The 54,839-nt window shown below is 61.1% G+C and carries 60 protein-coding genes (1 of these 60 running past the window's edge); 32 read left to right on the forward strand and 28 right to left on the reverse strand.

Translation table 11 applies throughout. The annotated features are described in order from the left end of the window. The 6 genes from hemC to HGP12_RS10235 form a co-directional block, all read left to right on the forward strand. A protein-coding gene (gene hemC / locus HGP12_RS10210; protein WP_168878733.1) for a hydroxymethylbilane synthase crosses the window boundary here: on the forward strand, positions 1 to 875 show its 3' portion. It extends 55 nt beyond the left edge of the window; only the last 875 of its 930 coding nucleotides appear in the window; its start codon lies off the left edge, out of view; its stop codon occupies positions 873 to 875. Between the two features lie 6 nt (positions 876 to 881). After that, on the forward strand, positions 882 to 1,610 hold the full coding sequence (locus tag HGP12_RS10215) for a uroporphyrinogen-III synthase (RefSeq protein WP_168878734.1): 729 nt from the start codon (positions 882 to 884) through the stop codon (positions 1,608 to 1,610). Between the two features lie 80 nt (positions 1,611 to 1,690). Next, on the forward strand, positions 1,691 to 2,971 hold the full coding sequence (locus HGP12_RS10220) for a COG4223 family protein (RefSeq protein ID WP_168878735.1): 1,281 nt from the start codon (positions 1,691 to 1,693) through the stop codon (positions 2,969 to 2,971). Between the two features lie 15 nt (positions 2,972 to 2,986). Further along, on the forward strand, positions 2,987 to 4,594 hold the full coding sequence (locus HGP12_RS10225; protein ID WP_168878736.1) for a heme biosynthesis protein HemY: 1,608 nt from the start codon (positions 2,987 to 2,989) through the stop codon (positions 4,592 to 4,594). Positions 4,595 to 4,706: 112 nt separating this feature from the next. Then, the gene (locus HGP12_RS10230; protein ID WP_168839913.1) at positions 4,707 to 5,192 is read left to right on the forward strand and encodes a TerB family tellurite resistance protein; all 486 of its coding nucleotides are present in this window, start codon (positions 4,707 to 4,709) and stop codon (positions 5,190 to 5,192) included. Beyond that, positions 5,185 to 5,910: a glutamine amidotransferase gene (locus HGP12_RS10235; protein WP_409527205.1), complete on the forward strand. Its 726-nt coding sequence runs from the start codon at positions 5,185 to 5,187 to the stop codon at positions 5,908 to 5,910. The genes HGP12_RS10230 and HGP12_RS10235 overlap by 8 nt, the downstream gene beginning before the upstream one ends. Here HGP12_RS10235 and HGP12_RS10240 read toward each other — a convergent pair. Together HGP12_RS10240 and HGP12_RS10245 are read right to left on the reverse strand one after the other, a co-directional pair. Further along, a complete protein-coding gene (locus HGP12_RS10240) occupies positions 5,907 to 6,536 on the reverse strand; it encodes a poly-gamma-glutamate hydrolase family protein (protein WP_168878738.1) in 630 nt (209 codons plus the stop codon). The genes HGP12_RS10235 and HGP12_RS10240 overlap by 4 nt on opposite strands. 8 nt (positions 6,537 to 6,544) lie before the next feature. After that, positions 6,545 to 7,801 (reverse strand): MFS transporter, encoded by a 1,257-nt coding sequence (locus tag HGP12_RS10245; RefSeq protein ID WP_168878824.1) that lies wholly within the window; start codon positions 7,799 to 7,801, stop codon positions 6,545 to 6,547. A gap of 144 nt (positions 7,802 to 7,945) precedes the next feature. Between HGP12_RS10245 and HGP12_RS10250 the strand changes: the two genes are divergently transcribed. Together HGP12_RS10250 and HGP12_RS10255 are read left to right on the forward strand one after the other, a co-directional pair. After that, entirely contained in the window at positions 7,946 to 8,239 is a 294-nt protein-coding gene (locus HGP12_RS10250; protein WP_149635930.1) for a YggT family protein, read from the forward strand. Further along, positions 8,236 to 8,553, forward strand: a complete 318-nt coding sequence (locus HGP12_RS10255) for a DUF167 domain-containing protein (protein WP_168839911.1) — start codon at positions 8,236 to 8,238, stop codon at positions 8,551 to 8,553. The genes HGP12_RS10250 and HGP12_RS10255 overlap by 4 nt, the downstream gene beginning before the upstream one ends. Here the strand turns inward: HGP12_RS10255 and ppa are convergent, their stop codons facing one another. From ppa to HGP12_RS10275, 4 genes are all read right to left on the reverse strand, one after another. Continuing rightward, positions 8,554 to 9,090 (reverse strand): inorganic diphosphatase, encoded by a 537-nt coding sequence (gene ppa / locus HGP12_RS10260; RefSeq protein ID WP_149635932.1) that lies wholly within the window; start codon positions 9,088 to 9,090, stop codon positions 8,554 to 8,556. A gap of 159 nt (positions 9,091 to 9,249) precedes the next feature. After that, a complete protein-coding gene (locus tag HGP12_RS10265) occupies positions 9,250 to 9,756 on the reverse strand; it encodes a GNAT family N-acetyltransferase (protein ID WP_168839910.1) in 507 nt (168 codons plus the stop codon). 206 nt (positions 9,757 to 9,962) lie between these two features. Next, positions 9,963 to 11,789 carry a translational GTPase TypA gene (gene typA / locus HGP12_RS10270; RefSeq protein ID WP_168839909.1) on the reverse strand — a complete coding sequence of 609 codons (1,827 nt, stop codon included), beginning with the start codon at positions 11,787 to 11,789 and terminating at the stop codon, positions 9,963 to 9,965. A 236-nt stretch (positions 11,790 to 12,025) separates the two neighbouring features. Then, a complete protein-coding gene (locus tag HGP12_RS10275) occupies positions 12,026 to 12,709 on the reverse strand; it encodes a glutathione S-transferase family protein (RefSeq protein WP_168839908.1) in 684 nt (227 codons plus the stop codon). A 91-nt stretch (positions 12,710 to 12,800) separates the two neighbouring features. Here HGP12_RS10275 and HGP12_RS10280 point away from each other — a divergent pair, with 91 nt between their 5' ends. Next, on the forward strand, positions 12,801 to 13,265 hold the full coding sequence (locus HGP12_RS10280; protein ID WP_168840079.1) for a MarR family winged helix-turn-helix transcriptional regulator: 465 nt from the start codon (positions 12,801 to 12,803) through the stop codon (positions 13,263 to 13,265). A gap of 99 nt (positions 13,266 to 13,364) precedes the next feature. On the opposite strand, the gene HGP12_RS10285 is transcribed toward HGP12_RS10280, so the two are convergent. Together HGP12_RS10285 and HGP12_RS10290 are read right to left on the reverse strand one after the other, a co-directional pair. Further along, positions 13,365 to 15,428, reverse strand: coding sequence for a M3 family metallopeptidase (locus HGP12_RS10285; protein WP_168839907.1), 2,064 nt, complete (start codon positions 15,426 to 15,428; stop codon positions 13,365 to 13,367). Between the two features lie 98 nt (positions 15,429 to 15,526). Next, positions 15,527 to 16,168 carry a LysE family translocator gene (locus HGP12_RS10290; RefSeq protein ID WP_168839906.1) on the reverse strand — a complete coding sequence of 214 codons (642 nt, stop codon included), beginning with the start codon at positions 16,166 to 16,168 and terminating at the stop codon, positions 15,527 to 15,529. Between the two features lie 161 nt (positions 16,169 to 16,329). Between HGP12_RS10290 and HGP12_RS10295 the strand changes: the two genes are divergently transcribed. Then, entirely contained in the window at positions 16,330 to 16,812 is a 483-nt protein-coding gene (locus HGP12_RS10295; RefSeq protein WP_168839905.1) for a MarR family winged helix-turn-helix transcriptional regulator, read from the forward strand. A gap of 77 nt (positions 16,813 to 16,889) precedes the next feature. Here HGP12_RS10295 and HGP12_RS10300 read toward each other — a convergent pair whose 3' ends face one another. The 3 genes from HGP12_RS10300 to HGP12_RS10310 form a co-directional block, all read right to left on the reverse strand. Then, positions 16,890 to 18,113 (reverse strand): argininosuccinate synthase, encoded by a 1,224-nt coding sequence (locus HGP12_RS10300; protein WP_168839904.1) that lies wholly within the window; start codon positions 18,111 to 18,113, stop codon positions 16,890 to 16,892. Between the two features lie 120 nt (positions 18,114 to 18,233). Continuing rightward, positions 18,234 to 18,476 (reverse strand): type II toxin-antitoxin system RelE/ParE family toxin, encoded by a 243-nt coding sequence (locus HGP12_RS34765; protein WP_168840078.1) that lies wholly within the window; start codon positions 18,474 to 18,476, stop codon positions 18,234 to 18,236. Positions 18,477 to 18,525: 49 nt separating this feature from the next. Continuing rightward, positions 18,526 to 18,768 (reverse strand): type II toxin-antitoxin system ParD family antitoxin, encoded by a 243-nt coding sequence (locus HGP12_RS10310; protein ID WP_168839903.1) that lies wholly within the window; start codon positions 18,766 to 18,768, stop codon positions 18,526 to 18,528. Positions 18,769 to 18,853: 85 nt separating this feature from the next. Here HGP12_RS10310 and HGP12_RS10315 point away from each other — a divergent pair, with 85 nt between their 5' ends. Further along, positions 18,854 to 19,708: an SDR family NAD(P)-dependent oxidoreductase gene (locus HGP12_RS10315; RefSeq protein ID WP_168839902.1), complete on the forward strand. Its 855-nt coding sequence runs from the start codon at positions 18,854 to 18,856 to the stop codon at positions 19,706 to 19,708. 68 nt (positions 19,709 to 19,776) lie between these two features. Next, the gene (locus HGP12_RS10320) at positions 19,777 to 20,418 is read left to right on the forward strand and encodes a LysE family translocator (RefSeq protein WP_168839901.1); all 642 of its coding nucleotides are present in this window, start codon (positions 19,777 to 19,779) and stop codon (positions 20,416 to 20,418) included. Here HGP12_RS10320 and HGP12_RS10325 read toward each other — a convergent pair. The 5 genes from HGP12_RS10325 to HGP12_RS10345 form a co-directional block, all read right to left on the reverse strand. Further along, positions 20,402 to 20,830, reverse strand: a complete 429-nt coding sequence (locus tag HGP12_RS10325) for a hypothetical protein (RefSeq protein ID WP_168839900.1) — start codon at positions 20,828 to 20,830, stop codon at positions 20,402 to 20,404. The genes HGP12_RS10320 and HGP12_RS10325 overlap by 17 nt on opposite strands. A 5-nt stretch (positions 20,831 to 20,835) precedes the next feature. Next, positions 20,836 to 22,071, reverse strand: a complete 1,236-nt coding sequence (gene rlmN, locus HGP12_RS10330; RefSeq protein WP_168839899.1) for a 23S rRNA (adenine(2503)-C(2))-methyltransferase RlmN — start codon at positions 22,069 to 22,071, stop codon at positions 20,836 to 20,838. A 287-nt stretch (positions 22,072 to 22,358) separates the two neighbouring features. Beyond that, a complete protein-coding gene (locus tag HGP12_RS10335) occupies positions 22,359 to 22,922 on the reverse strand; it encodes an invasion associated locus B family protein (protein ID WP_168839898.1) in 564 nt (187 codons plus the stop codon). 332 nt (positions 22,923 to 23,254) lie between these two features. Further along, a complete protein-coding gene (locus HGP12_RS10340; RefSeq protein WP_168839897.1) occupies positions 23,255 to 23,644 on the reverse strand; it encodes a YkvA family protein in 390 nt (129 codons plus the stop codon). 66 nt (positions 23,645 to 23,710) lie between these two features. Continuing rightward, on the reverse strand, positions 23,711 to 24,016 hold the full coding sequence (locus tag HGP12_RS10345; RefSeq protein ID WP_168839896.1) for a 4a-hydroxytetrahydrobiopterin dehydratase: 306 nt from the start codon (positions 24,014 to 24,016) through the stop codon (positions 23,711 to 23,713). A 32-nt stretch (positions 24,017 to 24,048) separates the two neighbouring features. On the opposite strand from HGP12_RS10345, the gene HGP12_RS10350 reads away from it, so the two are divergent. Beyond that, a complete protein-coding gene (locus tag HGP12_RS10350; RefSeq protein ID WP_168839895.1) occupies positions 24,049 to 24,531 on the forward strand; it encodes a low molecular weight protein-tyrosine-phosphatase in 483 nt (160 codons plus the stop codon). On the opposite strand, the gene thpR is transcribed toward HGP12_RS10350, so the two are convergent. Together thpR and HGP12_RS10360 are read right to left on the reverse strand one after the other, a co-directional pair. Further along, positions 24,462 to 25,058: an RNA 2',3'-cyclic phosphodiesterase gene (gene thpR, locus HGP12_RS10355; RefSeq protein ID WP_168839894.1), complete on the reverse strand. Its 597-nt coding sequence runs from the start codon at positions 25,056 to 25,058 to the stop codon at positions 24,462 to 24,464. The two genes, HGP12_RS10350 and thpR, sit on opposite strands and share 70 nt — an antisense overlap. Before the next feature lie 68 nt (positions 25,059 to 25,126). Next, positions 25,127 to 25,777, reverse strand: coding sequence for an arylesterase (locus HGP12_RS10360; RefSeq protein ID WP_168839893.1), 651 nt, complete (start codon positions 25,775 to 25,777; stop codon positions 25,127 to 25,129). An 81-nt stretch (positions 25,778 to 25,858) separates the two neighbouring features. Here HGP12_RS10360 and HGP12_RS10365 point away from each other — a divergent pair, with 81 nt between their 5' ends. The 4 genes from HGP12_RS10365 (at position 25,859) to HGP12_RS10380 (ending at position 30,828) form a co-directional block, all read left to right on the forward strand. Beyond that, positions 25,859 to 26,569, forward strand: a complete 711-nt coding sequence (locus HGP12_RS10365) for an ABC transporter ATP-binding protein (protein WP_168839892.1) — start codon at positions 25,859 to 25,861, stop codon at positions 26,567 to 26,569. Next, a complete protein-coding gene (locus tag HGP12_RS10370; protein ID WP_168878739.1) occupies positions 26,566 to 29,112 on the forward strand; it encodes an ABC transporter permease in 2,547 nt (848 codons plus the stop codon). The genes HGP12_RS10365 and HGP12_RS10370 overlap by 4 nt, the downstream gene beginning before the upstream one ends. Positions 29,113 to 29,307: 195 nt before the next feature. Next, on the forward strand, positions 29,308 to 30,048 hold the full coding sequence (locus tag HGP12_RS10375) for a Bax inhibitor-1/YccA family protein (protein WP_149635953.1): 741 nt from the start codon (positions 29,308 to 29,310) through the stop codon (positions 30,046 to 30,048). A 222-nt stretch (positions 30,049 to 30,270) separates the two neighbouring features. Beyond that, the gene (locus HGP12_RS10380; RefSeq protein ID WP_168839890.1) at positions 30,271 to 30,828 is read left to right on the forward strand and encodes a GNAT family N-acetyltransferase; all 558 of its coding nucleotides are present in this window, start codon (positions 30,271 to 30,273) and stop codon (positions 30,826 to 30,828) included. 69 nt (positions 30,829 to 30,897) lie between these two features. On the opposite strand, the gene HGP12_RS10385 is transcribed toward HGP12_RS10380, so the two are convergent. The 3 genes from HGP12_RS10385 to acnA all read right to left on the reverse strand — a co-directional run bounded on the left by HGP12_RS10385 (position 30,898) and on the right by acnA (position 35,353). Next, entirely contained in the window at positions 30,898 to 31,299 is a 402-nt protein-coding gene (locus HGP12_RS10385; protein WP_168839889.1) for a DUF2794 domain-containing protein, read from the reverse strand. Positions 31,300 to 31,639: 340 nt separating this feature from the next. Further along, the gene (locus tag HGP12_RS10390; RefSeq protein WP_168878740.1) at positions 31,640 to 32,383 is read right to left on the reverse strand and encodes a thioredoxin family protein; all 744 of its coding nucleotides are present in this window, start codon (positions 32,381 to 32,383) and stop codon (positions 31,640 to 31,642) included. 279 nt (positions 32,384 to 32,662) lie between these two features. Beyond that, entirely contained in the window at positions 32,663 to 35,353 is a 2,691-nt protein-coding gene (gene acnA / locus HGP12_RS10395; RefSeq protein ID WP_168839887.1) for an aconitate hydratase AcnA, read from the reverse strand. 263 nt (positions 35,354 to 35,616) lie between these two features. On the opposite strand from acnA, the gene ccmA reads away from it, so the two are divergent. The 5 genes from ccmA (at position 35,617) to HGP12_RS10420 (ending at position 39,006) form a co-directional block, all read left to right on the forward strand. Next, positions 35,617 to 36,264: a heme ABC exporter ATP-binding protein CcmA gene (gene ccmA / locus HGP12_RS10400; protein ID WP_168839886.1), complete on the forward strand. Its 648-nt coding sequence runs from the start codon at positions 35,617 to 35,619 to the stop codon at positions 36,262 to 36,264. 346 nt (positions 36,265 to 36,610) lie between these two features. Beyond that, entirely contained in the window at positions 36,611 to 37,270 is a 660-nt protein-coding gene (gene ccmB, locus HGP12_RS10405) for a heme exporter protein CcmB (protein WP_168839885.1), read from the forward strand. Between the two features lie 191 nt (positions 37,271 to 37,461). Beyond that, on the forward strand, positions 37,462 to 38,223 hold the full coding sequence (locus HGP12_RS10410) for a heme ABC transporter permease (RefSeq protein WP_168839884.1): 762 nt from the start codon (positions 37,462 to 37,464) through the stop codon (positions 38,221 to 38,223). Between the two features lies 1 nt (position 38,224). Further along, positions 38,225 to 38,398 (forward strand): heme exporter protein CcmD, encoded by a 174-nt coding sequence (gene ccmD / locus HGP12_RS10415; protein ID WP_168839883.1) that lies wholly within the window; start codon positions 38,225 to 38,227, stop codon positions 38,396 to 38,398. Then, positions 38,395 to 39,006, forward strand: coding sequence for a DsbE family thiol:disulfide interchange protein (locus HGP12_RS10420; protein WP_168839882.1), 612 nt, complete (start codon positions 38,395 to 38,397; stop codon positions 39,004 to 39,006). The genes ccmD and HGP12_RS10420 overlap by 4 nt, the downstream gene beginning before the upstream one ends. Before the next feature lie 267 nt (positions 39,007 to 39,273). On the opposite strand, the gene HGP12_RS10425 is transcribed toward HGP12_RS10420, so the two are convergent. The 5 genes from HGP12_RS10425 to dapF are packed head-to-tail and all read right to left on the reverse strand — an operon-like array spanning position 39,274 to position 44,307. Continuing rightward, positions 39,274 to 39,864, reverse strand: a complete 591-nt coding sequence (locus tag HGP12_RS10425; protein WP_168839881.1) for a DUF2585 domain-containing protein — start codon at positions 39,862 to 39,864, stop codon at positions 39,274 to 39,276. Continuing rightward, on the reverse strand, positions 39,861 to 40,592 hold the full coding sequence (locus HGP12_RS10430; protein ID WP_168839880.1) for a septation protein A: 732 nt from the start codon (positions 40,590 to 40,592) through the stop codon (positions 39,861 to 39,863). Before HGP12_RS10430 ends, HGP12_RS10425 begins: the two co-directional genes overlap by 4 nt. After that, on the reverse strand, positions 40,589 to 42,112 hold the full coding sequence (gene ftsY / locus HGP12_RS10435; protein WP_168839879.1) for a signal recognition particle-docking protein FtsY: 1,524 nt from the start codon (positions 42,110 to 42,112) through the stop codon (positions 40,589 to 40,591). Before ftsY ends, HGP12_RS10430 begins: the two co-directional genes overlap by 4 nt. An 18-nt stretch (positions 42,113 to 42,130) precedes the next feature. Then, positions 42,131 to 43,405, reverse strand: coding sequence for a tRNA (N(6)-L-threonylcarbamoyladenosine(37)-C(2))-methylthiotransferase MtaB (mtaB, locus tag HGP12_RS10440; RefSeq protein ID WP_168839878.1), 1,275 nt, complete (start codon positions 43,403 to 43,405; stop codon positions 42,131 to 42,133). After that, positions 43,402 to 44,307, reverse strand: a complete 906-nt coding sequence (dapF, locus tag HGP12_RS10445) for a diaminopimelate epimerase (RefSeq protein ID WP_168839877.1) — start codon at positions 44,305 to 44,307, stop codon at positions 43,402 to 43,404. Before dapF ends, mtaB begins: the two co-directional genes overlap by 4 nt. Positions 44,308 to 44,681: 374 nt before the next feature. Between dapF and HGP12_RS10450 the strand changes: the two genes are divergently transcribed. Beyond that, complete coding sequence (locus HGP12_RS10450; RefSeq protein ID WP_168839876.1) at positions 44,682 to 45,125, forward strand: SRPBCC family protein; 444 nt, start codon at positions 44,682 to 44,684, stop codon at positions 45,123 to 45,125. A gap of 74 nt (positions 45,126 to 45,199) precedes the next feature. On the opposite strand, the gene HGP12_RS10455 is transcribed toward HGP12_RS10450, so the two are convergent. Both HGP12_RS10455 and HGP12_RS10460 read right to left on the reverse strand, forming a co-directional pair. Then, positions 45,200 to 46,213, reverse strand: coding sequence for an MBL fold metallo-hydrolase (locus HGP12_RS10455; protein WP_168839875.1), 1,014 nt, complete (start codon positions 46,211 to 46,213; stop codon positions 45,200 to 45,202). Further along, positions 46,210 to 47,199: a hypothetical protein gene (locus HGP12_RS10460; RefSeq protein ID WP_168839874.1), complete on the reverse strand. Its 990-nt coding sequence runs from the start codon at positions 47,197 to 47,199 to the stop codon at positions 46,210 to 46,212. The genes HGP12_RS10455 and HGP12_RS10460 overlap by 4 nt, the downstream gene beginning before the upstream one ends. 375 nt (positions 47,200 to 47,574) lie before the next feature. Between HGP12_RS10460 and ffh the strand changes: the two genes are divergently transcribed. The 9 genes from ffh (at position 47,575) to HGP12_RS10505 (ending at position 54,804) form a co-directional block, all read left to right on the forward strand. Then, positions 47,575 to 49,143 carry a signal recognition particle protein gene (ffh, locus tag HGP12_RS10465; protein WP_168839873.1) on the forward strand — a complete coding sequence of 523 codons (1,569 nt, stop codon included), beginning with the start codon at positions 47,575 to 47,577 and terminating at the stop codon, positions 49,141 to 49,143. Positions 49,144 to 49,161: 18 nt separating this feature from the next. Continuing rightward, positions 49,162 to 49,464 (forward strand): chorismate mutase, encoded by a 303-nt coding sequence (locus HGP12_RS10470; RefSeq protein WP_168839872.1) that lies wholly within the window; start codon positions 49,162 to 49,164, stop codon positions 49,462 to 49,464. 126 nt (positions 49,465 to 49,590) lie between these two features. After that, positions 49,591 to 49,953, forward strand: a complete 363-nt coding sequence (gene rpsP / locus HGP12_RS10475) for a 30S ribosomal protein S16 (protein ID WP_092717295.1) — start codon at positions 49,591 to 49,593, stop codon at positions 49,951 to 49,953. A 198-nt stretch (positions 49,954 to 50,151) separates the two neighbouring features. Beyond that, positions 50,152 to 50,724, forward strand: coding sequence for a ribosome maturation factor RimM (gene rimM / locus HGP12_RS10480; protein WP_168839871.1), 573 nt, complete (start codon positions 50,152 to 50,154; stop codon positions 50,722 to 50,724). A 24-nt stretch (positions 50,725 to 50,748) separates the two neighbouring features. Continuing rightward, positions 50,749 to 51,456 (forward strand): tRNA (guanosine(37)-N1)-methyltransferase TrmD, encoded by a 708-nt coding sequence (trmD, locus tag HGP12_RS10485; RefSeq protein WP_168839870.1) that lies wholly within the window; start codon positions 50,749 to 50,751, stop codon positions 51,454 to 51,456. 163 nt (positions 51,457 to 51,619) lie between these two features. Continuing rightward, positions 51,620 to 52,039, forward strand: a complete 420-nt coding sequence (locus tag HGP12_RS10490) for a DUF1801 domain-containing protein (protein ID WP_168839869.1) — start codon at positions 51,620 to 51,622, stop codon at positions 52,037 to 52,039. Positions 52,040 to 52,317: 278 nt separating this feature from the next. Next, the gene (gene rplS / locus HGP12_RS10495) at positions 52,318 to 52,860 is read left to right on the forward strand and encodes a 50S ribosomal protein L19 (protein ID WP_168839868.1); all 543 of its coding nucleotides are present in this window, start codon (positions 52,318 to 52,320) and stop codon (positions 52,858 to 52,860) included. A gap of 233 nt (positions 52,861 to 53,093) precedes the next feature. Beyond that, positions 53,094 to 53,891: a basic amino acid ABC transporter substrate-binding protein gene (locus HGP12_RS10500; RefSeq protein WP_168839867.1), complete on the forward strand. Its 798-nt coding sequence runs from the start codon at positions 53,094 to 53,096 to the stop codon at positions 53,889 to 53,891. A gap of 34 nt (positions 53,892 to 53,925) precedes the next feature. Then, positions 53,926 to 54,804 (forward strand): amino acid ABC transporter permease, encoded by an 879-nt coding sequence (locus HGP12_RS10505; RefSeq protein ID WP_168839866.1) that lies wholly within the window; start codon positions 53,926 to 53,928, stop codon positions 54,802 to 54,804. Positions 54,805 to 54,839 lie beyond the last annotated feature (35 nt).

Below are 54,839 nucleotides of genomic sequence, written 5' to 3' on the forward strand. Positions count from 1 at the left end.
AGGCGCGAGAAGCACGCGACCGCTTGATGGCGGCCCATGGCCTTCCGGAGGAGATGTTCGAAATCGTCGTGCTCACCACCAAGGGCGACCGCATCACCGACCGCTCGCTGGCGGCAATCGGGGGCAAGGGCCTGTTCACGGAAGAGCTGGAAGAGAAGCTGACCTCGGGCGAGCTCGATTTCGCCGTGCATTCGGCCAAGGACATGGCGACGAAGCTGCCGCAAGGCTTGGCGCTCAATGCCTACCTGCCGCGCGAGGACATTCGCGATTCCGTCATCGGCCGCACCGCGCCGAGATTGATCGAGCTGCCGCATGGCGCAACCGTCGGCTCGGCATCGCTGCGCCGTCAGGCGCTGATCCGACGCCTGCGGCCGGATATCAACGTCATTACCTTTCGCGGCTCGGTGCAGACGCGCCTGCGCAAATTGGAAGAGGGACAGGCCGACGCGACCTTGCTGGCGCTCGCCGGCCTGAAGCGGCTCGGCATGGTCGAGGTCATCACCGATATTCTCGACCCCGATGAATTTCCGCCCGCGCCCGCGCAAGGCGCGATTGCCATCGAGAGCCGGATCGACGATATCAGGATGAACGACCTGCTCGCCGCCGTCAATGACGGGCTGACCTTCGACGCCGTATCCTGCGAACGCGCCTTCCTGGCCGCGCTTGACGGTTCCTGCCGCACGCCGATAGCCGGCTACGCAATTTGCGAAGGCGATCATCTGCGTTTCTTCGGCATGATCCTCACCCCGGATGGCAAGCAGGTGCACACGACCACCATCGAAGGTCACCGCCGCGATGCCGAGGCGCTCGGCGTCAACGCCGGCCAGGCGATCCGCGCCGAGGCCGGCAGCACCTTCTTCGAAGACTGGACCTGACGAAAGATGCGCGTCGTCGTCACCCGCCCCCGGCATTCGGGTGAACGCACTGTGCGGCGACTGACGCAGATGGGGCACGAAGCCTTCCTGCTGCCGCTCGCGGAGCCTGTTCACCATACAGAAGAAGCGGGGCGCGCGCTCCTGAGCACGCAGGGCGCCATCGCCGTCACCAGCGCCGAAGCAATCCGGGCGCTTGCACCACTAGGCCCCGATCTGGCGCCGCATCTCAGTCGCTCCCTCTTTGCTGTGGGAAAGGCGACCGCCAACGAGGCGGCTGATCTCGGCTTCAGCAATATCGCCATGTCCGAAGGTGGCGGTGCCGAGCTTGCCGACTTGATATCGGGCCATCCGAACAGCCTTGGCGGGGTCCCCCTCCTCTACCTGGCCGGCTCCCCTCGTGCGCCCGGTTTCGAAGCCGGATTGACGGAGTTGCGCCTGCCGTTCTTCACCGTGGAATGCTATCGGATGCGAGACATCGCTCCCGATAGTGCCGTTCTTCGCCGACTTTTTACAGACGCCCGCGCCGATGCCGTTCTGCTTTACTCCCATCAAACGGCGCAGCGCTTTTTCGACCTGCCCTTCATCCGGGAAAATTCCGAAGCCTTTGCCGAGACCCGATTCCTCTGCCTGAGCGAGGCCATCGCCGAGGCTATTCCGGCGCGGACACATTTTCGGGCCGATATCGCCGACACGCCGAATGAAGACCGACTTCTGGCGCTTGTGGCCCATGAGTAACGCCGCAATTTTGATCTAAGGCCTTTCCATAATCGTCTTGTCTGTCTAACTTCGTTGCAGCGCATGATAAAGAGGACCTCATGGTATCGCGAAAACCGCCTAACCATTCGAAGCCCAACGACGAACCGGTCACTATCGATCTGGAAGCCGAAAAAACAGCGCAGGACGCAGCTCCCGAAGACGTGACGGAGAGCAGCCACGATGAAATCGGCACCTCCTCCGCCAATGAAGTGGAAATGCCGCTCGAAACGGACAAGGAGCCGCTGCGCGAGGAATTTCAGGAGCCGGCCGCAGCTCCTGCGCCCGAAGAGCCTCAAGCGACGATGGCACGACAGGAAAATCCTGCGTCTTCCGATGCCGAACGCTCACCCCACCTCGAACGCCCGCAGTCTCGCGAAGGCTCGACCTCGGGCCTCATCGCAGCCGGCATCGTCGGCGGCTTAATTGCCCTCATCGGCGCCGGCGCATTGCAATATGCCGGCCTCCTACCCGGCGGCCGCGCCGCCAAGGAGAGTTCCGCTGATATGGTCGCATTGAATGCGGAGATCGACGGCCTCAAGCAGAGCATCGCCAATCTCGCGGCCGCGCCGGCGGCCAAGCCTGACGAGACCCTTGCAGCCCGCGTCGCGGCGCTTGAGACGAGTGCCGCCAATGGCACCTCGACGGCGGGATCGGGCGAAGCCGCGGGCACGGCATCCAATCAGAAGATCGCCTCGCTGACTGGTGAAGTCGAGCAGCTGAAGGCGGATCTCAGCAAGGCAACCCAGAGCCAGGCCACCTCCGATGCGGAGGTCAGCAAGCGCCTCGACGACGCTGAAAAGAAGCTGAGCGGACCGAGCCAGGAAAGCGCCGTTGCCCGCGCCATCGCCGCGGCTGCCTTGAAGGCGGCGATCGATCGCGGCGGCCCCTTCCAGCCCGAGCTCGACACCTTCGCCAACGTCGCGCCGGATGATCCGGCCGTCGCCGATCTCAAGAACTTCGCCCAGACCGGAGTTCCCTCCCGCGCCGACCTGATCCGTCAGGTTTCCGATGTCGCAACCGCAATCGTTGCGACGACGCAGACCGACGATCCGAACCAAAGCTGGAGCAGCCGCCTAATGTCGGGCGCCAAATCGCTGGTCCAGGTTCGCCCAGTCGGCAATGTCCCCGGCGACGGCATCGATGCCATCGCCGCCCGCTTCGAGGACAAGGTTCGGAACGGTGATCTGCCTGGCGCAGTCACCGAGTGGAACAGCTTGCCCGATGCGGCAAAATCGGCTTCCGCCGCCTTCAAGCAATCGCTGGAGGCCCGCATCCGCGTCGAGGATCTGGTGAGCGACGCCTTGTCAAAGGCGATCGCCAATACCGGGAAACAGAACTAAGGACGGAGCGCAGCAATGATCAGACTGCTTATCTTCGCCATTCTCGTCCTGGCTCTCGGCTATGGTTTTTCCTGGCTGGCGGATCGTCCCGGCGATCTGTCATTGGTTTGGGGAGGCCAGCTTTACCAGACCAAGCTGATCGTCGCCGCCGCGATCCTCATCGCGCTTGTCTCGGCCGTGATGATCCTCTGGTGGTTCGTGCGGCTGATCTGGACTTCGCCGCACTCCGTCACCCGCTATTTCCGCGCCCGCAAACGCGATCGCGGCTATCAGGCGCTTTCGACAGGCCTGATCGCCGCCGGCGCCGGCAATTCGCTGCTCGCCCGCAAGATGGCGGCCCGTACCCGCGGCCTCATTCGCGCCGATCAGGAACCGCTCATCAATCTGCTTGAAGCGCAGGCAGCATTGATCGAAGGCAAGCATGACGAGGCCCGGCAGAAATTCGAGCTGATGGCCAATGACCCCGAAACGCGCGAACTCGGGCTGCGCGGCCTCTATCTCGAAGCCAACCGCCTCGGCGCGCATGAAGCGGCGCGGCAATATGCCGAAAAGGCGGCCGATCAGGCCCCCTACCTGCCCTGGGCGGCGCAGGCCACACTGGAATATCGCAGCCAGGCCGGCCGATGGGACGATGCCATCAAGCTGCTGGACCAGCAGAAGGCTGCCCATGTCGTCGACAAGACCACGGCCAACCGTCAACGCGCCGTTCTGCTGACGGCTCGCGCCGACGACAGGCTGGAGAGCGATCCGGCCGGCGCGCGCGACGATGCGCTGGCGGCACTCAAGCTCGTGGACGATTTCGTGCCCGCGGCGCTGATCGCCGCCAAGGCGCTCTTCCGCGAGGACAAGGTGCGCAAGGCCGCCTCCACCCTCGAGCAGGTCTGGAAGGCACATCCGCATCCCGAAATCGGCAGAGCCTATGTACGAGCCCGCAGCGGCGATTCCGTCACCGACCGCCTGAAGCGCGCCGAACGGCTGGAAGCCATCCGCCCGAACAATGTCGAAGCGCTGCTGCTGACCGCGAAGGCGGCGATGGATGCCCGCGATTTCGGCAAGGCCCGCGCCAAGGCGGAAGCAGCCGCGCGGATCGATGCGCGCGAAGGCGCCTTCCTGCTTCTGGCCGATATTGAAGAAGCCGAAACCGGCGATCAGGGCCGCGTCCGGCATTGGATGGCGCAGGCATTGCGCGCACCGCGCGATCCGGCCTGGGTTGCCGATGGTTTCGCCTCGGAAAAATGGCTGCCGCTGTCGCCGGTCACAGGGCGTCTCGACGCCTTCGAATGGAAAGCGCCCTTTGGCCAGATCGAGGGGCCGGTGGAAGAGGGTTCGACTGTTTCGGTGGATGCGGCGCTGAAGTCGCTCCCACCGGTACGCGAGGCTGCTTCCGCAACCTCGGCGGAAAAGCCAAGTTCACCGAAAGTTGCATCGCCGGCGCGCGATACATATGTCATGGAATTGGAGCCCGCCGTGGCGAAGCCCGCGCCGGGCGCACCCGGAGCAGCGCCGCAACCGGCGCAGCAGGATGCGGAACCGCGGCCTTTCTTCGGCGGTGCGCCGGACGATCCGGGCGTCAAGGATCGCAAACTTGAACCGGAACCCAAGACACGGCTCAAGTTGTTTTAGAGCAATTCCAGCAAAGTGCGCAGCGGTTCTGCGTCTGGAATTGCGTGAGGACAAAACGATGGAGCATGGTGACCCAAGCACCTTGCTCGCCCTGCTTTGAGAATGGAAACGGATGTTTGAACGCTTTCAGGAATTTCTTCATAACCTGACCCAGGACCACCCCAGATCCGGCTTTGCTCCCGATGACCCGCGCGTTGCGGTCGCGGCGCTCTGCATCCAGGTCATGGAGGCGGACGGCAAGATCGAGAACAGCGAGAAGAAAAGGCTGCGCAAGCTCCTGAAGGACCAATATGGTCTCGATGGCCGCCAGCTCGACGCGCTGATCGCCGCCGGCAAGGAAGCCGAAAGCGAGGCCGTCGATTATTATCGCTTCACCTCGGATCTGAAGCGTCATCTCGACGGCACCCAGCGGCTGGAATTGCTCGGCATACTCTGGGATATCGTCTATGCCGATGGCGAGCGCAGCGAGATGGAAGACCACGCCATCTGGCGCATCGCCGACCTCATGGGCATTTCCGACCGCGAGCGCATCATGAAGCGCCAGGAAGCAGCCGCACGCGCACCCGGTTCCAGGGTGGAGACAGGCAATGATGATTGAAGCGTCGAGGAGCGCCGGCCGGCCGATATTGATCGTTTTGCATCAGGAGCGCTCCAGCCCCGGCCGCGTCGGCCAGATGCTGCTGGAGAAAGGCTACGATCTCGATATCCGCCACCCGGTCCTCGGCGATCTGCTGCCTTCCACACTTGAGGCCCATGCCGGCGCCGTGGTCTTCGGCGGCCCGATGAGCGCCAACGACCCGGATGAGTTCATCAGGGCCGAGACCGATTGGCTGAAGGTTCCCCTCAAGGAGAACCGCCCCTATCTCGGCATCTGCCTCGGCGCGCAACTGCTCGCCCGCCATCTCGGCGCCAAGGTCAAGGCCCGCGACGACGGCAAGACCGAAATCGGCTGGTATGCTCTGCAGCCGACGGAAAAGGGCCGCCTGCTGATGCGCTGGCCGCAGATGGTCTATCATTTTCATCGCGAAGGCTTCGAGCTGCCGCATGGCGCCGACCTGCTGGCAACGGCCGAGACCTATCCCAACCAGGCCTATCGCTATGGTGCCAATGCCTGGGGCCTGCAATTCCATGCCGAACTCACCCGCGCCATGATGCAGCGCTGGGTCGTGCACGGCGAACATCGCTTCTGCATGCCGAACGCCCAGCAGGGCCGCGAGCATCTGGAAGGCCGCATGATCTTCGACGCCGCGCTCAAGGCCTGGCTGTCGGAATTCCTCGATCTCGTCTTCGAGGGCAAGCAGGCGATGGCGGCCTAAAGATCCTCGCCTGACGAAAGCGCATAGTCGAATTCATCGATCGCCTGGCGAACCGCTCCCGCATACCGCTTCAGCTTTTCCGCATCCGCCATGAGGGCATCTCTCACGCCTCTCGGGATCTCGATCTGCACGCCGGCACGCCGCTTGCCGCGATTGCAGATATTGCCGGCGGACGTTCCGGCGAGCGCCTCCCCTTTCGCTCTTACGACCGCAGCAAAACCATTCCGGCATAATGCCTCCGCAATCCGATTACGCAACGAGAGCTCGAGGCCACCGACCCAGCTCGTCTCCGGATCGTCCCGATCCGCCCGGCCATGGATGGCGACGACGACCGATGACTTGGTCAAAAGGCTGCCGGCCGCTGGCTCGTCGAAGTTGTCGGAGGTGACATGCAGCTCGTGATGGAGCCTCACCGCGTCAAGTCCTTCGAAGCAGTAGAGGGAAAGGCTCGCACCAGCGATCGCAAGAGCGATCTGCGACGTCGCCGGCTCTATGACGCCGCCGTGCGGAGCGATGACGGCCACATTCGACGACCGATCCTCGATGCGGATGCGATAGTCGACCCCCTCGGTCTCATGCTCGCCAAGCGCCGAAAACGAACGGTATCGATCCGGCTGCCTTGTCATGGCGCTCCTCAAACCGGCTGCGGCTCGCCCTCGCGGTCGGGCGCGTTGAGATTGTCGATCTGGCGAAGCTGCGGGAAACCCGTGGCCCAGAGCACGACAACCGCAAGCGTGCCGATACCGCCGATGACGACGGCGGGGATCGCGCCGAAATAATGTGCCATGGTGCCGGCGCGGAATTCGCCGAGTTCGTTCGACGCGCCCACGAAGACCATGTTGACGGCATTGACGCGGCCGCGAACGTGATCGGGCGTCCAGAGCGTAATCAGCGTTTCGCGCACATAGACCGAGATCAGGTCGGACGCGCCCATGACGGCAAGCGCCGTTATCGACAGCCATGGCGTGTAGGAGATGCCAAAGACCAGCGTGCCCACACCAAACATGGCGACGCCGGCAAACATATAGAGGCCGGCGCGATGCCGGATGGGATAGGTCGCCAGAAACAGGCCCATGGCGATCGCGCCGAAGCTCGGCGCCGCGCGCAGGAGACCGAGTCCCCAGGGTCCAAGCGTCAGGATATCGCGCGCATAGACCGGCATCAGCGCCACAGCACCCCCGAGCAGCACGGCAAAGAGATCGAGCGAGACCGCGCCAAGCACCACTTTTTCCGACCAGATGAAGCGGAAGCCGGCAAGGATCTCGTTCATGCTTTTCGACTGATGCGCCGCACGCTGTTGCGGTTTCGGGATGAGATAGGTCAGTATCGAGCCGGCGGCCAGGAAAACGACGGCGACGGTATAGGACGCGCCGGCACTGACGCCATAGAGCAGGCCGCCCGCGACGGGTCCGAGAATGGCGGCCGCATCCCAGGACATCGAATTCCACGTCACCGCATTCGACAGATCCTGCGGCGGAATGAGATTGGGAGCGAGCGACTGCATTGCCGGCGTCATGAAGGCACGTTCGACGCCGAAGACGGCGAGGATCATGAAGACGAACAGGGGTGCAAAGGTGCCTGTGACGGTCAGGAAGAGCAGCGCCGCGGTGCAGAGCATACCGACGAAGATGCAGATCGCGGCAACCCTTCGCCTGTTGTAGCGATCGGCCACCGTGCCGGTGACAAGGATCAAGAGCAGGGAGGGCAAGAACTGCACGAGGCCGATCAGGCCGAGATAAACGGGATTGCCGGTGCGGTCGTACATCTGCCAGCCGACCGATACACTGACGATCTGGGTGGCGAAGGCCGTCAGAAACCGCGCGAAGAAGAAGTAGGTATAGGCGACGTGCCTGAAGGCGGCAAACCGGTCTCCGCTGGCGGCAAATGACATGGAACGAGACTTTCCGACGCGAAGGCCGGCGTAAACGCCGTCGCCAGCCATTTTAAACATGATTCAACATGCTTCGGAGCATGGGACTTGCCCGTTTAGTCGCCAATGTCTACATGTCTGTCAACCGCGAATTTGGAGACGGATATGCTCGCCTTATTTCAAACCATTGATCTTGCTTTGAATCTTTACACCTGGATATTGATCGCCAGCGCCATCTTTTCTTGGCTCCATGCATTCAACGTCATCAACTCGAGCAATCAGTTCGTCAATTCCGTCGGCAACTTCCTCTATGCTGTCACCGAGCCTGCCCTGCGCCCGATCCGCCGCATCCTGCCGGATCTCGGCGGCATCGACATCTCGCCGGTCATCCTGCTGCTGATCATCTTCTTCATCCGCTCGCTGATGTGGAATTCGATCGTCCCCTTGTTCCTGAGGTGAACAAACCCTGGCAGGCTTTCCCGGATCATCTCCGGCTTTCCGTGCGGCTTACGCCCAATGGCGGGCGTGACGCGATCGATGGACTGGAAACCGGCAGCGACGGCGATTGCTATTTGAAGGCGCGCGTCTCGGTCGCGCCGGAAAAGGGCAAGGCCAACAAGGCACTGATCGTGCTGCTTGCCAAAAGCCTCGGCATCCCCAAATCTTCACTCGCCTTGGTCGGTGGCGACACAGCGCGCAAAAAAATCCTCCGGATCGAGGGCGAACCGGAGGATCTGATAGGAAGGCTTTGCGCCGTAACCGAAGGCCGCTGATCAGGCCTTGGTGTTCTTGGCGCGTTCGATCGCTTCGAGAATGAGCTCGCCGGCTTCCTTCGAGCCCTTCCAGCCGAAGATCTTGACCCACTTGCCGGGCTCGAGATCCTTGTAGTGCTCGAAGAAATGCTCGATCTGCTTCACCGTGATCTCGGGCAGGTCGGTATATTCCTTGACCTTGTCATAGCGCATCGTCAGCTTCGGCGAGGGAACGGCGATGATCTTCTCGTCCTTGCCGGAATTGTCCTCCATCATCAGCACGCCGATCGGGCGGACATTGATGACGCAGCCCGGCACCAGCGGACGGGTGTTTGCGATCAGAACGTCGATCGGATCGCCGTCGTCGGAGAGCGTGTGCGGAACGAAGCCGTAATTGCCCGGATAGGTCATCGGCGTATAGAGGAAACGGTCGACGACCAGCGTGCCGGCCTCCTTGTCCATTTCGTACTTGATCGGATGACCGCCGACCGGCACTTCAACGATGACGTTGATGTCTTCGGGCGGGTTCTTGCCAATGGAAATCGCGTCGATACGCATACTTGTCCCCTAGATAAGGATGGTTGCCGCCAGCCAAATAATAGGATTCATCCCGCAACGCAACAACGCATCGGGAAAGAGGCGGATTTGCTGCATAATTTAAAGCGCCATAGCGACCTTTTGCGCGTCATATATGGCGCGCGGCGCTGTAGGTGCCGCTCAAGGCCAGACGAAACCGATCTTTCTCAGCTGCCTGTGATCGAAGGTTTCGATGCCTTCGCAGAAATCCGCGCCGCCCTGCCCACGATAGAAGCGGTAGGCATTGTCATTTTCCTCGAGGCACCAGACGACCAGCCCCTTGCAGCCGAGCGACTTCAGCAGCCGCCGTGCTTCGCCGAAAAGCATGCGCCCCAGGCCCAGCCCCTGATATTGCGGGCGCAGGTAGAGTTCGTAGATTTCGCCTTCCTGCGGCAGCGCACGAGCCCGGTTGAGGCCGAGCGTGGCATAGCCCGCGATCTCGCCGGCGACGTCCAGAACCAAGAGCGTTGCCGGACCGCTGGTCGCCTTGCGCCACCAGTTTTCGCCGCGACGCTCGATCATCTGGCCGAGGGCGCGATGCGGAATGATGCCGGCATAGGTGTACTGCCACGACTGGCGGTGCACCTCCGAAATGGCCCGGGCATCATGGGGTTCTGCCCGCCGAACATCAATCGACAACGTCTTCATAACGTCTACTCTGGTCTTACCAATGCGAATTAACCATCCTCATTCATAAAGATGGCGAACTTGCCCACAGGCTTTATCCGTGGATCATTAACGAAAATTAACGACTTTTTAACCTTTAGGACAAGGGCTCAAAAATCGAACACGCAAAATAAAACCCCGGCATGATGGCCGGGGTCTGATGATTCGAAGCAGTGCAGGCCTTGCCGTTAGGCAGTACGCGCCTTTTCGAAGCGCTTACGCTCGTTCGGGTCGAGATACATCTTGCGCAGGCGGATCGACTTCGGCGTGACTTCCATCAGCTCGTCGTCCTGGATCCAGGAAAGCGCGCGGTCGAGCGTCATGCGGATCGGCGGCGTCAGCTTCACAGCTTCATCCTTGCCGGCGGCGCGGATGTTGGTCAGCTGCTTACCCTTGAGCACGTTGACTTCGAGGTCGTTGTCGCGGGAATGAATGCCGATGATCATGCCGGCATAGACTTTCTCACCCGGTTCGATGATCATCGGACCGCGGTCTTCCAGGTTGAACATCGCGTAGGCGACGGCTTCGCCGGAAGCGTTGGAGAGCAGGACGCCGTTGGTGCGGCCGCCGATCGCGCCCTTATAGGGCTGATAGTCGTGGAACAGACGGTTCATGATGGCGGTGCCGCGCGTATCAGTCAGCAGTTCCGACTGATAGCCGATGAGACCGCGCGTCGGCGCAAAGAATTTCAGGCGCAGGCGATTGCCGCCGGACGGACGAAGCTCGACCATTTCGGCCTTGCGCTCGGACATCTTCTGCACGACGACACCGGAATGCTCTTCGTCGACGTCGATGACGACTTCTTCGATCGGCTCCAACATCTGGCCGGTGGCTTCGTCCTTGTGCATGACGACGCGCGGACGCGACACGGCAAGCTCGAAGCCCTCGCGGCGCATGGTTTCGATCAGAACGGCGAGCTGCAATTCGCCGCGGCCGGAAACGTAGAACGAATCCTTGCCTTCGGCTTCTTCGATCTTCAGCGCGACGTTGCCTTCGGCCTCCTTGAACAGGCGGTCGCGAATGACGCGCGAGGTAACCTTGTCGCCTTCGGTGCCAGCCAGCGGGCTGTCGTTAACGATAAAGGACATGGTGACGGTCGGCGGATCGATCGGCTGGGCATGCAGCGCCTCGGTAACGGATGGATCGCAGAATGTGTCGGCAACCGTACCCTTGGACAGGCCGGCGATAGCGACGATATCGCCTGCATGGGCTTCCTCGATCGGCGTGCGCTCGATGCCGCGGAAGGCGAGGATCTTGGAAATACGGCCGGTTTCGATCGGCTTGCCATCCTGGCCTAGAACCTTGACGGCCTGGTTCGGCTTGATCGAGCCGGAATGAATGCGGCCAGTGATGAGGCGGCCGAGGAAGGGATTGGATTCAAGAAGCGTGCCGATCATGCGGAACGCACCGTCTTCTTCGCCGACACTCGGCTCCGGCACATGCTTCAGCACGAGATCGAGAAGCGGGCCAAGGCCCTCTTCAACAGGGCCTTCCGGTGAATAGTTCATCCAGCCGGCGCGGCCCGAGCCGTAAAGGATCGGGAAATCGAGCTGCTCGTCGGTAGCGTCGAGCGCTGCGAATAGATCGAAGACTTCGTTGATGACTTCTTCGTGGCGAGCGTCCGGACGGTCGATCTTGTTGATCGCGACGATCGGGCGAAGGCCGACCTTCAGCGCCTTGCCGACGACGAACTTGGTCTGCGGCATCGGGCCTTCCGAGGAATCGACCAGCACGATCGCGCCATCCACCATCGAAAGGATACGCTCGACTTCGCCGCCGAAGTCGGCGTGGCCGGGCGTATCGACGATGTTGATGCGCGTGCCCTTCCAGACGACCGAAGTCGCCTTGGCGAGAATGGTAATGCCACGCTCTTTTTCCAGATCGTTCGAATCCATCATGCGCTCAACGGTGCGCTGGTTCTCGCGGAAGGAGCCGGACTGCTTCAGAAGCTCGTCGACGAGGGTGGTTTTCCCATGGTCAACGTGCGCGATGATCGCGATGTTGCGAAGTGCCATATGTCTTAATCTCTGAGGCTGGGGCGCAGTGTCTAGGAAACACGCCAATTGCATTTGGCGCGCTCATAGCCTTTTTTTCGCGATTGCGAAAGGGGGGAGGCAAGAAAGGGGCTGAAAGCTTGCCCTCACGCCCCCGAACACACCAATCTCGTGCTGGCCGACAGCAAAGCCTCCGCGCCGCCATGCAGGCAATATAAGCTGCATGCAGCGCCTCGACCGGGATTTTTGTGCCCTCGTCACGCAGCCCGCTTCAGCAGCCATGCATCATGATTCACCAGGAAAGCCTTGAGGCGATCGGAGTAGTCCTGCGTCACCGCATCTCGCACGCTTTGCCGCAAAGCCAATTCCCCGCGCCATGCCATGGCACGCGGCAACGCATCGAATATTCCCGTCGGTGTGATGGTGTCGAACACTTCGAAATAACGAAAGACGGGTGCGAAGACCGCATCAACCAGGCTGAACGCCTTACCGGCGAAAAACGGCCCGTCGTTCAGCTCGCCTTCGACACGATTGAACTTCTCGATGAGCGCCTTGCGCTTGACCTCATAGGTCTCCTCGTCCTTCGCAGTCTCGAACCCCCACAAGTCCGAAAGGATCGAGGAGCCAAACTCGATCCAGCCGCGATGGCGGGCACGTGCAAGCGGATCGGCCGGGTGGAGCCGAGCGCCAGACTGTGTTTCCTCGAGATATTCGCAGATCACCGCGCTTTCGAACAATACCGTTTCTGACCCGTCGCCCTGCCGCACGATCAGGAGGGGCACCTTACCGAGCGGAGAAATGGCAAGAAACCAGCCGGGCTTTGCCGACAGATCGACATAGCGAATCTCAAATGGCACGGCCTTTTCAGCAAGTGTGATGGCCGCCCGCTGAACGTAGGGGCAGAGGTAGTGGCTGACGAGAATCAGCTTTCCATCGGACATGGTCAAATCTCCAGAGGCTTCGTTTCAGGTAGATGTAATTGCATCTATATCTGGCCTTGCCACGGTCGTCAATATAGATGTAATTGCATCCATGTCCGATTGTTCAGAAGCCTCCCCAGCAAAGCCCTCCCCTGCCATCACGCGAGCATGGGTGCATCTCATGCGTGCTCAGCAAATCACCCTCGCGGCAATCGAGCAGGACTTGAAGGCAGCCGACATGCCGCCGCTTGGCTGGTATGACGTGCTGCTGGAGCTGTCGCGGACCACGGACGGCAGATTGCGGCCCTATGAGATCGAGGAGCGTACGCTGCTCGCCCAGCATAATCTCTCCCGTCTTCTCGACCGGATGGAAAAGGCTGGTTTTGTTCGCCGTGAAGTATTTTCCGAGGACGGACGAGGTCGCTGGGTGGTTATCACCGAGGCGGGAAGTGCGATGCGGAACCGCCTATGGACCGTCTATGCCTCGGCGCTCCAACGCCACCTGGGCGATAAGCTGGACGACGCCCAAGCCGATCAGCTGGCCGAGCTGTTAGCCGTGCTTTTGCGCAAATCCTGATTTGCAAGGCAAAACCGATCCGAACCAAACACGGTCGCAAAGTCGATCGCGAAAGTTGACCTTCCACGACGGACCTTGCAACACGCCCAAGGTGGGGAATCAGGCCGCCAGCCCCTTCTTCCTCAGCATCGCATCCGGGCTCGGCAGCTTGCCGCGGAAGGCCTTGTAGGCATCTTCCGGATCGATCGAACCGCCGACGGAATAGATATTGGACTTGAGCTTCCCGGCCATGTCGGAATTGAAGGCGTCGCCGGTTTCCTCGAAGGCGGCGAAGGCGTCGGCGTCGAGCACTTCCGACCACATGTAGGAATAGTAGCCCGCCGAATAGCCGTCGCCGGAAAACACATGCTGGAAGTGCGGCGTCGCGTGGCGCATGACGATCGATTTCGGCATGCCGATCTCGGCAAGCACCTCCCCCTGCATCGCCATTGGGTCGTCGACAACACCTCGAGTGTGGAATGCCATGTCGACTAGGGCCGAGGAGGTGAATTCGACCGTATTGAACCCGGCATTGAAGGTGCGGGCGGCCAGTACCTTGTCGAGCAGCGCCTGCGGGATCGGCTCGCCGGTCTCGTAGTGGACGGCATATTCCTTGAGGATGGCGGGCACGGTCAGCCAGTGCTCGTAGAGCTGCGACGGCAACTCTACGAAATCGCGCGAAACGCCGGTGCCCGAAACAGAGGGATAGGTGACATTGGAAAGCATTCCGTGCAGCGCATGGCCGAACTCGTGGAACAGCGTGCGCGCGTCGTCAAGCGACAGCAGCGCCGGCTTGCCCTTCGCCGGCTTGGCGAAGTTGCAGACATTGTAGATGATCGGCAGCTCGCCGATTTCGCCGCTCTTCAGCGGCAGCTTGTGCTGCGACTGAAACGAACTCATCCATGCGCCGGAGCGCTTGGAGCTGCGCGCGAAATAGTCGCCGAGAAACAGGGCGACGAGCTTGTCGGAGCGGTCGCGGATCTCGAAGACACGGACATCGGGATGATAGGCGGGAACGCCCTTCTGCTCGACGGCCCGAATGCCGAAAAGGCGGCCGGCGACATCGAAGCAGGCGGCGATGATCTTTTCCAGCTGCAGATAGGGCTTCAGCTCTGTTTCGGAGAAATCGAACTTCCGCGTGCGGATCTTCTCGGCATAATGCCGCCAATCCCAGGGCATGACCTCATGATTGCGGCCTTCCTCCGCGATCAAGCCGGCAATATCCTTTTCTTCTTCCGCAGCGCGTGCGGCCGCTTTCGCCCATACGGTCATCAGCAGATCGTTCACGGCCGTCGGCGTCTTCGCCATGGTGTTGTCGAGCTTCAGTTCCGCGAAGTTGGCGTAGCCGAGCAGCTTCGCCTTCTCTGCCCGAAGCGCCAGCGTTTCACGAACGATCTTGCGGTTGTCCGTCTTGCCGCCATTAGCGCCGCGAGCGATCCAGGCGTTGAAGGCCTGCTCGCGCAAATCGCGTCGTTCGGACGAGGTGAGGAACGGCTCGATGATCGAGCGTGACAAGGTGACCGCATATTTGCCCTCTTCGCCGCGTTCGCGCGCCGCCGCCGCCATCGCATCGCGCAAATAGTCCGGAAGACCCGCAAGATCGGCCTCCTCCGACAGAAGCAGTGCCCAATCCTTTTCATCCGCCAGCACATTCTGGCCGAATTGTGCGCCGAGGCCCGCGAGCGTCTCGTTGATGACAGACAGGCGCTCCTGCTCTGCCTTCGGCAGCTTGGCGCCCGACTTGACGAAGCCCTTCCAATGCCGCTCCAGCACGCGGGTTTCTTCAAGCGTCAGCCCGAGAGCCTCGCGCCCCTCCCAAAGAGCATCAAGGCGGGCAAAGAGCGCCGCATTCGTGCCGATCTTCGAATAATGCCGGGCCATCTTCGGCGCGATCTCGCGCTCCAGCGCCTGGATCGTCTCGTTCGTATGGGCGCCGGCCTTGTTCCAGAAAAGCGCCGAGATACGCGACAGCTCGTCGCCGGCGATTTCCAGCGCCGTCACCGTATTGGCGAAAGTCACCGCCTCGCTGTTGCCGGCGATCGCGTCGATCTCCGCTTCATGCGAAGCAAGTGCCGCGTCGAAGGCAGCGGCAAAATCCGTATCCTTTACTGCGTCGAAACGCGGCAGCCCCTGATGTCCGGTCCATTCGGTGAGCGCAGGATTGACGGCGGTAAGGGAAGACATGCAAGGCATCCTTTCGACAGCATCTGATCGAAGCACGATATAAGGCTACTCCCGCCGAATTGGTATGGCGCGGAGCTGAACAAATTGAATGAGGGCGATCAGGCCTTGCGCCAGCCAAGCAGGCCGGGCGTGGCGTGCCAAAGCGCCTGGGCCGCGAAGCCCATGAAGAGCACGCCCGAGCATCGCACGATCAACCGCTCATGCGCGCGATAGAAGCGCCGGACGGCGCTGGCGCCGATAATGCTGATCAGGATGAGATCGGCAGTGATGAAACCGGCAAGGGAAACGGCGAGCAGCAGCGGCAGCGCGCTGAAGGTCAGCGCGCCGGCGGAGCCTGCGACAAGTGCCGTGAAGGTCGCCAGGGCCACGGGATATCCCTTGGGATTGGTGACGCCGAAAATCAGGCCACGGCGGAAGGGCCGCTCGACATTGACGAGCGATTTGCCTTCGCCCTTCGGCTTGGCGGTCACCGCGCTCCAGCCGATCCAGGCAAGATAGAAGCCACACAGCAATCCCAGCATATCGAAGACGAAGGTGCCGATGGTCTTTGCGCCGACAATGGCGACCAATGCAAGCGTGGACCAGACGAGATCGCCGAGCAGATGGCCGCTGACGAAGAATGCGCCCGCCTTGCGCCCCTGCCCTGCGCCGATACCGAGCAGCGCCAGAAATGCAGGGCCGGGAATGAGGACATAGAAAAGCGCGGCCAGAAAGGCACCGACAACAAGCGATTGTGTCATGATGGGTGTTCCCGCTGTTAATCGCGCGAGAGTAGCAATCTGCGGAACCCGGTCAAGCAGCAGCGCGTTTTCTGGCAGAAGAAGTCGTTGTGTTCATGGGATGAAGTCAATAAGAACGTAGTGGGGCCTAAAAATTAAAGAGCGTAGGTAGGGAAGCGCTTATGAACAGCAGGATTAATACGGATTCGCTCGCCTTTCTTGTGAGCGATTGCGCCCGACTGATCAGGACGGCCTTTGAGCGACGCATTCTTGTCGCCGGGCTTGGACTGACGGCGGGCGAAGCACGGACGCTGATGCAGGTCGCCGCCATCAATGGCAGTCGCCAGCTCGACATCGCCTCCCGGATGGGGCTGGAGCCGATGACGGTCAGCGCCTTTCTGGACAAGCTGCAGGCGCGCGGCTTGATCGAACGCCAGCCAGACCCACTCGATCGCCGCGCCAAGCGGATCGTGCTTTCGGAATCGGCCGACGCCAAGCTGAAGCAGATCGACAGAGAAGTCTGCGAAGTCGAACGCAGTGCGACGCAAGGCTTCGACAAAGACCTTCAACTTCAGTTGCATGACACGCTCTGTACCTTCCGCAGCAATCTGCAGAAGGCCGAAGCGCCGGCTGAAATCGAACGCGAATTACGGCCGGTCGATTAACTCCGGGCGCCGCTTTCCATATAAGAAAGCCCGCCTCCGGCGACCGGAAGCGGGCTCTTCAGCATGCAAGGTATCGATTATTTCGATAGATTGCGCTTGGCGAGCGTGCGCAGGCGCAGCGCATTCAGCTTGATGAAGCCGGCCGCGTCCTTCTGGTCGTAGGCACCCTGGTCGTCCTCGAAGGTGACGAGCTTGTCGGAGTAAAGTGACTTCGGGCTCTCGCGGCCGATGGTCATGACATTGCCCTTGTAGAGCTTCAGCGTCACCTCGCCTTCGACATGCTCCTGGCTCTTGTCGATGAGCGCCTGCAGCATTTCGCGCTCCGGCGAGAACCAGAAACCGTAATAGATCAGCTCGGCATAGCGCGGCATCAGCTCGTCCTTGAGGTGCGCGGCACCGCGGTCGAGCGTGATGGATTCGATGGCGCGATGAGCCGCAAGCAGGATCGTGCCGCCGGGCGTTTCGTAGACGCCGCGCGACTTCATGCCGACGAAGCGGTTTTCGACGAGGTCGAGGCGGCCGATGCCGTTGTCGCGGCCGTACTCGTTCAGCTTCGCGAGCAGCGTTGCCGGGCTCAGGCGCTGGCCGTTGATCGAAACGGCATCACCCTTTTCGAAGCCGATCTTGATGATCGTCGCCTTGTCGGGAGCGGCTTCCGGCGAAATCGTGCGCATATGCACATATTCGGGCGCTTCCTGCGACGGATCTTCCAGAACTTTGCCTTCGGAAGAAGAGTGCAGCAGGTTGGCATCGACGGAGAAAGGCGCTTCGCCCTTCTTGTCCTTGGCAACCGGGATCTGATGCTTTTCGGCGAATTCGAGCAGATCGGTCCGGCTCTTGAACGACCAGTCGCGCCAGGGTGCAATGATCTTGATATCCGGGTTCAGCGCATAGGCCGACAGTTCGAAACGAACCTGGTCGTTGCCCTTGCCGGTCGCGCCGTGCGCGATGGCATCGGCGCCGGTCTTCTTGGCGATCTCGATCAGATGCTTGGAGATCAGCGGACGGGCAATCGACGTGCCGAGGAGATAAACGCCTTCATAGACGGCGTTGGCGCGGAACATCGGAAAGACGAAATCGCGCACGAATTCCTCGCGCACGTCCTCGATATAGATTTCCTTGATGCCAAGCAGCTCGGCCTTCTTGCGCGCCGGCTCAAGCTCTTCGCCCTGGCCGAGATCGGCGGTGAAGGTCACGACTTCCGCACCCAGCTCCGTCTGCAGCCACTTCAGGATAATCGAGGTGTCGAGACCGCCTGAATAGGCGAGAACGACTTTCTTCACGTCTTTATGTGATGCCATGATGAGTTCCGTTTCGAGGCGGGCCAAAGGAAAGGCCCGCAAACCTGTATCGCGGAACTTTTAGCGAGATTATCGTGAGGCGCAAGGGGAAGTGCGAGTGGGATGTTTCGCGGGGCAGCGTCAGAGATGAGCCCCGATATTCATCCGCCGATACAGGATGCGGATGATTGTGACGACACGCTCATCGTCTCTGTAGACGATGAAATGCGATCCGCAAGTCGAGACGAGATGTTCGGACTTGAGGCCTTCGATGGCGCGGCCGCGTTTTATTCCGCTTGCCAGTGCGGGGAAACATTCAACCATTTCGTTGTAATAGGCATCGGCCTGATGAAGGGGCCATCTCTCTTGTGTGTAGCGCCAAATCGCCTCAAGATCCTACCGCGCTTTCGGCAGAATTTTATATGCGCGACTTTCAGCGGGCATATTTCCGATGCATCTCCTTGAGAAATTCGGCACCGTCGAAGTCCTGCGGCTCGCCGGACTCTTCACCTTCTTTTATCGCGTCGGCAATGGCCTCCAACTCTGCCTGATGGCGCAGAAGTTTGAGCGCGGCGGCGATGACTTCGCTTGGAGACCCATATTGGCCATGGCTGATCTGCTGGCCGATGAACACATCCATTTGCTCGTCGATCTCTACGGATACATGTTTTGTCACGGGCGCGACCTCCGACCGTTTGACTTGGTTGCCGAAACTACCATATTCGGCGGCGACCGAACAATGCCTGAGGAGGGCGCCGCTCGTGACCGATATTCAAGACATTTTCAAGAAATCCAATGTTGCCGTCATCACCGGAGGCGCTTCCGGCATCGGCTTCGCCGCCGCGAAATATTTCGCTTCGCTCGGCATGAGTGTCGTCATCGCCGATCTCGGCGGCGACCGGTTGGCGGAAGCCAGCGCCGAACTCAAGACGATCACGGGCGAAGAGCACGTTATGGCCATCGAGACCGATGTCGCCAGCAAGGATTCGTTGGAAGCGCTGGAGCGTGCCGTCCTGCAGCGTTTCGGCCGGGTGCATGTGCTGATGAACAATGCCGGCATCGGACCGGAAACCTCGATCTTCAGCGCGCAAGCCGGTTGGGACGCCATCCTCGGCGTCAATCTGCTTGGCGTCGTCAACGGCACGCGCGTCTTCGGACCCGGCATGCTGGCGCATGGCGAACCGGGTGTCATCATCAACACCGGCTCCAAGCAGGGCATCACCACGCCTCCAGGCAATCCCGCCTACAATGTCTCGAAGGCCGGCGTGAAGGTCTTCACCGAAGCGCTGCAGCACGAACTGCGCAATACCGAAGGCGCGAAGATATCGGCCCATCTTCTCATCCCTGGCTTCGTCTTCACCGGGCTTACCAAAGGTGAGCGCAGGGAAAAGCCCGCCGGCGCCTGGACGCCGGAGCAGACGGTCGAGTTCATGGTGGAAAGCCTGACGCGCGGCGATTTCTATATTCTCTGCCCCGACAACGATGTCGCCCGCCCGACGGATGAGCGCCGCATGCTCTGGGCAGCCGGCGATATCGTCGAGAACCGCCCACCGCTGTCGCGCTGGCACCCAGACTATGCCGATCAATTCAAGGCCTTCCTCGAAAAGAAGGATTGATTTGCAATCCCCCGAAAGCCGGATAAGAAAACGCTAAGCACCATAATCCGGCTTTCGGAGCGACTATCATGGATTTCATACCAAGCCTGCCGACCCTCCTCGCCTTTGCGGCAGCGAGCCTGTTGCTGGCCATGACGCCCGGCCCCGACATGACGTTGTCGATCAGCCGCGCGCTCGCACAGGGCAAGAAGCCGGCGCTCTTCGTCGTGCTTGGCACCAGCCTCGGCGTCATCGTCCACACCTGCCTGGTGGCCTTCGGCATTTCGGCGCTGATAACGGCCTCTCCGCTTGCCTTCACCATGCTCAAGACCGGGGGCGCTGCCTATCTGCTGTGGCTGGCGATCCAGGCGATCCGCTTCGGCTCCAGCCTGTCGGTCAAAAAGGTCGATGCTATCAGGGGCACGCCGCTTGCCAATATTTCAACCGGCTTCTGGGTCAATCTGCTGAACCCGAAGGTCATCATCTTCTTCATGACCTTCCTGCCGCAGTTCGTCACGGCAGGCGATCCGGCCGTCACGCACAAGCTGCTCTTCCTCGGCTTCTTCTTCATCGTCATCGGCATGCCGGTGAACATGCTCGTCGTTCTTGCTGCCGACGGCCTGTCGTCATGGCTGCAGAGGAACCGCGGCGTGATGCGCGGCCTCGACTACACCTTTGCCGGCGTCTTTTCGATTTTCGCGATGAAGATCTTCTTCACTCAGGCTCGTTGAGCATCGGACAGCGACCCGCAAACCGGCCGGCAATCCACCAATAGACGGTGGCGCTGGCTGTGCCCAGGAAGGCGAAGCAGACCGCAATGGTGATCAGATTGAGGGTCTGCGGCCTTTCCACGCCGCCGGAAATCAGGATGGAAGCCACGGAAGACAGAATGGCCCCGTAGATCGCATAGCCGTACCAGCGGCGAACCCGCCGCCACTCGAGAATGGGGATGACGACCAGGGACGGCAGGATGCTGACGATCATGGCGACCTTCGTCAGCCCGACGGTGAGAACGAAAAGCTCGGGCGCCGCGGTCTCCGGCACTGTCCATGCGGCGGCGCAGGCCAGCACGAAGCCCATCAGAACGCAAGCGGCGAGATAGCCCCATAAGAGCCGTATCGGCTTGCGCAGTCCGAGAAGCATCGATCTCAATCCTCGCCGTGGTTGGCGATCATCATTGCTTCGAAAGCCAATCGCTCCGTCTTGCGCATGCGCTCCGACTCCGACTTCAGCTGACCGCAGGCGGCGAGAATGTCGCGCCCGCGCGGCGTGCGGATCGGCGAGGCATAGCCGGCCGAATTGATGAAATCGGCGAACTTCTCGATCTGCTCCCAGTCGGAACACTGGTAGTTCGTGCCGGGCCAGGGATTGAACGGGATCAAATTGATCTTGGCGGGAATGCCCTTCAGGAGCTGGATCAGGCCTTTCGCGTCTTCCAGACTGTCGTTGACGCCCTTCAGCATCACATATTCGAAGGTGATGCGCCGGGCGTTCGACAGGCCGGGATAGGCACGGCAGGCGTCCATCAATTCCTTCAACGGATACTTCTTGTTGATCGGCACGAGCATGTCGCGCAGATCGTCGCGCACCGCATGCAGCGAGATTGCCAGCATGACGCCGATCTCGTCACCGGTGCGATAGATTTCCGGAACGACACCCGAGGTCGAAAGCGTAATGCGCCGCTTGGAAAGAGAAAGGCCGTCTCCGTCAGATGCAATCAGCAGCGCCGTCTTGACGCTGTCGAAATTATAGAGCGGCTCGCCCATGCCCATCATGACGATATTGCTGACCTTGCGTCCCTCAGCCGGCATGATCGTGCCTTGCGGTGCTTCACGATCCGGGAAATCGCCGAGCCGGTCGCGCGCCAGAAGCAGCTGCGACAGGATTTCCTCCGCCGTCAGGTTGCGCACCAAACGCTGCGTGCCGGTATGACAGAAGGAACAGGTGAGCGAACAGCCGACCTGGCTGGAAATGCAGAGGGTGCCGCGGCCTTCTTCGGGAATATAGACGGCCTCGATCTCGACAGGGCGGCCGGCGCCGCGCGGCGGAAAACGCAGCAGCCATTTGCGCGTGCCGTCATTGGAGACCTGTTCCTCGACGATCTCGGGGCGCGCGATGGTGAAATGCGTCTTCAGCATTTCGCGCATGTCCTTCGAGACATTCGCCATGGCATCGAAATCGGAGACGCCGCGCACGTAGATCCAGTTCCAGAGCTGGCTGACGCGCATCTTGATCTGCTTGTCGGCGACACCCTTTTCCTTGAGGGCGGCGCCCATTTCTTCGCGCGTCAGGCCGATCAGCGACGGCTTCGGCGAAAGCTCCACAGGCTGCGACATGGGCATCGGCTTAAGCCTGGAGGGGGTTATGACATCGGTGGCGGACATGGGATCGTTCCAACGGTTCACATCGGCGATGCCGCAAAAGCTGGCGATAGCTGCGGATGCGGGCAAGGCACGAAAATCTGAAGATTCATGCGGTGGCGGGACAAGCTGTCTGCCGGACACCTGCTGTTGGCGCGGCCTTTAGCATTAATTTCCGCTCGCGTCATCCCTTTCCCTAAAAAGCGAAAGTCTGGCCGCTAAAAGCAAAAGGCCGGTCGAATTGACCGGCCTTGTTACTACGGTCGCGGCATTAGCGCGATCACGTTTCCGTGATCCCTCGGCCTTCGATCTTACTTGCAGTTTTCGACCTGCTTGAGCGCAGCGCTGACGCCCTTCAGTGAATAGGTGTAGGAGGTCGCCGTGCCCTTCTTCGAGGTCGCCGAGACCTTCAGCGAATGGCCTGATTTCAGTGCGGCAACCAGGGCCGGCTCCTGCGCGGCGTTTTCGACCCAGGCGGCCTTGTCCTTGGTGAACATCACGAAGGTCTTGTTGTCGATGACGACGTCGACCTTGGAATTCTCCTTGAGCGGATAACCCATCATCGCCTGCGGCTCATAGGAAATATTCTGGCCCGGGCGTTGCGACACAATGAAGAAATTGTCGCCATGGTCGATGCCCGACGTCGGCGCCTTCGCTGTCGGCACGGAGAGAACGTAGCAGACCTTGCCGCCGGCCGACTGGTAGGAATAAGCGCCCCAGGCGTCGAACTGCTGGATGCGCGTGGGAGCTGCCGGCGCTGCGGCTGTCGCTGCCGGTGGCTGCTGCGTCTGCTTCTGCTTCTTGGTCTGCGCGGACGCGATGCCGGTTCCGGCCAGAACGAGCGAGAGGGCGATTGCGAAGCTTTTTACAAACATGGTTTCCTGCCGATTTCTTGCGATCCAGAGCGCATGGCGATTCGATTGAGGCACGCCTGTGCTCGTGAGCTGCCTTATTTTGACTTTATTCAGGTTACCAAACCGTCAACGGAGCGCTGCCGCCACCGGCTCCGTGCCATTTCAATCCAGTTATCGCGCAAAGCTTGAAACGCATCAGAAGGAATTGGAAAACCCGGATGGTGAAGTACCACCCTGCAGGTTCGATTTAAGACAGAAAGATTCGGGCAAGAATTTGACCTCGCTAAAATCAGGCAGGTCTCATAAATCTCTGGAAACCCGAGAGGATTCAGATCGGGGCCTCAAAACGAGCATCAGGCCGTCTCGGCGGCCTCAGGCTCGTTCTCCAGCGCGCGGTCGGCGGCATCGTAATGTTCCTGGCGGATATGGCCCCTGATCATGCTAAAAGCGAGCGTCAGCACCGCGACATCGTCGGAAAAGCCGATGACGGCAAAGAAATCGGGGATAATGTCGACCGGCATGACGAAATAGCCGAGTGCCGCCAGCAGGATGCCGCGAACTCGCGTCGGCGTCTGCGGGTCGAACGCACAATAGAAGGCGGCCACGACGTCGCGGGAAAAGGGAATATGGCGAGCCGCCTTCCGCAAGGTCGGCCAGAATTTGCCGCGCACCGATTTTTCCTGCTCTTTTTGGGTCTCTTCGTCACCAGGCATCAGGATTTCCCCATACTTGATGTCATCCATTCCATTCACCTCTAGCGAGGCCCGTCGCCCGGGCCGGGTAAACATATGGTGATCGCTTGCCGCGATTCAATCGAGACGGCGCGCGGCCGCCTTCTCCATCGCCTTTGCCAGTTTGACGTCATGGTCGGTCAGGCCGCCGACGTCATGCGTCGTCAGCTTCACCTCGACCCGGGAATAGACGTTGAACCATTCCGGGTGATGGTTGAATTTTTCCGCGGCAAGCGCAGCTTCGGTCATGAAGCCAAAGGCCTCGACGAAATTGCGGAATTTGAAGGTCTTCGAAATCGAAAGACCGTCGTCCGCAAGCGCCCAGCCGCTAAGCTCCGCAAGATTTTCATCGATTGCGGCACGATCCAGCTTTTCGTATTTCATGGCAATTACTCCTCTAGCGGTGAAACGATACCATGGATCGTCATAGGATTCTTTTCGTCTGCGCCGGCAATATCTGCCGGTCGCCCTTCGCCGAAGGCATATTCAGACACCTGGCGGGCGAGATCGGTCGCTCGGACGAATTCGACATCGATTCGGCCGGCACCGGCAGCTGGCATCAGGGCGAGCGTCCGGATCGGCGTTCGATTGCCGTCGCGGCCGGTCACGGAATCGATATTTCAGGCCAGCACGCCCGGCGTATCGAACCGGCCGATTTCGGCAGGTTCGATCTTATCCTGGCAATGGATCAAGACAATTTGAAGAACTTGCGCAAGTCGGCACCCGCCGATGCGCTCGGCAAACTGCACCTTTTCAATACCCTCGCGCTCGGCGTCAACAAGGACATTCCCGATCCCTATTACGGCGACCGCGAGGATTTCGAGACGGTTTACACCATGCTCTTGGCCGGCTGCGGCGCATTGTTGCCCAAGGTCGGGAACGTGCTGCGCGGCTCGTGAAGCGGGAATATCTCTTCGGTGAGATAGGGACCGCCGCCAACCGATTCGCGCGAGGACAGAAGCACGAAACGGCCCACGGTGAATGGCGCGGTGTAGAAGTTGCCACGACCGGAGAGATAGTGCACGACATCATCGACCCGAGAGGACTTCAGCCTCGCGAGCGTCACATGCGGCGTAAACTTGCGCGGATCGGGCTGCAGACCGATGCGCTGGCAGATGCGCTCGATCTCGCCTTGCAGCGCGTGCATGTCCGGCGTCTGCGACACGCCGGCCCATACCGAGTGCGGCTTCTTGGAGCCGAAGGAACCGATGCCCTCCAGCCGAAGCTGGAATTCAGGTCGGTCTATCCGGTCCAGGCGGTCGACGATCTCATCGGCCGTGCGGCCATCGACATCGCCGATGAACCGCAAAGTGATGTGATAATTTTCGACGTCGATCCACCTGGCTCCCGGGAGACCACCGCGCAACAATGACAGGCTCATGGCCGCATTGCGCGGAATTTCGAGGGCGGTAAAAAGTCTCGGCATGACGAGCACTCCCCGAATCTCTTGCAGGTACAACTAGGGAATCACGCATTTGCAGTCGGTGCAAGCACCTATTTCGCACCTGCGTCAATCGTCCCTACAAAACTGATAACAGCCGGCAACATATGTTGGACCATCACATCCACACCCTTGGGGTTCGGATGCATGCCATCGGCGAGCTGCAGATCCGCATGCGCGGCGACGCCGTCGAGGAAGAACGGATAGAGCGCAAGCTGGTATTTGTCGGCAAGACGCTTGTAGATCGGATTGAATTTGTCGGCGTAGTCAGGCCCCATGTTCGGCGGAGCCAGCATGCCGACGAGAAAGATCGGGATCTTTCTGCCCTTCAGCCGCTCGATCATCGTCTCGAGGTTCTTTTCCGTCTGCTCTGGCGGAATGCCGCGCAACGCGTCGTTGGCGCCGAGCTCAAGGATGACGCCATCCGTGCCATCAGGCACCGACCAGTCGATGCGCGAGAGCCCGCCCGAGGTCGTATCGCCGGAGACGCCGGCATCGGCGACGGCCAGATCCAGTCCCTTGGCCTTCAGCGCGGCCTCCAGCTTGGCGGGAAAACCATCGCCGGGCGGAAGCTGGTAACCCGCCATCAGGCTGTCGCCGAAGCCGACCAGCTGGATCGTCCGCGCTTCCGCAGCACCTGCCGCGCCAAACAAAAGACCGAAAGTGATGACAGCGAAGTGAAACGCAGCAACTTTAAAACCCATGATCCAATTCCTAAATTCGCTGCTTGGGCCAGTCGTGCCCGCCATTATCTCTGATGTTCTCCGATATATAGGGCGTTCGCATTGGCAAAAACCATCATCGAGCTGAAGAAGGCGGATTTGACGCTCGGCACTGCCGCCGCCTCGGTCCATGTGCTGAAGGGCATCGACCTGACCATTATGGAAGGTGAGGCCGTCGGCATCGTCGGCCCATCCGGCTCCGGCAAGTCGACCCTGCTGATGGTGCTGGCCGGTCTCGAAAAGCTCGACAGCGGCGAACTCCTGATCCGCGACACGCCCCTGCACAGCCTGAGCGAGGACCGCATCGCGGATTTCCGCGGCCGCAATATCGGTATCGTGTTCCAGTCCTTCCATCTCATCGCCAACATGACGGCGATGGAAAACGTCGCCGTGCCCCTGGAGCTTGCCAATGTCCGCGATGCCTTCGACATCGCCCGGCGGGAGCTGGAAGCGGTGGGGCTGGGCGAACGGCTCAGTCACTATCCCGGCCAGCTTTCCGGCGGCGAGCAGCAGCGCGTCGCCATCGCCCGCGCGCTGGCACCCTCGCCCGCCGTCCTGATTGCCGACGAACCGACAGGCAATCTCGACACCGATACCGGACGGCAGATCGCCGACCTGCTCTTCGCCCAGCAGGCCGAGCGCGGCACGACCATGCTGCTCGTCACCCACGATCCGGCGCTTGCCGCCCGCTGCTCGCGCCAGATCCGCGTTCGCTCCGGCGAAATCGAGAACGACAGCACGCGCACGCGCACCAGCCAGGCAGCGATTGCATGAGCACGGCGGGACTGCGCCTGCCGCTCGCCTTCCGCCTTGCCCTGCGCGAATTGCGCGGCGGCCTCGGCGGCTTCTACATCTTCCTGGCCTGCATCGCGCTCGGCACCGGCGCAATTGCCGCCGTCAATTCCGTTTCCCGCTCGATCACCGACGCCATCGCGACCCAGGGCCAATCACTGCTGGCCGGCGATGCTCGTTTTGAGCTGCGCAATCGCGAGGCAACGTCGGAGGAATTCGCCTACCTCCAAAGCCTGGGGAAAGTTTCCCGCTCCACCGGACTGCGCTCCATGGCGCGCCTGCCCGACGGCTCCGATCAGGCGCTGGTCGAGGTCAAGGCCGTCGATGATGCCTATCCGCTCTACGGAACCTTCGAGGCCGAGCCGGACCAGCCACTGTCGACCCTGCTGGCGGCCAAGGATGGCACCTATGGCGCCGTGGTCGCCCCGCTTCTGCTCGAACGCCTGAACCTCAAGATCGGCGACGATCTGTTGCTGGGCAATACCAAGCTGCGCATATCAGGTACTGTCGAGAGCGAGCCGGATGCCGTCTCCGAAGGATTCGGCTTTGCGCCGCGCCTGGTGACGAGCCGCGATGCCCTGATTGCCTCTGGTCTGATTACGACAGGCAGCCTCGTCGAACAGGCATACCGGATCCGCATGGACCATCCCGCAGCCGGCATCCGCAATATCGGCGACCGCGCCAATGCCACCTTCCCGCAGGCAGGCTGGTCGATCCGCAGCAGCGATCGCGCCGCTCCCCAGCTCGCCGACAATGTCACGCGTTTCTCGCAATTCCTGACGCTCGTCGGCCTGGCTGCTCTCATCGTCGGCGGCGTCGGCGTCGCCAATGCCGTGCGGGCCTTTCTCGATTCGAAGCGCACGACCATCGCCACCTTCAAATGTCTGGGCGCGCCGGCCTTCGTCGTGGTGCTGATCTATCTCATTCAGATTGCCGTCATTGCGCTCGCCGGCATCGCGGTCGGCCTCGTTCTCGGCGCCATTGCGCCCATGATCGCATCGCAATTCATAGCCGAATTCCTGCCGATTTCCACCGCACCGAGGCTTTATCCCGGCGCGCTGACGCTCGCCGCCGTCTTCGGCCTGCTGACGACGCTTGCCTTCGCCATTCCCCCGCTCGGCCACGCCCGCGAAGTGCCGGCGACGGCGCTTTTCCGCGAACAGGGCTTCGAAGCGCGCCGCCTGCCCGGTTGGCCCTATCTGCTGGCCGCCGGCGTGCTGATGGCGGCACTTGCGGCGCTTGCGATCGTCACCGCCTATGATCGCTTCATCGCGGTCGTGTTCGTGGTCTCGATCGCTGGGGGTTTCGTCGTGCTGCGCGCCGTTGCCGCCGCTCTCTCCTGGCTTGCCCGCCGCAGCCCGCGCGTACGCTCTCCCGCTTTGCGCCTGGCAATCGGCAATATCCACCGACCGGGCGCTCTCACCTCGTCCGTCGTGCTGTCGCTCGGCCTCGGCCTGGCGCTGCTTGTGACGCTGACCCTAATCGACGGTAATATGCGCCGCGAATTGACCGGTCGTATGAGCGAGCAGGCGCCGAACTTCTTCTTCGTCGATATTCAGGGGCCGGAGCTGGAAGGTTTCCGCAAGATCGTGCTCGCCGAGGATCCGAAGGGCAAGCTCGTCGAGGCGCCGATGCTGCGCGGCCGCATCGTCGCCTTCAACGGCGAAGATGTCACAAAAATGAGGGTGCCGGCCGCCGGGCAATGGGTGCTGCGCGGCGATCGTGGCATCACCTATGCCGAAACCGTGCCGGAAAACGCCTCGATTACGGAAGGCAAATGGTGGGACAAGGATTATGGCGGCGAGCCGCTGGTCTCCTTTTCCGACGAGGAGGGCAAGGCGCTGGGCCTGAAGCTCGGCGACAAGGTCACCGTCAACGTGCTTGGCCGTAACATCACTGCCAAGATCGCCAGCTTCCGCAAGGTGCAATGGCAATCGCTGTCGATCAATTTCGTGATGATCTTCTCGCCCAATACCTTCAAGGGCGCCCCGCATGCCTGGCTGGCAACGCTGACCGACACTTCGGCCACCTCCGCTCAGGAAGCCACGATCCTCCGGAAGGTCACCAATGCCTATCCGACCATAACAAGCGTCCGCGTCAAGGATGCACTGGATGTCGTCAACACGCTGGTGGGACAGCTCGCCGCCGCTATCCGCTCCGCCGCCTCGGTCGCGCTCATCGCATCCGTGCTGGTATTGGCGGGTGCGCTAGCGGCCGGCAACCGCGCTCGCACGCATGACGCTGTCATCCTCAAGACACTCGGCGCGACGCGTGCCACGCTCATTCGCGCCTTCAGCTACGAATATCTGATCCTCGGCGCGGCAACCGCCATCTTCGCGCTGATCGCGGGTGCGGCATCGGCCTGGTATATCGTCAGCCGCATCATGCGCCTGCCGTCTGCCTTCCTGCCCGACGTCGCCTTCTCAACGCTGATCATCGCCCTGGTGCTGACGGTCGGCATCGGCCTGATCGGTACCTGGCGGATTCTCGGCCAGAAGGCGGCACCCGTTCTGCGCGAACTCTGATTCGCCGCGGAGATCAACCGGAAGCCGGCAAAACGGCTCGATATTACACCGATTTAACATGCGCCGGATCGCTTGACCCTTGTGTATGAGGCTCGAAAGCCTCATATTCTGTGCAGGCATGCTGGAGCTCCGCAGCGGCGCCTGGGCTTGAAAGACCCGACACCGTACTCACATCGGAGCTTGAAAGAGGAAAACATGGCTGACTTCCGCAATTACCAAAACCGGGCGCAGAGCGGCGCGCAATCCGGTGCGATGATAGACGAGGGCCTTCGAGCTTACATGCTCAAGGTCTATAACCTGATGGCGCTGGGTCTGGCGATCACGGGTGTTGCCGCCTATCTCTCCTTCTCGCTCGCCTTTGCAAACGGACAGATCACGGCCTTCGGTCAGGCGATCTATCTCAGCCCGCTGAAGTGGGTTGTCATCCTCGCTCCGCTGGCAATGGTCTTCTTCCTGAGCTTCAGGATCAACCGCATGAGCGTGGCTGCCGCGACGACGACCTTCTGGGTCTATGCCGCGCTGGTGGGCCTGTCGCTGTCGTCGATCTTCATCATCTATACCGGCCAGAGCGTCGTGCAGACCTTCTTCGTGACCGCCGCGTCCTTCGGCGCGCTGTCGCTGTTCGGCTATACGACGAAGCGTGATCTGTCCGCGATGGGCTCGTTCCTGATGATGGGTCTCTTCGGCCTGATCATCGCGACGCTCGTGAACATCTTCCTGGCTTCGTCCGCCCTGCAGTTCGCAATCTCCGTGATCGGCGTGCTGATCTTCGCGGGTCTGACCGCCTACGATACGCAGCGGATCAAGGAAATGTATTACACCGCCGACGATGCCACCGTGGCCGGCCGCAAGGCCATCATGGGCGCCCTGTCGCTCTACCTGGACTTCATCAACCTGTTCATGTTCCTGCTGCAGTTTATGGGCAACCGCCGTTAATCGCGCAGCATGAATGAGCAACGGAAAGGCGGCTTCGGCCGCCTTTTTCATTTGCCTGGCGACAAGCCCTGCGATTTGATAGCGGACAATCACAGCTGAACGCTTCCGCTTTTCTTCGAATCGCGGAAATGCTCCAGCCTTTTGTTTCTACGTAATTCCGGACGGAAAACTGCCATGCAGTTTTCCTGGAATTGCTTTAGCAGATCAGGCAACAAGAAGCAGATGTCCATCAGCCTCCGCAGCGCGACCACAGACGACCTATCCCACATCACGGCAATCTATCGCGACTCCGTCCTCAACGGCACGGCAAGCTATGAGATCACGCCGCCGAGCCAGGATGAGATGGCGGCGCGTTTTCAGGCGATCCAGGAAAAGGCCTATCCCTATATCGTCGCCGAAGATGAGGCCGGAACCTTCCTCGGCTATGCCTATGCCTCATCGTTCCGCACACGGCCGGCCTATCGCTGGATGGTGGAGGATTCGATCTATCTGGCGCCCGAGGCCCGCGGGCGCGGCGTCGGCAGGCTGTTGCTCGATGCGCTCGTCGAACGCTGCGTGACGCTCGGCTTCCGCCAGATGATCGCCGTCATCGGCGGCGCCCATCCCGCCTCCGTCGCCGTGCATCGCGCCGCGGGCTTCACTGAAGTCGGCCTGTTGAAAGGCACCGGCTACAAGCATGGCCGATGGCTGGACACCATGCTGATGCAGAAGGCGTTGGGCGAAGGAGATGGCACCGATCCGGATCCTTCGGTCTATCCGGGGACGTTGTTTGGGGAGTAGCATCGGTTTCAGATATGCCGCAGCTCTGATACGGCACCTATCCGCCAACATAGAGCCGATGAAGAGAAACTACTTATCCACCAGCTTCAGCTGCTTGTCGAACACCTTCAGAACCTGCTGCACGTCATGGCCGCGCTTCAGGATCATGCCGTTGATGTTGACGACCGAAAAAGCGCCCTGCTTGGCCGCCAGCTTTGGATTCTTTTCGATGCGGAAGAGCGGCATCTCGCCGGAGCGCTTGAAGACGGAAAAAACCGCCTTCTCCTTCAAATGGTCGATGGCATAGTCGCGCCACTCACCCTCGCCGACCATGCGGCCATAGATCCATAAAATCGCATCCAGCTCCCGGCGATGGAAGGTCACCGGTAGCGGATCCTTGCTTTGTTTGTATTCCCTGAGATCGACGACGACGGAGGAATTAGTATCGGCGGAACGGTGTTCGCCGTGTCGCAAATCCGGCTGATCAGTCATCAATCCCCCAGGGGCTATCTCATGACAGGAGAATGACAGTTTGCCTCAGCCGCACCAAATTGCAAGACGGCAGAGGGCTCACAATTTTTTTACGCCGCCCGAAAGCATCTCGGCGGCGCCGCATTTCAGACAAAACGACGCCCAATTTACAGGAAGTATAGACGCCGTTTGGCGCCGCCGCGTCAAACGGCCCGGCCGGGGCGCATCGATTAAACCCCAGCCCCGAATGCGTCCTCGCCGGGCACCTCGCCTTTTTGGCGCCAGCCAAAATAGCGAGCCTTTTCGGTGCCAGCCGAAATAGGGTATCTTTTCCGCACAAGTCGAAATACAGAAATGCCGCTCAGCCGTCGGAGCCGATCGTGAGGACCGTTGCTCCGATGATGGCAGCTGGATCGCCCGAAGGCGTCGACGATTGCAGAAGAACAGCAAGACCTCTGCGGCCGGCCTTGTCGAGCACGGTGGAGGGCAGCGCCAGGCTCATGGCCTTGCCATCCCACATGCCCACGGTCTCGACATCCGAGACCGCATGCATATAGGCGATCTGCTGGCCGGTGTTTTCACCGCCTTTCGGCGCCACCATCTGCTCCTTGTCGAAATAGACGACGACCACATTGGCCCTGCCCTCGCCGGCGCCGATCTTGATCTCAAGCTCGTCGCCCTTGGTAACGGCATTGACCGGAACTATCAGCCCCTCGCCGTGGCTCTGGAAGTCATTGAGCTTGACATTGATGGCGTCGAGATCGGCGCCGTTCATATGGGCCCTGCCATTGACGATCGCCTGCGGCGTATAGACCCCGCTGCGCCCCATCGTGCGGGCATAAGCATATTGGCGCGCCGTGTTGTCCTTGGACGCCATGGTGTCGTTCCAGCCGAGATAGTTCCAATAGTCGACATGATAGGCGAGCGCGACGACATCACCCTGGCGGATCAGCTTGCGGAACGCCGCGTCCGCGGGGGGACAAGAGGCACAGCCCTGCGAGGTGAAGAGCTCGACGACGCCCTTGATCTTCGACGCCTCCTGCGCATGCAGCGAACTTGCCAGCGCGATGCCTGCCAGAAGTGGAACCGAAAATCGAAGGCGCATTTCCCTTTTACCTCTTTCGTAAAATTTCGGCGCCGCCCACGAATGCGGACGCCCAAACCATTCACGCTCCTCGGGACCACTCAGCCCACATCAAGCTCGAAAAATCTGAAACAAGAGATAATGGTTTAGCGCGATGACGCAAAGTCACGATGGGGTGAGGCTGACGCCCGGCAAAGGCTCGCCGTACACATCACCGTGAAAAACAAGACGCCGCCGGAAGAGTTTTCCGGCGGCGTCCAGGAATTGCGTGAAAACTACGAGATGGAGCGGAGACGCCGATCAGGCGGCGAGATCGCGCAGAACGGTCTGCAGGATGCCGCCATTGTTGACGTAGACAACCTCATCCAGCGTATCGATACGGCAGATGATCGGAACGTCCTTTACCGTGCCGTCGCCATAGGTGATCTTGGCGATCTTGCGCTCACGCGGCTTGATGTGTTCCAGGCCCTCGATCGTGACGAGTTCGTCACCCTTCAGCTCGAGGCTGGCCCAGGTGGTGCCGTCCTCGAAGACGAAAGGGATGACGCCCATGCCAACCAGGTTCGAGCGATGGATACGCTCGAAGGACTGGGCGATCACGGCGCGCACACCGAGCAGGTTGGTGCCCTTGGCAGCCCAGTCGCGCGACGAGCCGTTGCCGTATTCGACGCCGGCGAAGATGACGAGCGGAACGCCCTCCGCCTTGTACTGCATGGCCGCATCGTAGATCGAGGTCTCTTCCTTGGACGGATAGTGGATGGTGTAGCCACCTTCCTTGCCGTTCGGGCCGAGCATGTGGTTGCGGATGCGGATGTTGGCGAAGGTGCCGCGCATCATGACTTCATGGTTGCCGCGGCGCGTGCCGTACTGGTTGAAGTCGGCAACACCGACGCCATGACCGATGAGGTAGGAGCCGGCCGGCGAGGCAGCCTTGATCGAACCGGCCGGGGAAATGTGGTCGGTGGTGATCTTGTCGCCGAAGAGGCCGAGAACGCGGGCACCCTTGATGTCGGAGATGCCGGCGCCGGTCTTGCCCATGCCGACGAAGTAAGGCGGGTTCTGGACGTACGTCGAGTTGTCGTCCCAGGCGTAGGTCTGGCCCGGAGGAACCTGCACGGCCTGCCAGTTGGCATCGCCCTTGAAGACGTCCGCATATTTGCTCTCGTAGAGCTCGCGGGTGACGTATTTCAGGATGAATTCCTGGACTTCCTGCGAGGTCGGCCAGATGTCCTTCAGGTAGACAGGCTTGCCGTTCTGGTCTTCGCCGATCGGCTCCTTCGTCAAGTCGAGCTGCACCGAACCGGCGAGCGCATAGGCGACGACGAGCGGCGGTGACGCCAGGTAGTTCGCCTGGACGTCAGGCGAAATGCGGCCTTCGAAGTTACGGTTACCGGAGAGAACGCCCGATACGATCAGGCCCTTGTCGTTGATCGTCTTCGAGATCGGCGCCGGCAGCGGGCCGGAATTGCCGATGCAGGTGGTGCAGCCGAAGCCGACCAGGTTGAAGCCAAGCTTGTCGAGATCGGCCTGGAGGCCGGACTTGGCAAGATATTCGCCAACGACCTGAGATCCCGGTGCGAGCGAGGTCTTGACCCACGGCTTGGTCTTCAGACCCTTGGCAACCGCGTTGCGGGCGAGAAGGCCGGCTGCGATCAGCACCGACGGGTTGGAGGTATTGGTGCAGGAGGTGATGGCGGCGATCGCGACGTCACCATGACCGATATCGAAATCCGTCCCTTCGACCGCATAGCGGTTGGAGAGCTGGCCGGGCTTCTTGTATTCGGTGTCCAGCGAGGTCGCGAAGCCGGAAGCGATGTTTTCCAGCGCGATACGGCCTTCCGGACGCTTCGGGCCGGCCATCGACGGCACGACGTCATTGAGGTCGAGTTCCAGCCTGTCGGTGAAGACGAGGTCGGAACCGTCATTGTCGCGCCACATCCCTTGAGCCTTCGAGTAGGCTTCGACGAGAGCGATACGGTCCTTAGCGCGGCCGGACATGTTGAGGTAGTTCAGCGTTTCCTTATCGACCGGGAAGAAGCCGCAGGTCGCACCATATTCCGGACCCATGTTGCCGATGGTGGCGCGGTCGGCGAGCGGCATGTTGTCGAGGCCGGGGCCGAAGAATTCGACGAACTTGGAAACGACGCCCTTCTTGCGCAGCATCTGCACGACGGTCAGCACGAGGTCGGTCGCGGTGACGCCTTCCTTGAGCTTGCCGGTGAGCTTGAAGCCGATGACCTCAGGCAGCAGCATGGAGACCGGCTGGCCGAGCATGGCGGCTTCGGCTTCGATACCCCCGACACCCCAGCCGAGAACGCCGAGGCCGTTGATCATGGTCGTGTGCGAATCGGTGCCGACGCAGGTGTCCGGATAAGCGATCGTTTCGCCGTCCTCTTCCTTCGTCCAGACGGTCTGGCCGAGATATTCGAGGTTGACCTGATGACAGATGCCGGTGCCGGGGGGAACAACGCGGAAGTTTTTGAAGGCCTGCTGGCCCCACTTCAGGAAGCGGTAGCGCTCGCCGTTGCGCTCATATTCCAGCTCGACGTTGCGGGCAAAGGCCTGCGGCGTGCCGAATTCGTCGACGATGACGGAGTGGTCGATGACGAGATCGACGGGAACGAGCGGATTGATCTTTTCCGGATCGCCGCCGAGCGACACCATCGCGTCGCGCATGGCGGCAAGGTCGACAACGGCCGGAACGCCGGTGAAGTCCTGCATCAGCACGCGCGCCGGGCGATAGGCGATTTCGTTCTCGACGGTGCCCTTGTTGGTCAGCCATTCGGCGACGGCAAGGATATGGTCCTTGGTGACCGACTGCCCGTCTTCAAAACGCAGCAGGTTTTCCAGAAGCACCTTCATCGAGTAAGGCAGCTTGGAAACACCGGGCAGACCATTGGCTTCAGCCTTGGGCAGGCTGAAATAGACATAGTCTTTCCCGCCCACGGTCAGCGTGGAACGACAATTGAAACTGTCAAGAGATTTAGACACGAGATACCCCGTTTCTGATAGCCAACACAGTCGTGCGAACGCCTATGCACTTTATGCACATCAGGATGCGGGTGCGGCCATTTCCGCTGTCCGCACGTAAGGCAGAAAACCTTATGTTCGGCGCAAGGATGAAATTCACGCCGACCGCTGGCGTGGTTGCAGGTCTTATAGATAATTTCGTAAAGACTTGCCAGAGTGGCAAAGCGCAAATTTGGACAATTTTTTGCGCATTGCGGCAACGATAACGGGGAAAGCCTGAGCGAATGCATCTATGCGCTGAAAATCTGGCGGCAAGGCGTGGCGAAGATCTGATTTTCTCGAATGTTTCCTTTGACTTGACCGATGGCGACGCTCTGATTCTGACCGGGCGTAACGGCTCCGGAAAGTCGACGCTTTTGCGTGTCGTGGCCGGCCTTCTCAGGCAGGAAAAGGGCAGTGTCAAATTCACCGGAAAAGATGGCGAATCGGGCCGGCTAGCAGGCGAAGCCAGCCACTATCTCGGTCACCGCAACGCGATGAAATCCGAGCTGACCGTAGCCGAAAACCTGATCTTCTGGAAAACTTTCCTCGGCGACATGGCGGGCGGCTTCGGCCTGAATGTCGATGAAGCGACCGATGCTGTCGGGCTCGCCGGCATCCCCCATCTGCCCTTCGGCTACCTCTCCGCCGGCCAGCAGCGCCGAATCGCCTTCGCAAAACTTTTGGTCGCCCACCGCCCCATCTGGATCCTCGACGAGCCGACAGCAGCGCTCGACAGCTCGGCCGATCAGCTGTTTGCGGAGCTGATCACCGCCCATCAGAAGAATGGCGGCATCGTTCTTGCGGCTACGCATCAGCCACTAGGGTTGGAGAACGCGCGGGAGATGCGGATGACGGGGTTTGCCGGGGTGAGTGAGGGGGTGTGGGAATGAGTTCGATGATGCTGAGTTTGCCGAACCTTCGCTACCCCCCTCTGTCCCTTTGGGACATCTCCCCCACAAGGGGGGAGATCGTTTGGAGTTTGCCGCACCAGCTTACAAAGTCGATGAGCTCTGTCTCCGCAGATTCGATCTTGGATCGGGGCTTGCGCGCGCCACAAGTTACCAATCTCCCCCCTTGTGGGGGAGATGTCCCGACAGGGACAGAAGGGGGTGAGGAGCGGAGCGACAATCATCTGAAGCATAAGCGAAGTATCGGTTCTTTCTTGAGTAAACGCCCCTTCATCCGGCTCTTCGGGCCACCTTCTCCCCAAGGGGAGAAGGAGATTGGTGCCTCGTCATGACCGCCCTCTTTCTCCGCGACCTCAGACTTTCGGTGCGCGCCGGTGGCGGAGCGTTGATCGGCATCCTCTTCTTCCTCACCGTCGTCGCCGTCATTCCCTTCGGCGTCGGTCCGGACCTCAAGCTTCTCTCGCGCATCGGCCCGGCCATCGTCTGGATCGGCGCCCTGCTCGCGAGCCTCCTCGGCCTCGACCGCCTGTTCCAGGCCGAGCGTGACGACGGTTCGCTCGATCTGCTCGTCATGCAGGAAACGCCGCTGGTGCTGACGGTTTTCATCAAATGCACGGCGCATTGGATGGCGACTGGCCTGCCGCTCGTTATCGCCTCGCCGCTGCTCGGTCTCTTTATGAATATGAACGAGACGGCGATCGGCGCGACGGCCCTGACCCTGCTTGTCGGCTCGCCGGCGATCACCTTCATCGGCGCGGTGGGTGCCGCCGTCGCCGTGGCGCTGCCGCGCGGCGGGCTGCTGGTATCGATCTTAGTGCTGCCGCTCACCATTCCCGTGCTGATCTTCGGCGTCAGCGCCACCTATGCTGCAGTCGAGGGACCGCAACCCTTCCTGCCGCCCTTCCTGATCCTGATCGCGCTCACCTTGTTCTTCGCCGTCATCGGTCCGGCCGCCGCCGCCCTTGCTTTGCGGAACACGACTGATTGATCGCTGGAGCCGGATGATTTAGGTCGAATCGACCTAAAATCTGAATCCGCCCTAAAATCAAAGAAGTAGAGCGTGATGTCGTCCGAAATTCCCTGACACTTTTCGGCATCACGCTCTGGGAGATACTGTTTCGTCGATCTGAGACGATGCGGTCGATTGCCGGAAAAGCCATATCGGGTTAAACAAATCGCATGAGCGATATCAGCCCTGCGATCAGCCGATTTTCCGACCTCGCCAACCCCACGCGGTTTCTGGCCTTTTCGGCGCGCCTCATTCCCTGGCTGGCGCTGATTTCGGCCGCACTTTTCGCGATCGGCCTCTATCTGTCCTTCTCGACCGAAGGCGATTACCAGCAGGGCGATACCGTCCGCATCATGTATATTCACGTTCCGGCCGCCTGGCTCTCGATGATGTGCTACACGATCATGAGCGTGTCGGCGATCGGCACGCTCGTCTGGCGCCATCCGCTAGCCGATGTCGCCGGCAAGACGGCCGCTCCGCTCGGCGCCGCCTTCACCCTGATCGCGCTCGTCACCGGCTCGCTCTGGGGCAAGCCGATGTGGGGCACCTATTGGGTCTGGGACGCGCGCCTGACCTCCGTCTTCATCCTGTTCCTGATGTATCTCGGCCTGATCGCGCTGAACCGGGCGATGGACGATCCGCCCAAGGCGGCCCGCGTCGCCTCGATCCTGACGCTGGTCGGCTTCATCAACATTCCGATCATTAAGTTTTCGGTCGACTGGTGGAACACGCTGCATCAGTCGGAAAGCATCATGCGCATGGATGGCCCGGCCATCGACGCGGAATTCCTCTGGCCGCTGTTCATCATGGCGCTGGCCTTCACGCTGCTGTTCCTCACGCTGCACCTGATGGCAATCCGTAACGAGATCTGGCGCCGCCGCGTCGCCGCGCAACGCCGCATCGCCGCGCGTATGGCAAGCCGGGAGGAATAGCATGACGCATCCCTTCTACGTCTACGGCTCTTACGGTTTTGCCGCCGTCATGATCCTCGCCATCATTGCCTGGACATGGATCGACGGACGCCTGCGCCGTCGCGAACTGGCAGCATTGGAAGCCTCCGGCATCCGCCGCCGCTCACAGCGCCCGCCCGAAGGCGGTGCGAAATGACGGCCGATGCCGACAACAAGGATAGAGCGAAGTCGAGCGGCACCGCGCGCTATCTGCTGGCGCTCATCCCGCTCATCGTCTTTGCCTGCATCGCCTTTGCCGTCGGCAAGGTCATGTATGACCAGGAAGTGCACGGCACTGATATCTCAGCCATTCCCTCGGCCCTGATCGGCACCAAGGCGCCGAAGCTCGCACTGCCGCCGCTCGAAGGTTCCAACCTTCAGGCGCTGACCGATGACGCCATCAAGGGCAAGCTGACGCTCGTCAATGTTTTCGCCTCATGGTGCATCCCCTGCCGCGACGAGCATCCGGTGCTGAAGGAACTTGCCAAGAGCGGTCAGCTCAACATCGTGGCCATCAACTACAAGGACACGAGCGAGAACGCCCTGCGCTTCCTCGGCGAACTCGGCAATCCCTATAATGCGATCGGCATAGACCCGAACGGCTCGGCCGCCATCGACTGGGGCGTTTACGGCATTCCGGAATCCTATCTCGTCTCGCCCGACGGCACGATCCTCTACAAGCAGGTAGGCCCCTTCACGCCCACCAGCCTGAAAGAGGGGCTTTATCCGGCGATTGGGAAAGCGCTGAGCAAGCCGGCGTCGTAGATCCCTTCTCCCCTTGGGGAGAAGGTGACTGTAGGCACCCGCCCTCGTGGTTCGAGGCTCCAGCCTGCAGGCCTCCACACCTCACCATGATGGCTGATCTCCCTTGCGTTACCTAAAGATCACCCAGCTCATCAAGGCGGCTGAGCTGCCGACCAATCCCCGCGAAAGCCACTCCGCCTCATGGTGAGGTGCCGCATCGCCGAGCGTCAGCGTAGGCAATGCGGCCTCGAACCACGAGGTGGCCACAAGGTCAGCTTCAAAGCTCTCTTAAATCCCACCCTGCCAGGTCTTGATCGCCTCGACCGGCCAGACCAGCATCAGCACGTTGAGCGTAAGATTGTCACGGATCAGGTAGCCGGTGAGCAGCTCGAAGAAGATGGCGATGGCGACCGTTAACAGCACTGGCGCGCGCCAGGCAAACAGGAAGCCGACCACCATGAACACCGCATCCATCGACGAGTTGAGGATGCTGTCGCCGACGTAATCGAGCGAGATCGTTGCAGCGCGGTAGCGATTGATGATGATCGGCGAGTTTTCCAGCAGTTCCCAACCGGATTCGATCAGCATGGCAACGAAGAGCCGCATCGACAGTGGCTTGCCGCGCATGATCAGATGCGTGAGCCCGAAAAAGAGGAAGCCGTGGATGATATGCGACGGCGTATACCAGTCGGCGATATGCTGCGAGTTGCCGCTGGATTTCACGACCGGCTCGAAAAGCTTCACATAGCCGCAGGTGCAGATCGGCACGCGGCCCATCATATATTCCGCCACGATCTGCACGAGTAGGACGACGGCACAGGCGATGAACCAGAAACTTTGCTGCCGATAGCGGCTTTGGGCGTCGACGGCTTCGCTCATTTCCCGCCTTCCGCCGGCGGCTCGACCGTGTGTTTCATGATCAGCGGCATCTGCGACAGGGTAAAAAGGATGGTGATCGGCATCGTTCCCCAGACCTTGAAGTTGACCCAGAGATTGTCCGCGGCCTTGGTGTCGGGGAGATAAAGCCAGTTCGAGCCGCGCCAGACGACTTCGTTGAGTACGGCCAGAACGAAGAAAAAGATGCCCCAGCGCAGCGTCAGCTTGCGCCAGCCTTCGGCATCCAGCTGGAAGGCGGCATTGAAGACGTAGCCGAGCAGCGACTTGCCGAAAGCAAGACCGCCGAGCAGCGCGACGCCGAACAGCGCATTGACGATGGTCGGCTTCATCTTGATGAAGGTTTCGTTCTGAAGGTAGATACCGAGCGCACCGAAGATCAGCACCACGATGCCGGAGACGAAGGGCATCAGCGGCAGATGGCCGAGCATGACCTTCGAGACGACGAGCGAGATCACAGTTGCCGCCATGAACAGGCCGGTGGCGACGAAGAGAGGACCGCCGAGAGCTGCCAGCTGCGGGAAATGCTGCGCCAGCCAGTCGCCGCGCAGATTGCCGAAGAAGAACACCAGCAAGGGTCCGAGTTCCAGCACCAGCTTCAGCATCGGATGATGCTTGTCGGCGGCACTCGGGGTGAGATCGCTGTCGCTGGTCGTCATTGCGGCACTTTCCCTGTCATCCAACTTGTCATCGAATTCGTTCTTGTCGTTCATTGGCTGTTTGCAGCCCCCGTACCGGCGATGGCATGTGCAAAATCCTCGGCCTCGAACGGCTCGAGATCATCTACACCCTCGCCGACGCCAATGAAATAGACCGGCAGCTTATGCTTGGCCGAGATGGCGACGAGAATGCCGCCGCGCGCCGTGCCGTCGAGCTTGGTCATGATCAGCCCGTTGACGCCGGCAACATTGCGGAAGATTTCCACCTGATTCAGCGCGTTCTGGCCCGTGGTCGCGTCAAGCGTCTGCAGCACGGTATGCGGTGCATCCGGGTCGAGCTTGCCGAGCACGCGCACGATCTTCTCAAGCTCGGCCATAAGCTCCGCCTTGTTCTGCAGGCGGCCGGCGGTATCGATGATCAAGACGTCGCTCTTGTTGGCCTTGGCCTGCTGGAAGGCATCGAAAGCGAGGCCGGCGGCATCGGCGCCGAGTTTCGTGCCTATGAATTCCGACTTGGTACGATCGGCCCAAATCTTCAGCTGCTCGATGGCGGCGGCGCGGAAGGTATCGCCGGCGGCAACCATGACCTTCAGCCCGGCGCCGGACAGCTTCGCCGCAAGCTTGCCGATCGTCGTCGTCTTGCCGGTGCCGTTGACGCCGACCACGAGAATGACGTGCGGCTTGTGGCTGAGATCGAGCTGCAGGGGCTTGGCGACCGGCGTCAACACCTTGGCGATCTCCTGCGCCATGATGCGCGTGACGTCTTCGCCGGTAACATCCTTACCGTAGCGTTCGGAGGCGAGCGTATCGGTGACGCGCATCGCCGTCTCGACGCCGAGATCGGCCTGAATGAGCAGATCCTCCAGATCCTGCAGCGTCTGATCGTCGAGCTTGCGCTTGGTGAAGAGTGCCGTGATCTGGCCGGTCAGCTGCGACGAAGTGCGCGCGAGCCCGGCGCGCAGACGCTGGAACCAGGAAAGCTTCTGCTTCGGGGCTTCGGGGACGAGTGCCGGCGCAGAGACGGCGGTGGAGAAGCCCTTGGGGAGGTTGGGGGCTGCAGCTTGGATATCGGTGGTTTCAGAGGAGGGTTCGGAGTCTTTCGACGAAGGTTCCGAGCTTGCCGAGGCTTCGTCACCTCCCTCTGTCCTGTCGGACATCTCCCCCACGCGGGGGGAGATCGATTCAGACGAGGTTTCCTCCGACACTACATCGGCTTCAGTATCAGTCGATTGCTCCGCCTCGATTGCCTGAGCTTCCTCAGACTGCTCTCGCGGCTCAGGCTCAGGTTCTCGAGAAACTGCTTCCTCTGCAGACTCTTCAGCAATTTGCCCTTGCTCAGCCAGCGCCGCATCCTCCAGCCGATCTCCCCCCTCGTGGGGGAGATCGGCTGGAGGGACAGAGGGGGGTGGCACGGGCTCGGCAGGCTCAGTAGCCGGCGAAACATCTACAGTAAGCGACGCCTCCTGCTCGACAACAGGCACCTCAACCCTAGCCAAATCCTCTACAGGCGCCTGCTCCTCGGCCGGCTTTTCGCGGCCGAAGGTGAAGACTTTTTTGATGAAACCGAGCGCCATGAAGTATCCGTTGAAGCATTAGGCCGCGTCGGCGGCCAGAAGTTGCATGTCGAGGTGCTTGCCATTGTGGCCGGTGATTGCGACCTGCACAAGGTCGCGCGGGCGAAGGCCGGGGGCGGCGACAAAAGTGAAGTTTTCGGTATGCGCCAGCCCGTTATTCTCCACAAGCAGCCATTGCCGTGTTCCAACCATGCCGTTGAGATGGGTCTGGTGCAATCTTTGCCCGGCCTCGCGCAGGCCGGCGGCGCGTTCCTTGACTAGGCTGCGGTCGAGCTGCGGCATGCGGGCAGCGGGCGTGCCGGGGCGCGCGCTATAAGGGAAGACGTGCAGATGCGCGATGCCGGCTTCCTGTGCCAGGCCAACGGCATTTGCAAACATTTCTTCTGTCTCTGTGGGAAAGCCGGCGATCATATCGGCGCCGAAGCTCGTCTCGGGGCGCAGCCGTCGCACATCCTCGATGAAACGGATGGCATCGGCGCGCGAGTGCCGCCGCTTCATCCGCTTGAGGATCATGTCGTCGCCATGCTGCAGCGAGAGATGCAGATGCGGCATGAAACGCGGCTCGTCGGCGATCAGGTCCATCAGATGCTGGTCGGCCTCGATGCTATCGATCGAGGAAAGCCGCAGCCTGCGGATCTCCGGAATCTGCTTCAGCAGCGTCTTGGCAAGCAGGCCGAGCGTCGGCGTTCCCGGCAGGTCGGCGCCGTAGCTCGTGGCATCGACGCCGGTCAGCACGATCTCGCAATAGCCGCTCTCGACCAGATTGCGCGCCTGTTCGACGACGGCACCCATCGGCACCGAGCGCGAATTGCCGCGGCCATAGGGAATGATACAGAAGGTGCAGCGATGGTCACAGCCGTTCTGCACCTGGATGAAAGCGCGAACATGACCATCGATATGGCGGATCATCTGCGGCGCGGTCGCCCTCACACTCATGATGTCGTTGACCCGCAGCTTCTCTTCCGCCGAAACGCCAAAATCCGGCAGCGCGCGATAGGAGGCGCTTTTCAGCTTTTCCTCGTTGCCGAGCACGGCATCCACTTCGGCCATTTCGGCAAAGGTCTGCTTCTCCGTCTGCGCGGCACAGCCTGTCACGATGATGCGGGCATGCGGATTGTCGCGGCGCGCGCGGCGGATCGCCTGCCGCGCCTGGCGCACGGCCTCGCCCGTCACGGCGCAGGTATTGACCAGGATGGCGTTGTTGAGTCCGGCTTTCTCTGCCTCGGCCCTCATCACTTCGGATTCATAGGTATTGAGACGACAGCCGAAGGTAATGACCTCGACCCCGCTCACCGCGCCTGAGCTCCCTGCTCCTGGTCGCGCGAGAAGCTGCCCGTGACCGGATCGACCGTGCCGGACCATTCCCATTCGGCGGGCCCGGTCATGACGACATGGTCGTTGCTCTCAAGCCATTCGATGGTGAGCTTGCCTGGAGCAGGCGCCGAGGCGACCTCGATCGTTACCTTGCGGCCGGTGCGGCCGGTGCGCGCGGCGCTGACGGCAGCGGCACAGGCGGCCGAACCGCAGGCAAGCGTCAAGCCGGCACCGCGTTCCCAGGTGCGGGTACGCAGCGACGACGGCGAAAGCAGCTGCGCCAACGTGATATTGGCGCGTTCGGGAAACATCGGATGGTTTTCAAGCAGCGGACCGAACCGATCGAGATCGAAGGACATCGGGTCCTTGTCGACCCAGAAGATCGCATGCGGATTGCCCATCGACATCACAGAGGGCGAATGCAGGACCGGATTGTCGATCGGCCCGATCTGCAGCTCGATACGGCTGGTGTCGGCAAATTCCTCGGCAAGCGGAATCTTGTCCGAGGCAAAGACGGGTGTACCCATATCGACTGAGATCGTGCCGTCCTCATGCTCCCTGGCATTCAGAATGCCGGCAACGGTCTGGAAGGTGAAGGCCTTCTTGCCGGTTTCGGCAGCCAGCGCCTGCACGACGCAGCGCGTGCCGTTGCCGCAGGCCTGCGCCTTCGTGCCGTCGCAGTTCAGGATATCGATCCAGGCATCAGTGCCCTCAACCTTCGGATCGTGGATTGCCATGATCTGGTCGAATTGGGTGGCTGGATCGGCATTGAGCGCAATCGCCGCCGCCGCCGTCACCACGTCCCTGCGGCCGCGCATGTCGACGACCAGGATCTTGTTTCCAAGCCCGTTCATCCTCGCGAATTCGACCGTATTGCTCATGATGCTATGTCCGTCAGTGTTTTCGAGCTGTATATGGCGGAATTGCGGGGGAATTACCAGTGGGACGTGAAGGACGGCACCTTTCACGATTGGCCGGAGCCATCCGGGCCGCCGCAATCCTTCGACAGGCTCAGGATAAGGACGGAGTGAGTTGCGAGCCAGGTGAGGGAGGTAGCCTTCATGGTGAGGAGACCCACAGGGCCGTCTCGAACCGCAAGGCGGGTGGCCCGTCTTTCAGTTGAATCTCTCGATATAATCTTATCGAAAAGCCTTGACGCAATCTATTCTGAGAAAAAATCATTCCCGATGTCGGATCACGGAAATCTTGCACGTCCTAGGCTCGTCCACTCCGTCAAACCATAAGGATTATCACCATGCCGAATACCATACGCCTGCACCGCGTCCTGGCCACCAGCCCGGAGAAGGTCTATCGCGCATTCATCGAGGCGGACGCGCTCGCTAAGTGGCTGCCGCCGAACGGTTTTGCCTGCACCGTGCATCATTTGGAGCCGAGCGTCGGCGGCACGTTCAGAATGTCGTTCCGCAACTTCACGACGGGCGGAAGCCATGCCTTCGGCGGTGAATTTCGCGAGCTCGTTCCCGGCGAGCTGGTACGTTACACCGACAAGTTCGACGATCCCAACCTGCCGGGCGAAATGGAAGTGACCGTGACGTTGAAGAAGGTCCTCGTCGGAACCGAGGTCAACATCACCCAGGCCGGCGTGCCCGATGTCATTCCGCCGGAAGCCTGCTATCTCGGCTGGCAGGAATCACTGCGCAATCTAGCAAAGCTCGTCGAGCCTGAAATCAACCAGTAAGGCACGGCAACCCGCGAAACGGACAGCTCCTTCTCCTCGTGGGGAGAAGGAACCTTCGGCCCAGACGCCAACGCTTAGACCTCGGGCACGTCAAAGACTTCGCCTGCCCTCAGCGGCCGAAACCGATCCGGGTCCACGCCTTCGGCCTTCAACGTTACATCCAGCGCCTGAACGGGCGAATCGATGCCCTCGTCCGTCAGCTGGAACGTCGCGAAGTGATGACCGGCGGCGTAGGCAGCGTTGCAAAGTTTCATGCCCTTCACGGCTTCTTCCGGATTCTGATGCTGGCCCTTCATGAACCAGCGCGGTTCATAGGCGCCGAAGGGCAGGATCGCGAGGCGGAAGCCGCCATGCTTGCGGGCGGCCGCCTCGTAATTGATGCCATCGTGAAAGCCGGTATCGCCGACATGATAGATCTTGCCCGCTGGCGTGGTGAGCACGAATGCAGCCCAGAGCGCCATGCGCCGGTCGCCCATGCCACGCGCCGACCAGTGATGACACGGCTCGACATCGATTGTTACTGCTTTGACGGCGACGCGATCGCCCCAATCGACCACAGTGATGTCGGCGTCTGGAACAGCACGGCGAATGATCGTATCGTTGCCGAGCGGCGTCACGATGTCAGGCCGGTGCGCCTGCTGCAGGCGCGCAAGAGTGACGAGATCGAGGTGGTCATAGTGATTATGCGTCACCAGCACGAGGTCGATATGCGGCAGGTCCTCGAACCGAATGCCGGGCGGCACCACGCGCTTCGGCCCGACGAACCGGAAAGGGCTGACCCGCTCCGACCAGACCGGATCCGTCAGGATGTTCAGCCCGGCAATCTGCACCAGCATCGATGCATGCCCGACCATGGTCACCCGCATTTGGTCGCCAAACACATGCCGGTCGGGCTTGGCTGGAGGAAAGGTGCTGATGACGGGATTGGGCCAGCGCACCCGGCCGCCGCCGAACTGCCAGCGCAAAAGATCGAACGCACCGCCCGGTTCGACGCCACCAGGATTGAAGAAGCGCGCGCCGTCGAAATGATCGGAAACCGGCCCCTGATAATAGGGGTTCTTCCTGGCTGAGCCGGATGAGCTCGTCATGGCTTATCCGCCCCCTGCGCGCTTGTCGCCTCGCCGGCCGGCAAGCCGATCCTGGCGAGCCACTCCTCGGCCTCACGCGCCGTCAGCGTCTCCTCGAGCACGACGTTCGCCGGCATGGCGAAAAGCTGCGGCGTGAAAAAGCTCGTATCCCACAGCGCAGCACCTTCGGCGGCACGCGAAAGCAGGATGACCTGCCGGCCATCGATGCGGGCAATCGTCTCGACGGAGGCCTCGCCGGAAATCTCCACAAGGCCCGTCTCATCCGGGCGTACCGTCTCGTAGCGCCACCAGGGCTCGTCATTGCCCTCTTCGGCCACGGTCACGCAGCGCGCCATGTCGATGATGAACCTGTTGGGCGCGCGGCCGCCGGCGAGCCGCTGGCCGAATGCCGCCTGGATGAGCGTGAACAAATGAAAGCAATTGACGATATTGTCGTAGCGCAGACGAAAGCCCTGACGGCTCGGCAGATGCAGCACGAGCAAGGCGTCGCTTCGGCTTAGAAGCATGTGACGAACCCAGGCCGCGCCCGGCGTATAATCCTGCAGCTCGGCAAGCTGCGCCATCAGCGCTTCGTTGCCGGCGGCGAGCTTGCGTTCCCGCGGCATGGCGGCAAGATGCGATACCGCCGATTGGCCGAGCAGCTGGAAGGCATCGAGCAGCTGCCTTTGCCGCGGGCTCAGCTCCTTGCGGCCGGCAAAGCCGCGATGGATCTGCGGCAGCCAGGCCATGTAGAGTTCCCACACGGCGGCGCCGCTGCGCTCCACCGCCCCACCTTTTTCGACGATGGTGCCGAGCATATTGGCGAGGATCGCGGCACCCGGCGGCGGCAGACGGCTGAGCTCACGCGCCGCCCGCGCCATGATCTTCGGCTGCGCAATGGCGCTCGCATAGAAGGCCTGCGCCGCCGCATTGAATTGCGCGTCGACACGACCGCCGGCGTAAGCACGGCAGGCGGCGAGAAGATCGGTCAGGGCTGCATCATTCATTCGAAACTGTCTCGGGGAATCGCTTGATGGTGGGGATCGATACAACAATTGGAATAGGATGGTACGGTCAAAACGACATTGATACAGCGATGTCATCGGCGCATTTCAGGCATTTCGACCGCCTTGGGTTGACTTTGGCGGCCTTTTCCTGTTTATCGCCCGCAATCTGCGACGAGCACAAGCCTCCGAGCCACCGACCGGGACCCATAAAGGTATAAAGAGATCCCGGAGGTCAACACCCGACAGCGCGACGCGCCCTCGGGTGCTTTTTGGCTTTGCGTCTTGTTTTCGTCATGGAAAAGCACGACGTTTTCGGGCGAGGAACCGCGCAGTTGCGCCAAGTCCAAATCCCGAGCGATCGATAAGGAAGAATTGATGTTTGAAAACCTCCAGGACCGTCTTGGTTCCATTCTGAATGGACTGACTGGCCGCGGCGCGCTTTCGGAAGCTGATGTTTCCGCAGCACTTCGCGAGGTTCGCCGCGCGCTTTTGGAAGCCGACGTGGCGCTGGATGTGGTTCGCTCCTTTACCGATCGCGTTCGCGAAAAGGCCGTCGGCGCCGAAATCCTGAAGTCGATCAAGCCGGGGCAGATGGTCGTCAAGATCGTCCATGACGAGCTGATCGAGATGCTCGGCGGCGAAGGCGTCGGCATCGATCTCAACGCGCCGGCCCCGGTCGTCGTCATGATGGTGGGTCTGCAGGGCTCCGGTAAGACGACGACCACGGCGAAGATCGCCAGCCGCATGACGAGCCGCGACCGCAGGAAGGTCCTGATGGCCTCGCTCGATACGCGCCGTCCTGCCGCACAGGAGCAGTTGCGCCAGCTTGGCGTGCAGACGGGCGTCGATACGCTGCCTGTCATCGCCGGCCAGTCGCCGACCGATATCGCCGCGCGCGCCGTGCAGGCCGCCAAGCTCGGCGGCCATGACATCGTCATCCTCGACACCGCCGGCCGTACGCATATCGACGAGCCGCTCATGGTCGAGATGGCGGATATCAAGAAGAAGTCCAATCCGCACGAAATCCTGCTGGTCGCCGATAGCTTGACCGGTCAGGACGCCGTTAACCTTGCCCGCAATTTCGATGAGCGCGTCGGGATCACCGGCCTCGTGCTGACCCGCATGGACGGCGACGGCCGCGGCGGTGCCGCCCTTTCGATGCGCGCCGTGACCGGCAAGCCGATCAAGCTGATCGGTGTCGGCGAAAAGATGGGCGAACTGGAGGAATTCCATCCTCGCCGCATCGCCGACCGCATTCTTGGCATGGGCGACATCGTTTCGCTGGTCGAGAAGGCTGCCGAGAACATCGATGCCGAGAAGGCAGCCGCGATGGCCGCCAAGATGGCCAAGGGCAAGTTCGACCTGAACGACCTTGCCGACCAGCTCGGCCAGATGCAGAAGATGGGCGGGATGGGTGGCATCATGGGTATGATGCCCGGCATGTCCGGCATGAAGGACAAGATGGCAGCCGCCGGCCTCGACGACCGCCTGTTCAAGCGCCAGATCGCCATCATCTCCTCGATGACCAAGGCCGAGCGCGCCAATCCCGACCTGCTGAAGCATTCCCGCAAAAAGCGCATCGCCGCCGGCTCCGGCACCGACGCCTCCGACATCAACAAGCTTCTGAAGATGCACCGCCAGATGGCGGACATGATGAAGATGATGGGCGGCAAGGGCAAAGGCGGCATGATGAAGCAACTGATGGGCGGCCTTGCCGGCAAGATGGGCCTCGGCGGCGGCATGGGCGGCATGCCCGACCTGTCGAACATGGACCCCAAGCAGCTCGAAGCCCTGCAGAAGCAGGCCGAAGCCGCCGGCCTCGGCCGTCCGGGCGGCCTGCCGGGCCTCGGTAGCGGCGGTGGATTGCCAGGTCTGAGCGGCGCCAAGCTACCGGGCCTCGGCGGTGGTTTCCCGGTGCTTCCCGGTTTGCCGAAGAAGAAATGAGAAGGATCGTTGACCCCCATGATTGATCCAGACGTCAAGGCCCAACTGGGCAACTACCGCCAGTCGATCGACAATATCGATGCCGCACTGGTGCACATGCTGGCCGAACGCTTCCGCTGCACCAAAGAGGTCGGCGTGCTGAAGGCCAAGTACGACTTGCCGCCGGCCGACCCGACGCGCGAAGAATTTCAGATCGAACGCCTGCGCCGCCTGGCAAAGGACGCCAATCTGGACCCGGATTTCGCCGAGAAGTTCCTGAACTTCGTCATCAAGGAAGTCATCCGGCATCATGAACAGATCGCTGCCGATTTCAAAGGGTAACCCCTGGCTGCATGATCCCGAAAGACGCAGGGCGTTTTCGACAGGGATCACGTAGCAAGAGAAAAGCAGCGCGACGTAACCATACCGCACAACGAAGCGGTCAATAAAAGCCTAAGGAGAATTAACATGGCACTGAAAATTCGTCTCGCCCGCGGTGGCTCCAAGAAGCGTCCGTATTACCACGTTGTCGTTGCCGACGCTCGCTCGCCGCGCGACGGCCGCTTCCTTGAGACCCTCGGCTCCTGGAACCCGATGCTCGCCAAGGACGATGCCAAGCGCGTTGAACTCAAGGCCGAGCGCATCAAGCATTGGCTCGATCACGGCGCGCAGCCGACCGACCGCGTTCTGCGCTTCCTCGCCGAAGCTGGCATCGCAACGCGCGACGCCAAGAACAACCCGGAAAAGGCAAAGCCGGGCAAGCGTGCTCAGGAGCGCGCCGCCGAAAAGGCACAGAAGGCTGCTGACGCCGCCGCCGCTGCTTCTGAATAATCAGTCCTTGTGACTGTCGAAAGCGGGCGGCATGGTGACATGCCGCCCGTTTTTTGTTTCCCATCGGCAGATGTTCAGCCTATGAGAGAACGCAACTACAGCGCCGCGCAAAGGTCGCTGCAGCACTTTAGATCACTGCATAATTCCTTAAATCGATTCCGGAATTATGCAGTGATCCCGGCAATCGGCGAAGAGACCATGACGAAACTGCAAAACCCGGTATTGATGGCGACGATCGGCGCGGCACAGGGCCTGAGAGGCGAAGTGCGCGCCCGCACCTATACGTCGGACCCGACCGCGCTCGGTGACTATGGCCACCTGCACAGCAAGGACGGCCGCAGCTTCGAAGTGCTTGAGATTCGCGAAGCCAAAAACGTCGTGGTGGTGCGCTTCCGCGGCATCAACGACCGTAGTGCCGCCGAGGCGCTGAACGGCCTGGAACTCTACATCGAGCGCGACAACCTGCCTGATGATGAACTCGACGACGACGAATTCTTCTACGCCGATCTCGAAGGGCTCGAAGCCGTCGACGACGAGGGAATCGGCTACGGCACCGTCACCGGCGTCTATGATTTCGGCGCCGGCGACCTCCTCGAACTCAAGGGTCCGGGCAAGCGTCCCGTGCTGATCCCCTTTTCCGAAGCCGCCGTGCTCGAAATCGATCTCGAGGGCGGCAAGCTCCTGATCGATCCGCTCGCCGCCGGCCTGATCGACAGCCCCGACGATCTCATCGGCAAGCCGGAAAAGCCGCAGGACAAGACAAAGAAGTAATCCTCATTGGGAAGTGACCGCGCCATGAGTTTCCGGGCGACCATCCTGACGCTTTATCCCGAGATGTTTCCCGGTCATCTCGGCACGTCGCTCGCCGGCAAGGCGATGGAACGCGGGCAATGGTCGCTGGACACCATGCAGATCCGCGATTTCGCCACCGACCGGCACCGCACCGTCGACGACACGCCGGCCGGCGGCGGCGCCGGCATGGTGCTGAAGCCGGATGTGCTTGCCCGCGCCATCGACCATGCCAGCGAAAACGATCACCGCCCGCGACTATTGATGAGCCCGCGCGGCAAGCCGCTGACGCAGAAGCGCGTGCGCGAGCTGGCACGCGGCGACGGCGTCATCATCGTTTGCGGCCGCTTCGAAGGCGTCGACCAGCGTGTCATCGACGGCCGCGACCTCGAGGAAGTCTCGATCGGCGACTATATCCTTTCGGGCGGCGAACCGGCCGCACTGATCCTGCTCGACGCCATCATCCGCATCCTACCTGGCGTCATGGGCAACGACCTCTCCGGCCTGCATGAAAGCTTCGAGGGCGGTCTGCTGGAGCATCCGCACTACACACGCCCGCAGATCTGGGAAGGCAATGAGATCCCCGCCGTGCTCACCTCGGGCAATCACGCGGCCATCGCCAAATGGCAGAGGGAGAAGGCCGAAGAGCTGACGCGGGAGCGCAGGCCGGATCTGCTGGAGAAGCCGTCGGGGAAACAGACCGGCTCCCGATGAAGGCTCTCGCATCGCTGTCAACCGGGCAGGCATAGCCGCTGAAATCGGCCGTCTGGCCCAGCGATGGCGGCCGGATGCAAGACCGGATTCCACGTCATGGCGCTAAATGCAATCTAGCGATAAAAGGGCTGGGGTCGGTACCAAAGGGCAGGAGGTCACATCAATGGCGAAAGACAACGCAACGGAAGCCGAACAGGCAGGCTCCGCTTCTCAACTGATCAGCAACAAGATCCGGGAACTGGGCGACTGGCGCGGCAAGACCTTGAGCAAAGTCCGCGCCCTCATCAAAGAGGCGGAACCCGATGTGATCGAGGAGCTGAAATGGCGCGGGGTGCCGGTATGGTCGCATGAGGGCATCATCTGCACCGGCGAGACCTATAAGAGCGCCGTGAAGCTGACCTTCGCGAAAGGCGCCTCGCTGGAGGATCCCTCCCGCCTCTTCAACTCCAGCCTCGAAGGCAACACGAGACGCGCCATCGATATCCACGAGAACGAGGATATCGACGAAGAAGCGCTGAAGGCGCTCATTCGCGCCGCGGCCGCCCTGAACGCATCGACGCGGAAAAAACCGAAGAAGACCTGAGCGGTATCCAGGCAATGGGATGTATGATAAATTGCCGTTCTAAGCCGCTTGCACGGCAATAAAGCCCACTTAATTCGGCTGCAAGGGGTGACAAAGGCGTGACAATAGGGTATGTGCGCGCCCGGCATGGGAAATTTCCCATCAACCACCAAAGAAAAGCAGACGTATCCGCCCCTGCCGTAACAGGCATATATCCGAGGCGAGACCTTGAAGGTCCGACCAGGGATAAAGATCGTTCAGGGCGCTCTGGCTGTTGAAGCAACAACGAGGTTGATACTATGAACATCATTCAACAGTTGGAAGCCGAACAGGCTGCCAAGATCGAAGCCAAGCGCACGCTCCCCGACTTTTCCGCTGGCGACACCCTTCGCGTCAACGTGAAGGTCACGGAAGGCAACCGTACCCGCGTTCAGGCCTATGAAGGCGTTTGCATCGCTCGCTCCGGCGGCGGCCTGCAGGAAAACTTCACGGTTCGCAAGATCTCCTACGGCGAAGGCGTCGAGCGCGTATTCCCGGTTTACTCGCCGATGATCGAAAGCGTCGAAGTCGTTCGCCGCGGTAAGGTCCGTCGCGCCAAGCTCTACTACCTGCGCGACCTGCGCGGCAAGGCTGCCCGTATCGTCGAAAACACCGGCACCCGCGCCCGCAAGCTCAACGATGCCGAGCGTCAGGCGCTCGCCGAAGAGAAGGCACGCATCGAAGCCGAGAAGGTTGCAGCCGCTCAGGCGCTCGCAGCCGAAAAGGCAGCAGCAGAAGCCGCCGAAGCAAAGGCCGCTGCAGAAGCTGCTGCAGCCGCAGCAGCCGAGCCGGCAGCAGAATAAGTTTCGATCCCCACGGATCGCGACAATTAAAGGCGGCCTTCGGGTCGCCTTTTTTGATGCCCGGCTTCACACTGCCGGAAACAAATTTTCTCCTCCAGCTATCCGCTTGGAGTTGCTTTCCCATTTTTATGATCGCAGCCATGGCAACGGCCTTGCCATGGGCTTTCCAAGTATGACAGTTTTCCGCCACGCTAGCGCGGATTCAAATATGTAGAGCATTCGGGGAGATTTTCATGGCATTCCGTCGTTCGTTCCTTCTGGGCCTCAGCGCCCTCGTGCTTGCACCCTTCGCTTCCTTCGCCGCCGACCTGCCTGATCTCAAAGGCAAGACTGTCATCGTCGTGACCGAGAATGCCTATCCGCCACTGCAGTTCATCGATCCAAAGACGAACAAGGCGATCGGCTGGGAATATGACGCGATGAACGAGATCGCCAAGCGTCTGAACTTCAAGGTCGAGTACCAGAACACCAGCTGGGATGCGATGATTCAGGCTGTCTCCGAAGGCCAATACAACATCGGCATGACCGGCATCACCATCAAGGACGACCGCAAGCAGAAGGTCGATTTCTCCGACCCCTACATGCGCTCCGAACAGTTCATGCTGGTGCGCGGCGACGAGAAGCGCTTCACCGATGCCAAGAGCTTCGCCGCCTTCAAGGACGGATTGATCGGCGCGCAGCCGGGCACAACGCCCTTCTATACCGCCGTCTATTCAGTCCTCGACGGCAACGAGCAGAACCCACGCATCAAGACCTTCGAAACTTTCGGCGCCACCGTACAGGCGCTGAAGACCGGAGATGTCGACATGGTGCTGACGGACGGCACGGCCGGCAAGGGCTATGTCGATGCTTCGAATGGCGGCCTGAAGCTCGTCGGCGGCCCGCTCGGCTCCGAGGATTTCGGCTTCATCTTCCAGAAAGGCTCCGATCTCGTCACCCCGATCAATGCCGCCATCGCCAGCCTCAAGGCGGACGGCACGCTCGATGCGCTGAACAAGAAATGGTTCCTCGACTACAAGATGGGCCAATGAGCTCCGCAGATCGATATCCTGGAAGCCCGCTCTGATGGCACCAACGGCTGGCCCAGGCGGGCATCGCGGCCAGGATGACTTTCCCTGGTGGTTGGTCGCCCTTGCCATACTCGGCGTCGTCGCCTCCGTCGCAATCGCGGCAAACGGCCTTTACGCCCAGATCTTCTCTCTTCTGCTCAATGGCATCGGCGTCACGATCTTCGTGACGCTGGTGGCCTTTACGCTCGCCATGCTGCTTGGCCTCGGGCTTGCGCTGCTTGGCCTGTCGGACTTTCTCATGTTGCGGCAGGTCGCGCGCTTCCATATCGAGATCGTGCGCGGTATCCCGATACTGGTGCTGCTCGCCTACATCGCCTTCGTCGGCACGCCAGCCTTCGTGGCCTGCTACAACGTCGTCATCTCTCCGTTGGTTTCCGCCGGCTGGGCAAATGCGCTTGTCACCCGCGATGTACCCTTCGTCTGGCGCACGATCATCGCGCTGACGATCGCCTATTCGTCCTTCATCGCCGAGATCTTCCGCGCCGGCATCCAGGCGGTCGACCAGGGCCAGATCGAGGCGGCAAAGGCGCTCGGCCTCACCCGCTTCCAGCGCTTCCGGCTCGTCGTCTTCCCGCAGGCGATCCGGGTCATCCTGCCGCCGCTGTCAAACGATTTCATCGCCATGGTGAAGGACAGCTCGCTGGTCTCCGTGCTCGGGGTTGCCGATATCAGCCAGCTCGCCAAGCTCTATTATTCCGCCAATTTCCGCTACTTCGAAACGCTGTCGATCCTTGCCTTCATCTATCTGCTGCTGACGATCGGCCTGTCGCTGTTGCTGCGGCAGCTGGAAGCCTGGATGCGCCGGCGATCGGGCGCCGACCGGTCGGCCTTCCCTCGCCTCGGCGCCGGCCAGCCGCCCGACGTGCAGGTGTAGCGGCTGCGGCCGAACGTCGGCCCCAACACGCCCTA

The sequence above is a fragment of the Rhizobium sp. P28RR-XV genome (assembly GCF_012641385.1).
GTDB lineage: Bacteria > Pseudomonadota > Alphaproteobacteria > Rhizobiales > Rhizobiaceae > Rhizobium.

Excerpts from the sequence above, each read along its gene's own strand:
- HGP12_RS10215 (WP_168878734.1), top strand. The coding sequence starts at position 882 with ATGCGCGTCGTCGTCACCCGCCCCCGGCATTCGGGTGAACGCACTGTG.
- HGP12_RS10220 (WP_168878735.1), top strand. The coding sequence starts at position 1,691 with ATGGTATCGCGAAAACCGCCTAACCATTCGAAGCCCAACGACGAACCG.
- HGP12_RS10225 (WP_168878736.1), top strand. The coding sequence starts at position 2,987 with ATGATCAGACTGCTTATCTTCGCCATTCTCGTCCTGGCTCTCGGCTAT.
- HGP12_RS10230 (WP_168839913.1), top strand. The coding sequence starts at position 4,707 with ATGTTTGAACGCTTTCAGGAATTTCTTCATAACCTGACCCAGGACCAC.
- HGP12_RS10235 (WP_409527205.1), top strand. The coding sequence starts at position 5,185 with ATGATTGAAGCGTCGAGGAGCGCCGGCCGGCCGATATTGATCGTTTTG.
- HGP12_RS10240 (WP_168878738.1), bottom strand. The coding sequence starts at position 6,536 with ATGACAAGGCAGCCGGATCGATACCGTTCGTTTTCGGCGCTTGGCGAG.
- HGP12_RS10245 (WP_168878824.1), bottom strand. The coding sequence starts at position 7,801 with ATGTCATTTGCCGCCAGCGGAGACCGGTTTGCCGCCTTCAGGCACGTC.
- HGP12_RS10250 (WP_149635930.1), top strand. The coding sequence starts at position 7,946 with ATGCTCGCCTTATTTCAAACCATTGATCTTGCTTTGAATCTTTACACC.
- ppa (WP_149635932.1), bottom strand. The coding sequence starts at position 9,090 with ATGCGTATCGACGCGATTTCCATTGGCAAGAACCCGCCCGAAGACATC.
- HGP12_RS10265 (WP_168839910.1), bottom strand. The coding sequence starts at position 9,756 with ATGAAGACGTTGTCGATTGATGTTCGGCGGGCAGAACCCCATGATGCC.
- typA (WP_168839909.1), bottom strand. The coding sequence starts at position 11,789 with ATGGCACTTCGCAACATCGCGATCATCGCGCACGTTGACCATGGGAAA.
- HGP12_RS10275 (WP_168839908.1), bottom strand. The coding sequence starts at position 12,709 with ATGTCCGATGGAAAGCTGATTCTCGTCAGCCACTACCTCTGCCCCTAC.
- HGP12_RS10280 (WP_168840079.1), top strand. The coding sequence starts at position 12,801 with ATGTCCGATTGTTCAGAAGCCTCCCCAGCAAAGCCCTCCCCTGCCATC.
- HGP12_RS10285 (WP_168839907.1), bottom strand. The coding sequence starts at position 15,428 with ATGTCTTCCCTTACCGCCGTCAATCCTGCGCTCACCGAATGGACCGGA.
- HGP12_RS10290 (WP_168839906.1), bottom strand. The coding sequence starts at position 16,168 with ATGACACAATCGCTTGTTGTCGGTGCCTTTCTGGCCGCGCTTTTCTAT.
- HGP12_RS10295 (WP_168839905.1), top strand. The coding sequence starts at position 16,330 with ATGAACAGCAGGATTAATACGGATTCGCTCGCCTTTCTTGTGAGCGAT.
- HGP12_RS10300 (WP_168839904.1), bottom strand. The coding sequence starts at position 18,113 with ATGGCATCACATAAAGACGTGAAGAAAGTCGTTCTCGCCTATTCAGGC.
- HGP12_RS10320 (WP_168839901.1), top strand. The coding sequence starts at position 19,777 with ATGGATTTCATACCAAGCCTGCCGACCCTCCTCGCCTTTGCGGCAGCG.
- HGP12_RS10325 (WP_168839900.1), bottom strand. The coding sequence starts at position 20,830 with ATGCTTCTCGGACTGCGCAAGCCGATACGGCTCTTATGGGGCTATCTC.
- rlmN (WP_168839899.1), bottom strand. The coding sequence starts at position 22,071 with ATGTCCGCCACCGATGTCATAACCCCCTCCAGGCTTAAGCCGATGCCC.
- HGP12_RS10335 (WP_168839898.1), bottom strand. The coding sequence starts at position 22,922 with ATGTTTGTAAAAAGCTTCGCAATCGCCCTCTCGCTCGTTCTGGCCGGA.
- HGP12_RS10340 (WP_168839897.1), bottom strand. The coding sequence starts at position 23,644 with ATGGATGACATCAAGTATGGGGAAATCCTGATGCCTGGTGACGAAGAG.
- HGP12_RS10345 (WP_168839896.1), bottom strand. The coding sequence starts at position 24,016 with ATGAAATACGAAAAGCTGGATCGTGCCGCAATCGATGAAAATCTTGCG.
- HGP12_RS10350 (WP_168839895.1), top strand. The coding sequence starts at position 24,049 with ATGGATCGTCATAGGATTCTTTTCGTCTGCGCCGGCAATATCTGCCGG.
- thpR (WP_168839894.1), bottom strand. The coding sequence starts at position 25,058 with ATGCCGAGACTTTTTACCGCCCTCGAAATTCCGCGCAATGCGGCCATG.
- HGP12_RS10360 (WP_168839893.1), bottom strand. The coding sequence starts at position 25,777 with ATGGGTTTTAAAGTTGCTGCGTTTCACTTCGCTGTCATCACTTTCGGT.
- HGP12_RS10370 (WP_168878739.1), top strand. The coding sequence starts at position 26,566 with ATGAGCACGGCGGGACTGCGCCTGCCGCTCGCCTTCCGCCTTGCCCTG.
- HGP12_RS10375 (WP_149635953.1), top strand. The coding sequence starts at position 29,308 with ATGGCTGACTTCCGCAATTACCAAAACCGGGCGCAGAGCGGCGCGCAA.
- HGP12_RS10380 (WP_168839890.1), top strand. The coding sequence starts at position 30,271 with ATGTCCATCAGCCTCCGCAGCGCGACCACAGACGACCTATCCCACATC.
- HGP12_RS10385 (WP_168839889.1), bottom strand. The coding sequence starts at position 31,299 with ATGACTGATCAGCCGGATTTGCGACACGGCGAACACCGTTCCGCCGAT.
- HGP12_RS10390 (WP_168878740.1), bottom strand. The coding sequence starts at position 32,383 with ATGCGCCTTCGATTTTCGGTTCCACTTCTGGCAGGCATCGCGCTGGCA.
- ccmA (WP_168839886.1), top strand. The coding sequence starts at position 35,617 with ATGCATCTATGCGCTGAAAATCTGGCGGCAAGGCGTGGCGAAGATCTG.
- ccmB (WP_168839885.1), top strand. The coding sequence starts at position 36,611 with ATGACCGCCCTCTTTCTCCGCGACCTCAGACTTTCGGTGCGCGCCGGT.
- HGP12_RS10410 (WP_168839884.1), top strand. The coding sequence starts at position 37,462 with ATGAGCGATATCAGCCCTGCGATCAGCCGATTTTCCGACCTCGCCAAC.
- ccmD (WP_168839883.1), top strand. The coding sequence starts at position 38,225 with ATGACGCATCCCTTCTACGTCTACGGCTCTTACGGTTTTGCCGCCGTC.
- HGP12_RS10420 (WP_168839882.1), top strand. The coding sequence starts at position 38,395 with ATGACGGCCGATGCCGACAACAAGGATAGAGCGAAGTCGAGCGGCACC.
- HGP12_RS10425 (WP_168839881.1), bottom strand. The coding sequence starts at position 39,864 with ATGAGCGAAGCCGTCGACGCCCAAAGCCGCTATCGGCAGCAAAGTTTC.
- HGP12_RS10430 (WP_168839880.1), bottom strand. The coding sequence starts at position 40,592 with ATGAACGACAAGAACGAATTCGATGACAAGTTGGATGACAGGGAAAGT.
- ftsY (WP_168839879.1), bottom strand. The coding sequence starts at position 42,112 with ATGGCGCTCGGTTTCATCAAAAAAGTCTTCACCTTCGGCCGCGAAAAG.
- dapF (WP_168839877.1), bottom strand. The coding sequence starts at position 44,307 with ATGAGCAATACGGTCGAATTCGCGAGGATGAACGGGCTTGGAAACAAG.
- HGP12_RS10450 (WP_168839876.1), top strand. The coding sequence starts at position 44,682 with ATGCCGAATACCATACGCCTGCACCGCGTCCTGGCCACCAGCCCGGAG.
- HGP12_RS10455 (WP_168839875.1), bottom strand. The coding sequence starts at position 46,213 with ATGACGAGCTCATCCGGCTCAGCCAGGAAGAACCCCTATTATCAGGGG.
- HGP12_RS10460 (WP_168839874.1), bottom strand. The coding sequence starts at position 47,199 with ATGAATGATGCAGCCCTGACCGATCTTCTCGCCGCCTGCCGTGCTTAC.
- ffh (WP_168839873.1), top strand. The coding sequence starts at position 47,575 with ATGTTTGAAAACCTCCAGGACCGTCTTGGTTCCATTCTGAATGGACTG.
- HGP12_RS10470 (WP_168839872.1), top strand. The coding sequence starts at position 49,162 with ATGATTGATCCAGACGTCAAGGCCCAACTGGGCAACTACCGCCAGTCG.
- rpsP (WP_092717295.1), top strand. The coding sequence starts at position 49,591 with ATGGCACTGAAAATTCGTCTCGCCCGCGGTGGCTCCAAGAAGCGTCCG.
- rimM (WP_168839871.1), top strand. The coding sequence starts at position 50,152 with ATGACGAAACTGCAAAACCCGGTATTGATGGCGACGATCGGCGCGGCA.
- trmD (WP_168839870.1), top strand. The coding sequence starts at position 50,749 with ATGAGTTTCCGGGCGACCATCCTGACGCTTTATCCCGAGATGTTTCCC.
- HGP12_RS10490 (WP_168839869.1), top strand. The coding sequence starts at position 51,620 with ATGGCGAAAGACAACGCAACGGAAGCCGAACAGGCAGGCTCCGCTTCT.
- rplS (WP_168839868.1), top strand. The coding sequence starts at position 52,318 with ATGAACATCATTCAACAGTTGGAAGCCGAACAGGCTGCCAAGATCGAA.
- HGP12_RS10500 (WP_168839867.1), top strand. The coding sequence starts at position 53,094 with ATGGCATTCCGTCGTTCGTTCCTTCTGGGCCTCAGCGCCCTCGTGCTT.
- HGP12_RS10505 (WP_168839866.1), top strand. The coding sequence starts at position 53,926 with ATGGCACCAACGGCTGGCCCAGGCGGGCATCGCGGCCAGGATGACTTT.